This is a genomic window from Variovorax sp. YR634, assembly GCF_900106655.1.
In the GTDB taxonomy this organism is placed as follows: domain Bacteria; phylum Pseudomonadota; class Gammaproteobacteria; order Burkholderiales; family Burkholderiaceae_C; genus Variovorax.
The window spans coordinates 1-54,870 of record NZ_FNOL01000012.1 but is presented as its reverse complement, the minus strand read 5'-3'; the positions used below and the strand labels follow the sequence as shown (position 1 = coordinate 54,870).

The 54,870-nt window shown below is 67.9% G+C and carries 54 protein-coding genes and 1 pseudogene (1 of these 55 only partly in view); 23 read left to right on the top strand and 32 right to left on the bottom strand.

All coding sequences use genetic code 11. The features are described 5' to 3' along the window. The 3 genes from BLV60_RS20060 to BLV60_RS20050 all read right to left on the bottom strand — a co-directional run. Positions 1–1,494, bottom strand: the 5' portion of a protein-coding gene (locus tag BLV60_RS20060; RefSeq protein ID WP_093057039.1) for an adenylate/guanylate cyclase domain-containing protein. It extends 444 nt beyond the left edge of the window; the window shows 1,494 of its 1,938 coding nt (coding positions 1–1,494); it begins with the start codon at positions 1,492–1,494; its stop codon lies off the left edge, out of view. A 218-nt stretch (positions 1,495–1,712) separates the two neighbouring features. Continuing rightward, positions 1,713–2,486, bottom strand: coding sequence for a 2OG-Fe(II) oxygenase (locus tag BLV60_RS20055; RefSeq protein ID WP_371127386.1), 774 nt, complete (start codon positions 2,484–2,486; stop codon positions 1,713–1,715). Positions 2,487–2,527: 41 nt separating this feature from the next. After that, on the bottom strand, positions 2,528–3,448 hold the full coding sequence (locus tag BLV60_RS20050) for a LysR substrate-binding domain-containing protein (RefSeq protein ID WP_093057037.1): 921 nt from the start codon (positions 3,446–3,448) through the stop codon (positions 2,528–2,530). A gap of 187 nt (positions 3,449–3,635) precedes the next feature. Here BLV60_RS20050 and BLV60_RS20045 point away from each other — a divergent pair, with 187 nt between their 5' ends. The 4 genes from BLV60_RS20045 (at position 3,636) to BLV60_RS20030 (ending at position 7,099) form a co-directional block, all read left to right on the top strand. Beyond that, entirely contained in the window at positions 3,636–4,835 is a 1,200-nt protein-coding gene (locus tag BLV60_RS20045) for an acyl-CoA dehydrogenase (protein WP_093057036.1), read from the top strand. A 5-nt stretch (positions 4,836–4,840) separates the two neighbouring features. Further along, complete coding sequence (locus tag BLV60_RS20040; RefSeq protein WP_093057035.1) at positions 4,841–6,076, top strand: CaiB/BaiF CoA transferase family protein; 1,236 nt, start codon at positions 4,841–4,843, stop codon at positions 6,074–6,076. A 13-nt stretch (positions 6,077–6,089) separates the two neighbouring features. Then, on the top strand, positions 6,090–6,521 hold the full coding sequence (locus BLV60_RS20035) for a VOC family protein (protein ID WP_093057034.1): 432 nt from the start codon (positions 6,090–6,092) through the stop codon (positions 6,519–6,521). Positions 6,522–6,679: 158 nt separating this feature from the next. Then, positions 6,680–7,099, top strand: coding sequence for an organic hydroperoxide resistance protein (locus BLV60_RS20030; RefSeq protein WP_093057033.1), 420 nt, complete (start codon positions 6,680–6,682; stop codon positions 7,097–7,099). Between the two features lie 11 nt (positions 7,100–7,110). On the opposite strand, the gene BLV60_RS20025 is transcribed toward BLV60_RS20030, so the two are convergent. Together BLV60_RS20025 and BLV60_RS20020 are read right to left on the bottom strand one after the other, a co-directional pair. Beyond that, positions 7,111–7,569 carry a CopD family protein gene (locus tag BLV60_RS20025; protein WP_093057032.1) on the bottom strand — a complete coding sequence of 153 codons (459 nt, stop codon included), beginning with the start codon at positions 7,567–7,569 and terminating at the stop codon, positions 7,111–7,113. 47 nt (positions 7,570–7,616) lie between these two features. After that, the gene (locus BLV60_RS20020) at positions 7,617–8,603 is read right to left on the bottom strand and encodes a LysR family transcriptional regulator (RefSeq protein ID WP_093057031.1); all 987 of its coding nucleotides are present in this window, start codon (positions 8,601–8,603) and stop codon (positions 7,617–7,619) included. A gap of 141 nt (positions 8,604–8,744) precedes the next feature. Between BLV60_RS20020 and BLV60_RS20015 the strand changes: the two genes are divergently transcribed. From BLV60_RS20015 to BLV60_RS20005, 3 genes are read left to right on the top strand one after another with little or no spacing between them, the layout of a single operon-like run. Then, the gene (locus BLV60_RS20015; RefSeq protein WP_093057030.1) at positions 8,745–10,085 is read left to right on the top strand and encodes a DUF3100 domain-containing protein; all 1,341 of its coding nucleotides are present in this window, start codon (positions 8,745–8,747) and stop codon (positions 10,083–10,085) included. A 20-nt stretch (positions 10,086–10,105) separates the two neighbouring features. Next, the gene (locus BLV60_RS20010) at positions 10,106–11,275 is read left to right on the top strand and encodes a M20 aminoacylase family protein (RefSeq protein WP_093057029.1); all 1,170 of its coding nucleotides are present in this window, start codon (positions 10,106–10,108) and stop codon (positions 11,273–11,275) included. 4 nt (positions 11,276–11,279) lie between these two features. Then, entirely contained in the window at positions 11,280–12,665 is a 1,386-nt protein-coding gene (locus tag BLV60_RS20005; RefSeq protein ID WP_176928848.1) for an L-serine ammonia-lyase, read from the top strand. A 12-nt stretch (positions 12,666–12,677) separates the two neighbouring features. Here the strand turns inward: BLV60_RS20005 and BLV60_RS20000 are convergent, their stop codons facing one another. Both BLV60_RS20000 and BLV60_RS19995 read right to left on the bottom strand, forming a co-directional pair. Further along, the gene (locus tag BLV60_RS20000) at positions 12,678–13,286 is read right to left on the bottom strand and encodes a VOC family protein (RefSeq protein ID WP_093057027.1); all 609 of its coding nucleotides are present in this window, start codon (positions 13,284–13,286) and stop codon (positions 12,678–12,680) included. A 34-nt stretch (positions 13,287–13,320) separates the two neighbouring features. Then, the gene (locus BLV60_RS19995) at positions 13,321–14,187 is read right to left on the bottom strand and encodes a fumarylacetoacetate hydrolase family protein (RefSeq protein ID WP_093057026.1); all 867 of its coding nucleotides are present in this window, start codon (positions 14,185–14,187) and stop codon (positions 13,321–13,323) included. Positions 14,188–14,314: 127 nt separating this feature from the next. Between BLV60_RS19995 and BLV60_RS19990 the strand changes: the two genes are divergently transcribed. From BLV60_RS19990 to BLV60_RS19980, 3 genes and pseudogenes are all read left to right on the top strand, one after another. Further along, positions 14,315–15,232 carry a LysR substrate-binding domain-containing protein gene (locus tag BLV60_RS19990; RefSeq protein WP_093057025.1) on the top strand — a complete coding sequence of 306 codons (918 nt, stop codon included), beginning with the start codon at positions 14,315–14,317 and terminating at the stop codon, positions 15,230–15,232. A 49-nt stretch (positions 15,233–15,281) separates the two neighbouring features. Next, complete coding sequence (locus BLV60_RS19985) at positions 15,282–16,112, top strand: isocitrate lyase/PEP mutase family protein (RefSeq protein ID WP_093057024.1); 831 nt, start codon at positions 15,282–15,284, stop codon at positions 16,110–16,112. Positions 16,113–16,118: 6 nt separating this feature from the next. Continuing rightward, positions 16,119–16,685: pseudogene (locus BLV60_RS19980) on the top strand (uracil-DNA glycosylase family protein); the annotation flags it as partial. Between the two features lie 28 nt (positions 16,686–16,713). Here BLV60_RS19980 and BLV60_RS19975 read toward each other — a convergent pair. Next, entirely contained in the window at positions 16,714–18,369 is a 1,656-nt protein-coding gene (locus BLV60_RS19975) for a hypothetical protein (RefSeq protein ID WP_093057165.1), read from the bottom strand. Between the two features lie 36 nt (positions 18,370–18,405). Continuing rightward, positions 18,406–18,600, bottom strand: coding sequence for a YjiS-like domain-containing protein (locus BLV60_RS19970; RefSeq protein ID WP_093057023.1), 195 nt, complete (start codon positions 18,598–18,600; stop codon positions 18,406–18,408). 106 nt (positions 18,601–18,706) lie between these two features. On the opposite strand from BLV60_RS19970, the gene BLV60_RS19965 reads away from it, so the two are divergent. Next, on the top strand, positions 18,707–19,597 hold the full coding sequence (locus BLV60_RS19965) for a LysR family transcriptional regulator (protein WP_093057022.1): 891 nt from the start codon (positions 18,707–18,709) through the stop codon (positions 19,595–19,597). On the opposite strand, the gene BLV60_RS19960 is transcribed toward BLV60_RS19965, so the two are convergent. The 5 genes from BLV60_RS19960 to BLV60_RS19940 form a co-directional block, all read right to left on the bottom strand. Further along, positions 19,584–21,188 (bottom strand): nitric oxide reductase activation protein NorD, encoded by a 1,605-nt coding sequence (locus BLV60_RS19960; protein ID WP_093057021.1) that lies wholly within the window; start codon positions 21,186–21,188, stop codon positions 19,584–19,586. The genes BLV60_RS19965 and BLV60_RS19960 overlap by 14 nt on opposite strands. Then, the gene (locus BLV60_RS19955; protein ID WP_093057020.1) at positions 21,185–22,003 is read right to left on the bottom strand and encodes a CbbQ/NirQ/NorQ/GpvN family protein; all 819 of its coding nucleotides are present in this window, start codon (positions 22,001–22,003) and stop codon (positions 21,185–21,187) included. Before BLV60_RS19955 ends, BLV60_RS19960 begins: the two co-directional genes overlap by 4 nt. Further along, positions 22,000–23,037 carry an aliphatic amidase gene (locus BLV60_RS19950; protein WP_093057019.1) on the bottom strand — a complete coding sequence of 346 codons (1,038 nt, stop codon included), beginning with the start codon at positions 23,035–23,037 and terminating at the stop codon, positions 22,000–22,002. The genes BLV60_RS19955 and BLV60_RS19950 overlap by 4 nt, the downstream gene beginning before the upstream one ends. Before the next feature lie 179 nt (positions 23,038–23,216). Beyond that, the gene (locus tag BLV60_RS19945; protein WP_093057018.1) at positions 23,217–23,708 is read right to left on the bottom strand and encodes a hypothetical protein; all 492 of its coding nucleotides are present in this window, start codon (positions 23,706–23,708) and stop codon (positions 23,217–23,219) included. Next, positions 23,705–24,643, bottom strand: a complete 939-nt coding sequence (locus BLV60_RS19940; RefSeq protein WP_093057017.1) for a LysR family transcriptional regulator — start codon at positions 24,641–24,643, stop codon at positions 23,705–23,707. Before BLV60_RS19940 ends, BLV60_RS19945 begins: the two co-directional genes overlap by 4 nt. Positions 24,644–24,738: 95 nt before the next feature. On the opposite strand from BLV60_RS19940, the gene BLV60_RS19935 reads away from it, so the two are divergent. Next, the gene (locus tag BLV60_RS19935; protein WP_093057016.1) at positions 24,739–25,725 is read left to right on the top strand and encodes an NAD-dependent epimerase/dehydratase family protein; all 987 of its coding nucleotides are present in this window, start codon (positions 24,739–24,741) and stop codon (positions 25,723–25,725) included. 4 nt (positions 25,726–25,729) lie between these two features. On the opposite strand, the gene BLV60_RS19930 is transcribed toward BLV60_RS19935, so the two are convergent. The 3 genes from BLV60_RS19930 to BLV60_RS19920 all read right to left on the bottom strand — a co-directional run bounded on the left by BLV60_RS19930 (position 25,730) and on the right by BLV60_RS19920 (position 28,599). After that, on the bottom strand, positions 25,730–26,674 hold the full coding sequence (locus tag BLV60_RS19930; protein WP_093057015.1) for a glutaminase: 945 nt from the start codon (positions 26,672–26,674) through the stop codon (positions 25,730–25,732). Further along, a complete protein-coding gene (locus tag BLV60_RS19925) occupies positions 26,671–27,579 on the bottom strand; it encodes a DMT family transporter (RefSeq protein ID WP_093057014.1) in 909 nt (302 codons plus the stop codon). Before BLV60_RS19925 ends, BLV60_RS19930 begins: the two co-directional genes overlap by 4 nt. A 66-nt stretch (positions 27,580–27,645) precedes the next feature. Continuing rightward, positions 27,646–28,599 carry a LysR family transcriptional regulator gene (locus BLV60_RS19920; protein WP_093057013.1) on the bottom strand — a complete coding sequence of 318 codons (954 nt, stop codon included), beginning with the start codon at positions 28,597–28,599 and terminating at the stop codon, positions 27,646–27,648. 114 nt (positions 28,600–28,713) lie between these two features. Here BLV60_RS19920 and BLV60_RS19915 point away from each other — a divergent pair, with 114 nt between their 5' ends. From BLV60_RS19915 to BLV60_RS19900, 4 genes are read left to right on the top strand one after another with little or no spacing between them, the layout of a single operon-like run. Continuing rightward, the gene (locus BLV60_RS19915; RefSeq protein WP_256329357.1) at positions 28,714–29,841 is read left to right on the top strand and encodes an aryl-sulfate sulfotransferase; all 1,128 of its coding nucleotides are present in this window, start codon (positions 28,714–28,716) and stop codon (positions 29,839–29,841) included. Next, a complete protein-coding gene (locus tag BLV60_RS19910) occupies positions 29,838–30,803 on the top strand; it encodes an ABC transporter substrate-binding protein (RefSeq protein ID WP_093057011.1) in 966 nt (321 codons plus the stop codon). The genes BLV60_RS19915 and BLV60_RS19910 overlap by 4 nt, the downstream gene beginning before the upstream one ends. Beyond that, entirely contained in the window at positions 30,800–31,555 is a 756-nt protein-coding gene (locus BLV60_RS19905) for an ABC transporter ATP-binding protein (protein WP_093057010.1), read from the top strand. The genes BLV60_RS19910 and BLV60_RS19905 overlap by 4 nt, the downstream gene beginning before the upstream one ends. An 11-nt stretch (positions 31,556–31,566) precedes the next feature. After that, positions 31,567–32,376 carry an ABC transporter permease gene (locus BLV60_RS19900; RefSeq protein ID WP_093057164.1) on the top strand — a complete coding sequence of 270 codons (810 nt, stop codon included), beginning with the start codon at positions 31,567–31,569 and terminating at the stop codon, positions 32,374–32,376. 14 nt (positions 32,377–32,390) lie between these two features. On the opposite strand, the gene BLV60_RS19895 is transcribed toward BLV60_RS19900, so the two are convergent. Genes BLV60_RS19895 through BLV60_RS19885 form a run of 3 tightly spaced genes read right to left on the bottom strand, consistent with a single transcriptional unit; the run spans position 32,391 to position 34,368 of the window. Next, positions 32,391–32,894: a BON domain-containing protein gene (locus BLV60_RS19895; RefSeq protein WP_093057009.1), complete on the bottom strand. Its 504-nt coding sequence runs from the start codon at positions 32,892–32,894 to the stop codon at positions 32,391–32,393. Next, complete coding sequence (locus tag BLV60_RS19890; RefSeq protein WP_093057008.1) at positions 32,894–33,403, bottom strand: flavin reductase family protein; 510 nt, start codon at positions 33,401–33,403, stop codon at positions 32,894–32,896. The genes BLV60_RS19895 and BLV60_RS19890 overlap by 1 nt, the downstream gene beginning before the upstream one ends. Before the next feature lie 41 nt (positions 33,404–33,444). Beyond that, positions 33,445–34,368 carry a LysR family transcriptional regulator gene (locus tag BLV60_RS19885; protein WP_256329355.1) on the bottom strand — a complete coding sequence of 308 codons (924 nt, stop codon included), beginning with the start codon at positions 34,366–34,368 and terminating at the stop codon, positions 33,445–33,447. A gap of 61 nt (positions 34,369–34,429) precedes the next feature. Between BLV60_RS19885 and BLV60_RS19880 the strand changes: the two genes are divergently transcribed. Next, positions 34,430–36,406: an alkyl/aryl-sulfatase gene (locus BLV60_RS19880; RefSeq protein WP_093057006.1), complete on the top strand. Its 1,977-nt coding sequence runs from the start codon at positions 34,430–34,432 to the stop codon at positions 36,404–36,406. 270 nt (positions 36,407–36,676) lie between these two features. Here the strand turns inward: BLV60_RS19880 and BLV60_RS19875 are convergent, their stop codons facing one another. Beyond that, the gene (locus BLV60_RS19875; RefSeq protein WP_093057005.1) at positions 36,677–37,906 is read right to left on the bottom strand and encodes a nucleoside recognition domain-containing protein; all 1,230 of its coding nucleotides are present in this window, start codon (positions 37,904–37,906) and stop codon (positions 36,677–36,679) included. A gap of 72 nt (positions 37,907–37,978) precedes the next feature. Here BLV60_RS19875 and BLV60_RS19870 point away from each other — a divergent pair, with 72 nt between their 5' ends. Continuing rightward, complete coding sequence (locus BLV60_RS19870) at positions 37,979–39,559, top strand: phospholipase D family protein (RefSeq protein WP_093057004.1); 1,581 nt, start codon at positions 37,979–37,981, stop codon at positions 39,557–39,559. Between the two features lie 105 nt (positions 39,560–39,664). Beyond that, positions 39,665–40,825, top strand: a complete 1,161-nt coding sequence (locus tag BLV60_RS19865; RefSeq protein WP_093057003.1) for an ABC transporter substrate-binding protein — start codon at positions 39,665–39,667, stop codon at positions 40,823–40,825. A 6-nt stretch (positions 40,826–40,831) separates the two neighbouring features. Here the strand turns inward: BLV60_RS19865 and BLV60_RS19860 are convergent, their stop codons facing one another. From BLV60_RS19860 to BLV60_RS19825, 8 genes are all read right to left on the bottom strand, one after another. Continuing rightward, entirely contained in the window at positions 40,832–41,548 is a 717-nt protein-coding gene (locus BLV60_RS19860; protein ID WP_093057002.1) for an ABC transporter ATP-binding protein, read from the bottom strand. After that, a complete protein-coding gene (locus tag BLV60_RS19855) occupies positions 41,541–42,317 on the bottom strand; it encodes an ABC transporter ATP-binding protein (RefSeq protein WP_093057001.1) in 777 nt (258 codons plus the stop codon). Before BLV60_RS19855 ends, BLV60_RS19860 begins: the two co-directional genes overlap by 8 nt. Then, on the bottom strand, positions 42,314–43,276 hold the full coding sequence (locus tag BLV60_RS19850; RefSeq protein ID WP_093057000.1) for a branched-chain amino acid ABC transporter permease: 963 nt from the start codon (positions 43,274–43,276) through the stop codon (positions 42,314–42,316). The genes BLV60_RS19855 and BLV60_RS19850 overlap by 4 nt, the downstream gene beginning before the upstream one ends. After that, a complete protein-coding gene (locus tag BLV60_RS19845) occupies positions 43,273–44,133 on the bottom strand; it encodes a branched-chain amino acid ABC transporter permease (RefSeq protein WP_093056999.1) in 861 nt (286 codons plus the stop codon). Before BLV60_RS19845 ends, BLV60_RS19850 begins: the two co-directional genes overlap by 4 nt. A 31-nt stretch (positions 44,134–44,164) precedes the next feature. Further along, positions 44,165–45,355, bottom strand: coding sequence for an ABC transporter substrate-binding protein (locus BLV60_RS19840; RefSeq protein WP_093056998.1), 1,191 nt, complete (start codon positions 45,353–45,355; stop codon positions 44,165–44,167). Between the two features lie 112 nt (positions 45,356–45,467). Beyond that, positions 45,468–45,791, bottom strand: coding sequence for a 2Fe-2S iron-sulfur cluster-binding protein (locus BLV60_RS19835; RefSeq protein WP_093056997.1), 324 nt, complete (start codon positions 45,789–45,791; stop codon positions 45,468–45,470). A 5-nt stretch (positions 45,792–45,796) separates the two neighbouring features. Next, positions 45,797–47,245 carry a glutamine synthetase family protein gene (locus tag BLV60_RS19830; RefSeq protein WP_093056996.1) on the bottom strand — a complete coding sequence of 483 codons (1,449 nt, stop codon included), beginning with the start codon at positions 47,243–47,245 and terminating at the stop codon, positions 45,797–45,799. Between the two features lie 11 nt (positions 47,246–47,256). Continuing rightward, complete coding sequence (locus BLV60_RS19825) at positions 47,257–48,591, bottom strand: aromatic ring-hydroxylating dioxygenase subunit alpha (protein WP_093056995.1); 1,335 nt, start codon at positions 48,589–48,591, stop codon at positions 47,257–47,259. A gap of 262 nt (positions 48,592–48,853) precedes the next feature. Between BLV60_RS19825 and BLV60_RS19820 the strand changes: the two genes are divergently transcribed. Further along, positions 48,854–49,588, top strand: a complete 735-nt coding sequence (locus BLV60_RS19820; RefSeq protein WP_093056994.1) for a GntR family transcriptional regulator — start codon at positions 48,854–48,856, stop codon at positions 49,586–49,588. A 92-nt stretch (positions 49,589–49,680) separates the two neighbouring features. Next, positions 49,681–50,298, top strand: coding sequence for a TetR/AcrR family transcriptional regulator (locus BLV60_RS19815; RefSeq protein WP_093056993.1), 618 nt, complete (start codon positions 49,681–49,683; stop codon positions 50,296–50,298). On the opposite strand, the gene BLV60_RS19810 is transcribed toward BLV60_RS19815, so the two are convergent. Next, on the bottom strand, positions 50,295–51,794 hold the full coding sequence (locus BLV60_RS19810) for an amidase (protein WP_093057163.1): 1,500 nt from the start codon (positions 51,792–51,794) through the stop codon (positions 50,295–50,297). The two genes, BLV60_RS19815 and BLV60_RS19810, sit on opposite strands and share 4 nt — an antisense overlap. A 99-nt stretch (positions 51,795–51,893) precedes the next feature. Next, positions 51,894–52,700: a metallophosphoesterase gene (locus BLV60_RS19805; protein WP_093056992.1), complete on the bottom strand. Its 807-nt coding sequence runs from the start codon at positions 52,698–52,700 to the stop codon at positions 51,894–51,896. An 80-nt stretch (positions 52,701–52,780) separates the two neighbouring features. On the opposite strand from BLV60_RS19805, the gene BLV60_RS19800 reads away from it, so the two are divergent. Then, positions 52,781–52,999, top strand: coding sequence for a hypothetical protein (locus BLV60_RS19800; protein WP_093056991.1), 219 nt, complete (start codon positions 52,781–52,783; stop codon positions 52,997–52,999). Between the two features lie 10 nt (positions 53,000–53,009). Here the strand turns inward: BLV60_RS19800 and BLV60_RS19795 are convergent, their stop codons facing one another. Next, a complete protein-coding gene (locus BLV60_RS19795; RefSeq protein ID WP_093056990.1) occupies positions 53,010–53,990 on the bottom strand; it encodes a LysR family transcriptional regulator in 981 nt (326 codons plus the stop codon). Positions 53,991–54,111: 121 nt separating this feature from the next. Between BLV60_RS19795 and BLV60_RS19790 the strand changes: the two genes are divergently transcribed. After that, positions 54,112–54,654 carry a hypothetical protein gene (locus BLV60_RS19790; protein WP_093056989.1) on the top strand — a complete coding sequence of 181 codons (543 nt, stop codon included), beginning with the start codon at positions 54,112–54,114 and terminating at the stop codon, positions 54,652–54,654. Positions 54,655–54,870 lie beyond the last annotated feature (216 nt).

Genomic DNA, 54,870 nt, shown 5'->3' with positions numbered 1-54,870 from the left:
CACGCCCGTCGCCAGGTTGAAGTACTCGGTCAGCATGACCACCAGCACGTCGGTGTCGAGCGACTCCGAGATCGAGGTGAAGCCCTCCACGTCGGTGAACATCACCGTCACGCGCCGCGGTGAGCCGCTGGGTGCGAGCGTGTGGCCCGCGTCGATCAGCTGGTTGATCACGTCCACCGGCACGAACTTGCTGAAGGCCTTCAGGCTGCGCGCCGAGTCGTCCAGGGCCTGGTCCAGGTGCTGGATCTCGAGCACGCGGCTCGGTTCGCGCGGCAGGTTGTCCAGCTCCAGCAGGCCGATGCGGCGCGCGATGTGCGAGAGGTTCTCCACCGGCGCAGTCACCAGCTTCGACAGCTTCAGCGACATGAACAACGCCATCGCCAGGAAGACCAGTGCCAGCGCCAGGCCCCACAGCACCGCGCGATGCAGGTCGCCCAGCAGCATGTCTTCGGGCACCCAGCTCACCAGTTGCCAGCCGGTGCTGGGAATGCGCGAGGCCTGCACCAGATAGCGGCGGCCTTCGTGGGTGAAGGAGAACTCGGTGTCGGTGCCGCCGCCCGCCGTGCCGTCGGCCACCATGTGCGCATGCAATGCACCGAGCACGCCGCTGGGCGGCTGCAGCTCGTGCAGCACGCCCGGCATGTCGCTGCGCGCGAGCACGCGGAAGTCGGCGCTCAGCAGCGCGCTGTCGCCGTAGCCGTCGCTGCTGAACTGGCGCACGAATTCCGACAGCCGCCCGAGCGACACGTCGCCCGCCGACACCAGCGCCTGCGCGCTGCTGTCGGCGTAGCGGCGCTTGCTGGGCAGTGCGTAGGTCACGCCAAGCTCCTGCGCGGCTGCGAACACGTACGGCTGCGTCCAGATGGGCCCCTGTGCCTTGCATGCCTGCACGTACCAGCTGCGCTGCGTCGGGTTGTAGTTGCTGCGGAACGACTCGAGGCGCTGCGTGGCATAGCGCTGCTGCACGTCGGCCTCGGCATCCAGCGGCAGCTTGTACTGCCAGGTCTCGGTGGTGGAGCCTGCGCCACGCTCGATGTGGCGCATGGCCGGCACCGGGTAGCGCAGCGCCATCAGCATCTGGCCCTTCTCGTTGCTGACGTAGATGCTGTCGAGCTCGGGCGACTGCTGCAGCAGCGTCCAGAGCAGCTCCGCCGTTCTTTCGGAGTGCTCGCCCGCGGGCTGCAGGCTGGGGGCGGTGCCCACCGCGTTGATGACCGACTCGGCTTTCTGTAGAAAGGCCAGCACCTTGTCTTCGGTGCGGTCATGGTTGGCCTTGTGCGCGGACACGCCGATGCGCGACACCAGCCGCTGCGAGCCCCAGTAGCCGAGCGACACCAGCAGCAGCGACTGGGCCAGCGCCACCACGCTGACGATGGTGCCCACGTCCACCCGGAAGCGGCGCGAGCGCCCGGCCGGTGCCGGTTGTGTGACAGATTTTTCGACCGACGGCTTTCCAGCCACTTCCGGATTCCCGGAAGAGTTCTTGTTGTTCATACAGCTCCCTGACGACCACTCGAATGCACCCGCTGCAGCGAAGCCGCGGGCCGACCTTCGGTGATCCACGGCCTCGATCGTTGGTGTCGGGGATCCTGGTGGCGCCGGAGGCGGGCGCGATTTTCGCTCGACTTCGGCTGTCTGTGCGGTACTGAACAGCGCCGCGGTGGCTCAGGCCTGTCTAGACCGGAGTCGTGGAAGCGCGTGGGAGCGGCCCTTCAGCGCGCGTCGTGAAAGATGATGCCCAGCGTATGCCGCCGCCCCGAACGCACGCGGCTCACGCCGTGGCGCATCGTCACGCGGTAGCTGCCGCGCGTGCCGGCCACAGGCCGCTGGTTGACCGCGAAGATCACCGCCTCGCCCTGCGCGAGCGGCGCCACCTCGGCGCGCGACTGCATGCGCGGGCGCTGCTCGGTCAGCACGAACTCGCCGCCGGTGAAGTCTTCGCCCGGTTCGCTCAGCAGCACCGTGAGCTGCAGCGGAAACTGCAGGTCGCCGTACAGATCCTGGTGCAGGCAGTTGTAGTCGCCCTCGTCGTAGCGCAGCAGCAGCGGGGTAGGGCGCAACTGGCCCGCCGCGTGGCAGCGCGCGAGATACGCGGCGTGGTCCGGCGGATAGTCGGCCGGCTGGCCCATCGCCGCGGCCCACGCATTGGCCAGCGGCGCGAGGCGTTCGTACAGCGCGCTGCGGCATGCGGCGAGCCTGGGCGGCAGCGGGTTTGCAAAGTATTGGTACTCGCCTTGCCCGAAGCCGTGGCGTTGCATCACCACGCGGCTGCGAAAGCGGTGGCCTTCGTCGTACATGGCGGTGAGCGCGGCGCATTCCTCGGGAGTGAACAGCTGGCCGATGACGGCGCAGCCGCGGGCGGCGAGGTCTGCTTCGATGCGGGGCCAGTCGAGCGAATCGATGCGGGAAGGCTTTCTTGTCATGCGCCCAGTGTCCCGCTTGCAGACCCGCGAGGCTCGCCGTTTCCGGACGCGGGTTTCGGGCATGGGCTTTGGCGCCCCACGTGGCGAGAAAGTCACCGGCCCTTTCAAGCTACCCCGCGTTCGGGCTCCTGCCGGGCCTGCTCCAGCAGCCAGTCGCTGAAGAACTTCAGCAGCGGCCGCTGATCGGCCCGCTCCGGCGTCACGAGGTAGTAATTGCGCTCGCCCGACAAGGGCCGAGCGCACGCCACCACCAGCTCGCCGCGTGCCAGTTCGTCGGCCACCAGCATCGTCGGCATCAGCGCCACGCCGAGCCCGTGCGACGCGGCCGCGGCCAATATCGAGAACAGCTCGTAGCGCGGACCACCGCGCGCGTTGGGCGCGTCGATCTGCTGCGCGTCGAACCACTGGCGCCAGCCGTCGGGCCGCGTGCTTTGCTGCAGCAGCGGCATCTTCGCGATGGCGGCCGGCGTCACGGCCTTGCCGCGTGGGAGCAGCGACGGGCTGCACACCGGCACCACGTCTTCGTGCATCAGCAGCAGCGCGCGCGTACCGGCCCAGTTCTCTACCTGCGCGGGCGTGCCGGCGTACAGCGCGGCGTCGAACTCGGCGTCGGCAAACAGAAAGGGGCGTGTGCGCGTCTCGATGTGCACCACCACGTCGGGCTGCAGCGCCGCGAAGCCCTTCAGGCGCGGCATCAGCCAGCGGGTGGCGAAGGTGGGCACGGCCGCCAATGAGAGCGAGCCGCCTTCGCCCTGGTGGGCCATTGCGTCGAGCGTGTCGCGCTCCATCGCTTCCAGCCGCTTGGTGATCTGCCGCGCGTAGGCCGCGCCGCTGGCCGTGAGCGCTACCCCGTGCCGCGTGCGGCGGAACAGCGCCACGCCGAGGAAGGCTTCGAGCGTGCCGATCTGGCGCGACACGGCGCTTTGGGTGAGCGCCAGTTCCTGCGCAGCGCGGGTGTAGCTCTCGTGGCGCGCGGCGGCGTCGAAGCACACGAGGGTTTGCAGGGGTGGAATCTTGCGGCGCATGTATGCCTCGGGTGTATGTATGAAACCCTGGCCTCACCAATGAAGAGGCCGATCGAACATCTTGCAAGACATTCTACAAACGCATATCTGGGTGCGGAATCATCGTTTGCGTCATGCCCCCCGCATGGCTAGCATCGGCCCCATTCCCCCTCTTTTCACCTTTCCCCTAATTTCCGGAGACAGCCACATGGCCGCCAAAGCGCAATTCCACTGGGACGACCCCCTTCTTCTCGACCAGCAACTGACCGACGAAGAACGCATGATCCGCGACGCGGCCAATGCCTACTGCCAGGAGCGCCTTGCGCCCCGCGTCATCGAAGGCTTCCGCACCGGCGAAACCGACCCCGCCATCTTTCGCGAAATGGGCGCGCTCGGCCTGCTGGGCCCGACGATCCCCGAGCAGTACGGTGGCCCCGGCCTCAACTACGTGGCTTACGGCCTGATCGCCCGTGAAGTCGAGCGCGTCGACTCGGGCTACCGCTCGATGGCCAGCGTGCAGAGTTCGCTGGTGATGGTGCCGATCTTCGAATTCGGCACCGAAGCGCAGAAGCAGAAGTTCCTGCCCAAGCTCGCCACCGGCGAATGGATTGGCTGCTTCGGCCTGACCGAGCCCGACCATGGCTCCGACCCCGGCAGCATGGCCACGCGTGCCAAGAAGGTGCCGGGCGGCTACTCGCTCAGCGGCTCGAAGATGTGGATCAGCAACTCGCCCATCGCCGACGTGTTCGTGGTGTGGGCCAAGGAAGTCAGCGAAAGCGGCACGGTCGGCCCCATCCGCGGCTTCGTGCTTGAGAAGGGCATGAAGGGCCTGTCGGCTCCGGCGATCCACGGCAAGGTCGGCCTGCGCGCCAGCATCACCGGCGAGATCGTGATGGACGGAGTGTTCTGCCCCGAAGAAAACGCCTTCCCCGAAGTGCAGGGCCTCAAGGGCCCGTTCACCTGCCTCAACAGCGCCCGCTACGGTATCTCGTGGGGCGCGATCGGCGCCGCCGAAGACTGCTGGCATCGCGCCCGCCAGTACACGCTGGACCGCAAGCAGTTCGGCCGCCCGCTCGCCGCCAACCAGCTCATCCAGAAGAAGCTGGCCGACATGCAGACCGAAATCACGCTGGGCCTGCAAGGCAGCCTGCGCCTGGGCCGCATGAAGGACGAAGGCATCGCCGCGGTGGAAATCACCTCGATCATGAAGCGCAACAACTGCGGCAAGTCGCTCGACATCGCCCGCATGGCGCGCGACATGATGGGCGGCAACGGCATCAGCGACGAATTCGGCGTGGCCCGCCACCTGGTGAACCTGGAAGTGGTCAACACCTACGAAGGCACGCACGACATCCACGCGCTCATCCTGGGCCGCGCCATCACCGGCATCGCAGCTTTCGCCAACTGAGCCGCATGACCAAGCCCGCAGCACTCGACGGCATCAGGGTCCTCGATCTGTCCCGCGTGCTCGCGGGCCCGTGGTGCACGCAGATCCTGGCGGACCTGGGCGCCGACGTCGTCAAGATCGAGCGCCCCGGCGTCGGCGACGACACGCGCACCTGGGGTCCGCCCTTCATCAAGGACGCGAACGGCAACGACACCGACCAGGCCAGCTACTTCACGTCCTGCAACCGCAACAAGCGTTCGGTCACGGTCGACATGGCCACGCCCGACGGGCAGGCGCTGCTCAGGCAAATGGCGGCGCAGGCCGACATCGTGGTGGAGAACTTCAAGACCGGTGGCCTCAAGCAATACGGCCTCGACCACGAGAGCCTGCGCGCGGCCAACCCGCGCCTCATCTACTGCAGCGTGACCGGCTTCGGCCACGACGGCCCTTATGCCGAGCGCGCGGGCTACGACCTGATGATCCAGGCCATGACCGGCATGATGAGCATCACCGGTCGTCCTGATGACGTACCCGGTGGTGGCCCGTTGCGCGTGGGCGTGGCGCTCACGGACCTGTTCACCGGCGTCTACGCCAGCACCGCCATCCTCGCGGCGCTGCAGGTGCGCGACCGCACCGGCGAAGGCCAGCACATCGACATGGCGCTGCTCGACGTGGGCATGGCCATCCTCGCCAACCAGGCGAGCGCGTTCCTCAACACCGGCAAGGCGCCCGAACGCCAGGGCAACACGCACCCGAGCCTCGCGCCGTATCAGGACTTTCCGACGCAAGACGGCTCGATGCTGCTGGCCATCGGCAACAACGGGCAGTTCGCGCGCTTCTGCGAAGCAGCCGGCCATCCGGAATGGGCGACCGATGCGCGCTTTGCCACCAACACACTGCGCGTGAAGCACCGCCTGGTGCTGATCCCGATGATGGAAGAACTCACGCGCACCCGCACCACGGCCGCGTGGGTCACGCTGCTCGAAGACAAGGCCGTGCCCTGCGGCCCGATCAACGACATTGCCCAGGCCTTCGATGACGCGCAAGTCAAGGCGCGCGGCCTTGCGGTCACGCTGCCGCGCGATGCGGGCGACGGCATCGCCAGCATCACGGGCGTGGCGAGCCCGCTGCGGCTGACGGCCACGCCGCCCGTGCTGCGCCATGCACCACCGGCGCTGGGCCAGCACACGCAGGAAGTGCTGGCGGAAATGGGCATCGACTCCGCCCGCTTCGACGCCCTGCGATCGGCCGGCGTGGTTTGACCACCAGGCAGCCATGACGAGCCCGATGCGCACGCCACCGTTCTCGGTGCTGCGCATCGACCACATCGTGCTGCGCGTGAAGGACATCGAACGCGCCATCACGTTCTACCGCGACGTGTTGGGCTGCGCCATCGAGAAGCGCCGCGACGACCTGGGGCTCGTGCACCTGCGCGCCGGCGCGAGCCTGATCGATCTGGTCACGCCCGATGGCCCACTGGGCAGGCAGGGCGGGGCGCTTGCCGGCGTGGAAGGCCGCAACGTCGACCACATCTGCCTGCGCATCGAGCCTTTCGACGAAGCCGCCATTCGCGCGCTGATGGCTGCCCACGGCGTAGCGGTGAACGGCGAGGTGCAGAACAACTTCGGCGCCGAGGGCAATGGCCCCTCGATCTACATCGCCGACCCCGACGGCAACACCGTCGAGCTCAAGGGCGCTCCTCGCTGACCTGCGGCTCGACCGAGCGGCCGCTTTGTACGCCAGTGTGTCTGGCCGCCCGCCGCACACACGGGCATGCAAAAGTGCGCCCCGCTCGACACATCGCGGATACAGCCCGCCGATTCAATCCATGCATCGCCATTCCGGCGAGCCTGAAAGGAATTCCCATGAGCTCCACCACCGCAAAGATCCTCTACACCGGCAAGACCCACACCACCGGCGGGCGCGACGGCGCATCGCGCAGCGACGACGGGCGCCTCGATATCCGGCTTTCGTCGCCCGGCACCTCTGGCGCGGGCACGAACCCCGAGCAGCTGTTCGCCGCGGGCTGGTCGGCCTGCTTCATCGGCGCGATGGGCAAGGCGGCCGGCGCGATGAAGATCAAGCTGCCCGCCGACCTGGCCGTCGATGCCGAGGTCGACCTGGCCAACGAAGACGGCCAGTACTTCCTGCGGGCGCGCCTGAACGTGAGCCTGCCGGGTCTCGAGCGCGAAACCGCCCGCGCTGTGGTCGACGCCGCGCACCAGACCTGCCCGTACTCCAAGCTCACGCGCGGCAACATCGACGTCGAGCTCAACCTGGTCTGAGCGCCGCAGCCTCAGCCAGCCCGCCCGATGGTCGCCACTCCGAACACGATCACGCCCAACACCAGGTTCACCATCACCAGCTTGCGCACGGTGTTGAGCCGCGCGGCCGCCACCGGCCAGGCGCTTTCATCCACCGCGCGCCGCATCGCCTTGAACACCGAGGCGCGGATGTAGACGTAGATGGCGGCCATCACGATCGCGATGCTCATCATCGCCTCGATGCGCCAGTGCAGGCCGCGGAAGCCGCCCGTCGAGAGGATCATCGCCACGCCGGTCACGAACAGCAGCGTGACCGACGCGTCCACCCCCACGAAGAAGCGCCGCAGCGTCGCGGCCATCATGCGCAGGCGCAGCGGCGGCTCCAGCGTGGCGACGGCAGAAGGGCGCACCGCGAAGTGCATGGTCGCCATGCCGCCGACCCAGAAGGCGGCGCAGAGCAGGTGAATGAAAAGCGGAATGGCGTACGACATGGGGCCCGATCAGAACACCGAAAGGGCGAGGCGCGCAATGTCGTGCCTCATGCCGCGGTGCTTCGTGCACGCGAGGCCGCGCGCTTCTCCGCTTTCTCCGGCTTGTCCTTGCTGGCGGCCAGATCGGCATATCGCCGCATGTCGGCCACCACGCACCGCAGCAATTCGGAAGCGGCCGGCGACAGCATGCGCCCGTGCCGCGACACGATGTGCGAGCGGCCCTGCGACAGCAGCGGGTTCTTCATCGGCAGCTCGACCAGTTCGGGGTTGGTGGCGTTCGGCGTGAGCGAGATGCGCGTGCCCAGCGCATAGCCCAGCCCGGCCGACACGAAGTGGCCGAGCGCGCTGAACGAGGTGGTGGTCAGCAGCGATGGCAGCCGCACGCCTTCGCTGACCTCGGCCGCCTCGATGTGCTGGCGCACGCCGAAGTTGCGATGCAGCGTGGCGCCCGGGTAGGGCAGCAGGTCGGCCAGCTTCAGCGGACGGCCCAGCTGCGCGAGCGGGTGCGTGGCCAGCACCAGCGCCTGGATCGGCTGCGAGTGCGACTGGTGGGAGGTGAGCCTGTCGTCCTTCGGCGGCTGGAACAGCATGCCGATGTGGGCGCGTTCCTCGACCACGCGCTGCACGATCTCGTCGGTGCTCGCCACGTCGAGGTCGATGGTGATCTTCGGGTGCGTGGTCATGAAGTCTCGCAGGCTGTGGCGCATGAGCCAGTCGACGTACCCCTCGCCGGCCACGACGTCGATGTGGCCGCGCTCGATCTTGCGGATGCTGTCCATCTGCGCCATCAGGTGCTGCTTCTGGCTGTTCTGGCGCCGCACGTAGCCAGCCAGCATCTCGCCCGCATCGGTGGGCACCACGCCACGGCCGTGGCGCTCCAGCAGCGGCACGCCGCACTCCTGTTCGAGGATGCCGATGGCGCGGCTCACGGCCGATGGGTCCATGTCAAGCACGTCGGCGGCGCCGCGCACCGAGCCGCTGTCGAGCACCTGCATGAAGTAGCGCACGCGGCGCGTGTCGAGCTTGTCGTCCATGGCCCGGTCTCCTGAAGTTCGTGGCGAGTGTTGCATTCAATGCATCGAATATCCCGATTTACGGTCATTGATGCAATAGACCTGCAAGCCGAAACTCGCCGGCACCCCGCAGGTACTGCGCCACGAAAAGACGCCCCACCCATGACCTCTGCCGCCTCCGTCCTTGCCGCCGCCGCGCCTTCCAGCGCCTCCGGAAAACTCAAGCTCGCGCTCGTCACCCTCGCCATCGTGGCCGTGGCCGAGCTCATCGGCCCGGTGCAGTTCAGCGTCGGCCCGGGCAAGGTGGCGCTGCTGCCGATGCTGTGGGCGCTGCTGATCGCGGCCGCATGGGGCATCGCGCACAGCCGTGTGCCGGGCGTGGCGCGCGTGGCGACTGCCGAGCAGTCGTTTGCCGGCGGCCTGCTGAATGCGGGCCTGCTGCTGTTCGTGGTGAAGCTGGGCCTCACGGTCGGTGCCGCGTTGCCGCAGGTCAAGCAGGCTGGCTGGGCGCTGCTGTTCCAGGAGTTCGGCCATGCGCTGGGTACTCTGGCGCTGGGCCTGCCGCTGGCGCTGCTGCTGGGCATCAAGCGCGAAGCCGTGGGCGCCACCTTTTCGGTGGGCCGCGAGGGCAACCTCGTGATCATCGGAGAGAAGTACGGCATGGCCTCGCCCGAGGGCCGCGGCGTGCTGGCCGAGTACATCACCGGCACGGTGCTGGGCGCGCTCTTCATCGCGGTGCTGGCGGGCTTCATCGCCAGCCTGCACATATTCGATCCGCGCTCGCTGGCCATGGGCGCCGGCGTGGGCTCGGGCAGCCTGATGGCCGCGGCGCTGGGCGCCATCGCCGCGCAGCAGCCGGCCGAGATGCTGCCGCAGCTCACAGCGATTGCCGCCGCATCGAACCTGCTGACCACCGTGGCAGGCTTTTACTTCACGCTGTTCCTGTCGCTGCCGCTGTGCTCGTGGCTCTACGGCAAGCTGGAGCCGGTGCTGGGTCGCTTCTCGAAGCGCGGCGCGCAGGACTCGGCAGGCACGGGCGCCGTGTCGCAGGTCAGCGTGGCGCATGGCGGTGCCTTGCCGCTGCGCGACACGCTCATCGCCTGGGCGGTGGTGGGTGGCGGCGTGCTCATCGGCAATTCGCTGACCTACAAGGTGCCGATGCTGGTCTCGCTCGAAGGCATGGCTGTGGTGGTGGTGATCGCGCTGGTGGTCGAGGGCGTCAAGCGCCTCATGCCGCGCCTGCCGATGGTGCTGGTGCTGTCGGTGGTGGCTACCGTGGTCGGCATTCCGGGCCTGTTCCCGTTCTCCGACGCGCTGATCGCACTCACCGCCAAGCTCAACTTCCTGGCCTTCACGACGCCGGTGCTGGCGCTGGCCGGCTTCTCCGTCGCGAAAGATCTGCCGGTGTTCCGCCAGCTGGGCTGGCGCATCGTGGTGGTGTCGCTCACCGCCACGGCCGGTACCTTTCTCGGCGCCACGCTGATTGCCGAATTCTTCCACTGACAACCCACGAGAGAACTGCCATGTACCGCGACCCCGACATCGACGAAGACACCCGCGCCCGCATGCTGAGCTGGCGCCGCGACATTCACGCCAACCCCGAGACCGCCTTCGAGGAACACCGCACCGCCAACGTCGTCGCCAATGCGCTGATGCTGATGGGCCTGACGGTGCATCGCGGCCTGGCCGGCACTGGCGTGGTCGGTACGCTGAAGAACGGCGAGGGCCCGGGCATCGCGCTGCGCGCCGACCTCGATGCGCTCAACATGCAGGAGCTGGGCACGCAGGCGCATGCCTCCAAGTGCGTCGGCAAGATGCACGCCTGCGGCCACGACGGCCACACCGCCATGCTGCTCGGCGCGGCCGAGCACCTGTCGCGCCACAAGCCCTTCAAGGGCACGGTGCACTTCGTGTTCCAGCCCGCCGAAGAGAACGAGGGCGGCGGGCGCGTGATGGTGGAAGAGGGCCTGTTCGAGCAGTTCCCGGCCGATGCTGTGTACGGCATGCACAACTTCCCGGCCCTGCCGCGCGGCCAGTTCGCGATCCGCAAGGGCACGATGACGGCCTTTCTCGACACCTTCGAGATCGTCATCACCGGCAAGGGCAGCCACGGCGCCATGCCCGAGACCGGCATCGATTCGGTGGTCGTCTCGGCCCAGCTGGTGAACGCGCTGCAAACCATCGTGAGCCGCCGCACCGGCGCGACCGATTCGGCGGTGGTGAGCGTCACGCAGATCCACGGCGGCGACACCTGGAACGTGATCCCCGAGACTGTGGTGCTGCGCGGCACCGTGCGCACGCTCGACCCCGTCATTCAAGACCAGACCCAGGCCGCGATGCAGCAGATCTGCGACGGCGTTGCAGTCACGCACGGCGCCCGGGTGGCGCTCGACTACCGTCGCGGCTACCCCGGCGTGGTCAACACGCCCGCCGAGACCGACGCCGCCATCGCCGCCGCCGCCAGCCTGGTCGAGCGCGAGCAGGTGCACACCGACATCCCGCCGGCCATGGGCTCGGAAGACTTCGCCTTCATGCTGCAGAAGCGCCCGGGTGCCTACATCGGCATTGGCGCGGGCGAGGGCCCGAACGATCCGAACGTGCACAACCCGTACTACGACTTCAACGACGCCATCCTGCCGCTGGGCGCCGCCTACTGGGTGGCGCTGGTCAAACAGCAGCTTCCCGTCGCATGATGCGCTGATGCTCTCTGCCTTCGACATCTTCAAGATCGGCATCGGCCCGTCCAGTTCGCACACCGTCGGGCCGATGCGCGCGGCGCTGCTGTTCGCGCAATCGCTCGAGCGGCGCGGCGTGCTCGCGCAAGTGGCGCGGCTGCATGTTGACCTGTTCGGTTCGCTCGGCGCCACCGGGCACGGCCACGCGACTGACCAGGGCGTGATCCTCGGGCTCTTCGGCGATGCGCCTGACACGGTGCGGCCCGAGACCGTGCAGCCGCGGCTGGAAGCGCTTCGCCGCACCGGCCAGCTGAGTCTGCTGGGCACCACGCCCATTGCCTTCGACCGCGTGCGCGACATCGCCTTTCGCGGTGAAGAGTCGCTGCCCGAACACCCCAACGCCATGCGCTTCACGGCCTTCGCGGCTGACGGCGGCACGCTGGCCGAGGCCACGTACTTCTCGGTCGGCGGCGGCTTCGTCGTCGAAGGCGGGCAGGCCGTGGCCGCAACGGTGGCGGCTGCTTCCGCCGTGCCGCATCCCTTCACCACCGGCGACGAACTCATGGCGCAATGCCATGGCAACGGCCTGTCGGTGGCCGCGCTGGTCATGCGCAACGAATGCGTGTGGCGGCCCGAAGCCGAGGTGCGCAGCGGCCTGCTGCGCATCTGGGGCGTGATGCAGCAGTGCGTGCAGCGCGGCTTCGGCATCGACAACCCGTTGGCCGCGCTTGCGTTGCCCGGCCCGCTGCGCATGCGCCGCCGCGCCCCCGAGCTGAACCGCGAGTTGTTGGCGCAAGCCGGTGCGGCCGACCCGCTCGCGGTGATGGACTGGGTCAATGCCTTCGCGATGGCGGTGAACGAGGAGAACGCAGCCGGCGGCCGCGTGGTCACCGCACCCACCAACGGCGCTGCGGGCGTGGTGCCCGCGGTGATGCACTATTACCAGCGCTTCGTGCCGCAGGCGAGCGACGAAGGCATCGTCGACTTCCTGCTCACCGCGGCGGCCATCGGCATGCTCTACAAGACCAACGCTTCCATTTCGGGTGCGGAGGTCGGTTGCCAGGGCGAGGTGGGCGTGGCCTGCTCGATGGCGGCCGGCGCGCTGGCCGCGGTGCTCGGCGCCACGCCGGCGCAGGTCGAGAACGCGGCCGAGATCGGCATGGAACACAACCTCGGCCTGACCTGTGACCCGGTCGGCGGCATGGTGCAGATCCCCTGCGTCGAGCGCAACGCCATGGGCGCGGTGAAGGCCATCAACGCGGCGCGCATGGCTCTGCGCGGCAACGGCAGCCACTACGTGTCGCTCGACGCGGTGATCCGCACCATGAAGCAGACCGGCGAGGACATGAAGTCGACGTACAAGGAAACCTCGCTCGGCGGCCTCGCGGTGAACGTGGTGGAGTGCTGACCGCGCCGAAGCTCAGGGCACGAACATGTCCCACGGCGCCTTGCCCTCCGGCAGCCGGGGCCGTTCGGTGAGCGAAGCCAGTGGCTCGCCGGCCTCGAAGCGCGCAGCCAGCGCTTCGGGGTCGAACACCACGCCCATGAAGTTCTCGGCATAAGCGCCACTGGCGAAGAAGGCGCTGACTTCCTCGGCTGTTTCGAACACGTCGTGCTGCAACTCGAGCCGGTGGCCGTCGGGGTCGCGGTAGTACATCGAGATGGTCGGCCCGTGGTTGATGCACCAGTAGGGCCGGATGCCGCGCGCGGCCAGGCGGCGATGGTTGGCCAGCAATTCGCCGAGCGAGCCGTAGGTGAAGGCGATGTGCTCCAGGCCCGTGCTCGCGTCGGCTTCGTGTTTCAGCTCCGGTCCTGCGATCAGGCCGATGCGGTGGTGCTCGTCGTCGTAGGTCAGGAAGCACAGCATCTCGTTCTCGAACGCGGCATGGGCCTGCAGCACGTCGAGGTACCAAGCACGCGAACGCGCCAGGTCGCTCACGCGCAGCACTACGTGCGCCAGCTTGACGGGGCTGAGCGCGGTGCGCGTGAAGTCGGGTAGCGGGCGTACCGGGGTCGCAATGTCGTTCATGGGTGTCTCCTTCTTTCTTTGGGGGGCGCAACGCTCAGCCGGCGGGTTCGGCAATCACGCGGTTCTCGATGTGGCCGATGCCTTCGATCTCCACGCGCACCACGTCGCCCGGCACCAGGTAGCGCGGCGGGTCCATCAGCCCGCCGACTCCAGCGGGGCTGCCGGTGCTCAGCACGTCGCCCGGCTCCAGCGTGAAGGCGGTGCTCAGTTCGACCAGCATGGCCTCGATGCGGTGGATCATCTGCGCGGTGTTGCCGTCCTGCCGCAGCTCGCCGTTGACCCAGGTGCGCAGCCGCAGCGCGTGCGGGTCGGCAATCTCGTCGCGCGTCACCAGCCAGGGCCCGAAGGGGCCGTGCGTGTCGAAGGACTTGCCCAGCGTGTGCGTGGGCGCGCGCATCTGCCAGTCGCGCACGCTCATGTCGTTGACCACCACGTAGCCCGCGACCATGGCCATCGCGTCTTCCGCGCGCACGTGGCGGCAGCGCCTGCCGATGACCACGCCGAGTTCGCCCTCGTAGTCGAACTGGTCGGACACGCGGGGCTTGTGCACCGCATCGAAGGGGCCGGCCACGCACGACACCTGCTTGTTGAACCACACCTGGCCCGGTGGCCGAACGAGCCCCAGCTTCGCGGCCTCCTCCAGGTGCGAGGCGTAGTTGCCGCCGAGCCCCAGGAACTTCTGCGGCGCGGGAATGGGCGCCGCCAGCCGCACGCCGGCCAGTGCCACGCGGGGTGCTTCCGCGAGCGCAGCGTGCAGCCACGCCACGCCTTCGTCGCCGCACGCAAGGAGTTCGCGCAGCCCGGGCGGCGCGCCGGGCTGGTCCGTCAGGTCGGCGATTTCCTCGTTTCGGACCACGCCGAAGCGAAGGGCGTCGCGGTGGTGGAAGCTGGCGAGTTTCATGGCGTGTGCTGGAACGGGTGGTTGACCGACAGGGAGCGATCGATGATGCTGGTGGAACGAACGCAGAACAATTCGCCCGGCATGAACGGATCGTTCTGCCGGTGGAACGAAAAACAGAACGAGAGACATGGAAGACCTCAACGACCTGGCGCTCTTCGCCCACGTGGTGACGCAGCAGGGCTTCAGCGCAGCGAGCCGGCACCTGGGCATTCCCAAGTCGCGCCTGAGCCGCCGCATCTCGCGGCTCGAGGAGCGCCTGGGCGTGCGACTGCTGCAGCGCAGTTCGCGCCGCCTGCTGCTCACCGGCGTGGGCCGGGAGTTCTACGAGCGCTGCCAGGCCACGGTGGCGGCGGGCGACGAAGCCTTCGACGTGCTGCGCCAGGCCACCTCGCAGCCGCAGGGCCTGCTGCGCGTGAGCTGCCCGTTCACCCTCGCGCAGTTCTGGCTCACGCCGCTGATTCCGGCCTTCATGCGTGCCTGCCCCGGCGTGCGGCTGCAGCTGGAAGTGAGCAACCGGCGCGTCGATCCGATGCAGGAGAACATCGACGTGGTGCTGCGCGTGCGGCGCCCGCCCTTCGAGGACTCCAGCCTCATCGCCCGGCCGCTGGGCTCCACCGTCGACGTGCTGCTGGCCAGCCCCGCGCTGCTGGCGCAGCTTGGCGCGCCGCTGGCGCTCGCCGATCTGGCCGCATGGCCCGTGCTGTCGTTGCCCGCAGAGAACGACCGCTACCGCTGGGCGCTGGAACGCGGCGCGCAGGTGCAGGAATTCGGCTTCACGCCGCACTTCGTCACCGACGACATGTTCGCGCTCAGGCATCTCGCGGAGCAGGGCATGGGCCTCACGCTGTTGCCCGAGATCATGTGCCGCGATGCGCTCGCCGAAGGCCGCCTGGTGCGCGTGTGCGGCGAATGGGCCTGCGCGACCAGCGAGATCCAGGCCGCGTTCGCTTCCCGGCGCGGCATGCTGCCGGCGGTGCGCGCCTTCATCGACTACCTGCTGCAAAACCCGCCGGGCGAGGCTGTCGCGCGGACAGGCTTATCCTGACCGACCCTTCTTTCGTTCCAACTCCCGCAAAGCAAACCGAGGCACTGCAATGACCCGTACCGTCGCCGAGAAACGCGCCGACTTCCGCGCCCTTCACGAACAAGGCTGCTTCGTCATTCCGAACCCCTGGGACACGGGCAGCGCGCGCTTCCTCGAAGGCCTGGGCTTCAAGGCGCTGGCCACCACCAGCTCGGGCTTTGCGTGGTCGCAGGGTCAGGCCGATGGGGCGATGTCGCGCGAACTCATCCTGGCGCACTTGCGTGAGCTGGTGGAAGCCACCGACCTGCCCGTAAATGCCGACTTCGAGAACGGCTTTGCCGCCGATGCGCAGGGCGTGGCCGAGAGCGTGCGCCTCGCGATCGAGACCGGTGTGGCGGGTCTGTCCATCGAAGACTCGACGGGCAACGCCGCCGACCCGCTCTTTTCCATCGACGTGGCGGTCGAGCGCATGCGCGCCGCGCGCAAGGCCATCGATGCATCGGGCGCCGACGTGCTGCTGGTCGGCCGCGCCGAGAACTTCTTTGCCGGGCGACCCGACCTGGCCGACGCCATCGCGCGGCTCAAGGCCTATTCGAACGCGGGTGCCGATTGCCTCTACGCGCCCGGCATCAAGACCCGCGAGCAGATCGCGGCCGTGGTTGCTGCCGCAGGAGGCAAGCCGGTCAACCTGCTGGTGGGTGCGGCCAGCGAGCTCACGATGCAGGACATTGCCGGGCTTGGCGTGCGCCGCGTGAGCGTGGGCGGCGGCATGGCGCGCGCGGCCTGGGGCGGCTTCATCCGCGCTGCGCGCACGCTGGCCGACCAGGGGCGCTTCGACGGCTTTGCAGATGCCGCACCGGGCGCCGAGCTCAACGCCTTCTTCCGCCCGTTCGCCGGCTGAGGCACCGTGGATGCGCTGCTCGCCGAGATCCGCGCCTGCCGCGTGTGCGAGGCGCATCTGCCGCTGGGCCCGCGGCCGGTGGTGCAGGCCAGCGCGAGTGCCCGGCTGCTGATCGTCGGCCAGGCGCCCAGCATGACCGTGCACCGCACGGGCGTGCCGTGGGACGACAAGAGCGGCGAGCAGCTGCGCCGATGGCTCGGCATCGACCGCGACGTGTTCTACGACGCGACGCGCATTGCGATCATGCCGATGGGCTATTGCTACCCGGGGCGCGGTGCCAGCGGTGACCTGCCGCCGCGCAAGGAATGCGCCGAGCTGTGGCACGAGCGGCTGCTCGCGCAGATGTCGCGCATCGAACTGACGCTGCTCATCGGGCAGTACGCGCAGCGCCACTTCCTCGGCAAGACGGCGCGCGGCAGCGTCACCGAAACCGCCCGGGCCTTTGCCGACTACGCGCCGCGTTTTGTTCCGCTGCCGCATCCATCGCCGCGCAACACGGGCTGGTTCAAGCACCACCCGTGGTTCGAGAGCGATGTGCTGCCGGTGCTGCGCGAGCGGGTGCGGGAAGCGCTGTTTTCGCCCACGCCATCGCCGCCTGCAACTAGGGCGTTGACTTCGCGCGCCGCGCCGCAGGCCGGCGCGGCGGCTTTGCCTCCAGCACCAGCTCGGCCGGCAGCGCGTCGTTCCATGATTCGGTGAAGTAGGCGCGGTCGCTCGGCACCAGCTGGGGCAGCGCTTCGCGCAGCAGGTCCAGCGATTGTTCCGCCGCCTTCAGGTCGCCCGCGTGCGCCGCATACCAGGCGTGCTCGAACAGCAGGCTGCAATGCTGCAGCCCCGGGTAGCGGCGGCGCCCCGCCTGGTGGTCGCCAAGCCGCGCTTGCGCCACGTCGACCCAGCGCGCGGGCCAGTGCGTCGCATCGAAGGCATCGGCGAGCGGACCGGCCAGCTTCGAGATGGCGGCCGGGTCCAGTGGCTTCTGCGCACGGAACTGCGCGAGCGTGGGCTGCTTCTCTGGCCGGCAGTGCCCGCGCGCGATGCGCATCAGGTAGATCGCATTCCACGCCGAGCGGCCCTGGCCGTCGGTGTGGCCGCAGAGCCATTCGCTGAAGGCGATCCATTGCACCGCGCGCCGCGTGGTGTCGGCCTTGCCGTCGTGTGCAAGCGCGGGCAGGTCGGACAACCCTACGCGATCGAACAGCCATGCGGCCATGCCCATGTTGGCGGCCACGTGCTGCGCCGCGTCGAAGGAGTGCGATTCGAAGGCGGCTGCCAGCGCCTCGCCGAAGCGGCGCAGTGATTCTTCGGCCAGCGCGGCCGCCGCCGGCTTGTCTTCGGCCGACAGCGCCAGCGCGCGCGAGCGGCACACCAGCGCCCACAGGTTGCACCACTCGAAGCGCACGTCGGGGTGGTGCCGCAGCACCAGCCCGCGCGCCGCATCTTCGGCCATGCCGCCCAGCAGCGACTGCGCCAGCGGCAGGTCGCGCGCGGTGTAGGCGCACCATGCGGAGACGATGCATTCCATCGCGCCGAGGTAGTCGTTGCCCGCCACGTGGTGCGCGAGCCGCTGCTTCTTCAACGCCTGCAGCCGCCGACGCGCCTGCTCGTTGTCGCCGAGCCGGCGCCACAGCATGGCCTCGTTGAGCGTGACCAGCGCGCGCTGGAAGTCGGTGGCTGCCAGCGTGCCGGCGAGGCGGATCGACTCGAGCGCGCTCCCGTTGCCACTGCCGTTCCCGCCCGCCACCGGCGCCATCAGCCGGCCCTGCCGCGCCGCCTGCTGCGAGGCGACAAGCTGCTTCCAGAAAGCCGCGTCCTGCAGATGCACCGCGTCGGGCGGCGGCGAGCCGGTGGCTTGGGCTTTGCGCGAACGCAGGCCGAGGAACGACGCCACTTCGGCAGCCGTGGCCGCGCGGCCTTGCACCAGCACGCGCACGCGCTTGGCCTCGGTGGCGGGCAGCCAGAACGGGCCCTGGCTGCGCCGCTCGGCATTCAGGAAGCGGGGCTCGCGCTGCGTGTCTTCGCCCCAGCCGACCTCGATGTTCCAGGCCTTGAAGTCGCGGAACGCGCGGCTTACGACCATGCGCAAGGTGCTGGCATCGGACACTTCGCCGCGCAGGTCGGCCAGCCGCACGATGCCGGCGCCGGCATCGTGCGCATGCTGCATGCGCACCAGCAGCCAGAGCGATTGAAAGGCCGCGCGCCGGCCGTTGACCGACTGCGGCGAGGTGAGTTCGATGGAAAGGAGAGCAGGCTTGGGCACGCCCGAATTGAACCTCAAAACGGGCGCAGAACCTGATCAGTGCCGATGGCGGTCCAGCAACTCGGGCACTTCGCTGCGCCCGATACCCAGGTCGCGCAGATCATGGTCGCTCATGCCGGCCAGTTGCCGCGAGTCGGCGTGCGCGCGGCGGCTGTTCACCACCCGGCGGCGCCAGCCGCGCAGGGCATGGATCAGGCGTTGATGAAAAGACGATGGCTTGGGCGCGGTCACGATGGGCTCCTTGGTTGGGAGCGCTCATCTTCCGGCGGTGCATGCTATTGTGGAAGTTGAGATTCCTGACACTTCCCATCACCTTTACTGATACTGAGGCGACCCGATGCGACAGCTCAACCTCGATCAACTGCGCACCCTCATCGCCATCGTCGATCTCGGCACCTTCTCGGCGGCGGCCAGGGCGCTGCACCTGGCGCAGCCCACGGTGAGCCTGCACATCAGCGAACTCGAATCGCGCCTCGACGCGCCGCTGGTGGTGCGCGGCAACCGGCGCATCACGCCCACGGCCGCCGGAGCGGCGCTGGTCGAGCGCGGACGCAAGCTGCTGCGCGACACCGACGACGCCGTCGAAGCAGTCAAGCGCCAGGCCGAAGGGCGCGTGGGCCGCGTGCGCCTGGGCACTTCGACCGGCGTGCTGGTCGACCTGCTGCCGCAGGTGCTCGAAGCGCTGGGGGAGGAGCATTCGGGCATCGACGTCGAAGTGAGCATCCGCGGCTCCTACGAGGCCATGGAACGGCTGGCGGCGGGCACGCTCGACATTGGCCTGGTCGCCATTCCGCAGCCGCCGCTGCGCGGCATCGTCGTCACGCCGTGGTGCGAGCAGCCCATGATGGCCTTCGTGCCGCAGCGCTGGAAGGCGCCCAGGCGCGTCACGCCGGCCTGGCTGGCGACGCAGCCGCTGATCTTCAACGAGGCGACCACGCACATGTACCGGCTCACGATGGAGTGGTTCGCAGATGCCGGCTTCGCGCCGCGCGCACGCATCGAGCTCAACTACGACGCGGCCATGCGCAGCCTGGTGGCGGCGGGCTATGGCGCCGCGCTGCTGCCGCTGCAGCAGTCCACCGACACGGTGCGCAACGACCGCATGCAGATCCTGCCGGTGAGCCCGAAGCTCACGCGCCGCGTGGGCATTGCGCATCGCCAGCACGCGATGCTCGACGGCGCGACGCTGAGCGTGCTGGAGGTGCTGACGGCGTTCAGCCAGGCCTGAGCATCCCGAGCCGGGCGCTCATGCGCGCCAGGCGCTGGGGCAGCGTGCGCACATCGTCGGCAATGCCGTGGTTGCGCCAGCCGAAGATGCGGCGCACATAGGCATCGGCCGCGCCGTCCACCGCAATGCAGGCGGTGTGCACGCCGGCTTCGCGCGCCTCGGCCACGGCCTGGCGGGCGTCTTCGACCAGGTAGTTGGGGTCGTGCACGTCGATGTCGGAAGGCGCGCCGTCGGTCACGAGCAGGATCGCGCGCTGGCCCGCGGGCTCGCCGCGCAGGTGCGAGGTCGCATGGCGAAGCGCGGCGCCCATGCGCGTGGAGTAGCGCCCCTGCACCGCGCCGATGGTGGCGCGCGACGCGGCATCGAGCGGCTGGCCGAAGTCGAGCAGGCGGTAGTAATAGACCTCGGCGCGCGTGTTCGACGAAAAGCCGTGAATCGCGAGGCGGTCGATGCCTTGCGTGTTCGATGCGGCAAGCAGCAGGGCGGCCCGCTTTTCGATGTCGAGCAGCGAGACGGTGTGCGGGCCCGCATCGTTCGCCGATGCCGACAGGTCGAGCAGCACGAGCAGGCTCGAAGGGCGCGGGCCCTTGCCGGGGCGCATGAACAGGCGGGGGGCGGGCTGCAGGCGCAGGCGGCGGTCGATCAGCACTTCGATGGCAGCGTTCAGGTCGATGTCGTCGCCTTCCCATTGGCGGCGCAGCCGGTGCGTGCGGTCGAGATGGCGGGAGCGGGGCAGGGCGAGCGGAGGGATGCGTTTGCTGTCGGCCGTGGCTTGCTCGCGCAGTGTGGTGAGGCCTTGCCATGCGGGCAGCTTCTCGATCACCGTGCACCAGCCGGGGCGCAGGCGCTCCAGCTTGCGGTCCCATTCGGGGTAGGTGTAGCGGCCCAACTCCATCTCATCCATGCCGCCGGCTGACGGGTGGCTGCTGCCTTCACCAAGCGCACCCGATTGCTGGAGCGCGATGGCCTCGTCCGGCGGTGTATCGGCGTCGCCGAAATCCCAGAGGTAGCTGTTGTCGTCGCGATAGGGCGCGGGCACCGCGTAGTCCCGAGGCTCGAAGCGCACGCGCATCTGGCCGAGGTCGTTGGCAAGGATGGAGGCGACGGCGCGGAAGGCGTCGCAGTCTTCAAGGCCAGTGCGTGCGACGGTTTCGTCGAAAAGGCGGCGGGCCTTGTTGACCCAGTGGTTGTCGTCCTGCCATGCGGGCAGCATCAGCATGCGGTCCATGCGCGCGACGAGCGCCGCGAAGCCCAGGTCCAGCGGGTCGGGCACGGACGCCAGCGATTCAGCGAACCAACCGTGCAGGCCGGGGAAGTCGCGGCACAGCAGGCGTTCGACGCGGGCGTCCTCGATGGCCGAGATCACCGCGATGCCCATGGGCTTGAGCGCACGCGCCGGGCGGGCGGGCGTGGAGTGGCGCAGGTGCGCGACCGCATGCGCGACCATGGCGCGATGCAAGCGTTCTTCGCCCGCGCCCTCGGGCAGCAACAGGCGCTTGCCGACCAGCACGACGCGCGTTCCGGCCAGCGCCTGCACTTCGACATCGATGCCGGCAAGGCCACGGGCCAGCAGCGACAACGCAGCGTTCATCCGAACTGCGCTTCGACAAAGCCCTGTAGCGCGCTCGCCATGTCGGGGTCGTCGGTCAGCGCGCGCGTCATCGTCATCTCGCAGCTCTCGCGCGGCGTCACGCCGTCGCGGATCAGCACGCCCGCATAGATCAGCATGCGCGTCGACACGCCTTCGTCGAGCCCCCGGTGCTTCAGCTCGCGCGAGCAGCGCGCGATGGCCACCAGCTTCGTCGCGAGGTCGAGTTCGATGGCGGCTTCGTGCGACACGATCTCCGCTTCGAGCGCGCTGTCGGGGTAGTCGAATTCCAGCGCCGCGAAGCGCTGGCGCGTCGAAGGCTTCATGTCCTTCGCGCTGCTCTGATAGCCGGGGTTGTATGACACCACGAGTTGAAAGTCGGGATGCGCGCGCACCAGCTCGCCCTTCTTGTCGAGCGGCAGGATGCGCCGCGCGTCCGTCAGCGGGTGGATCACCACGGTCGTGTCCTGCCGCGCTTCCACTACCTCGTCGAGATAGCAGATGCCGCCGTGCCGCACGGCGAGTGTCAGCGGCCCGTCGTGCCAGGCCGTGCCGTTGGCGTCGAGCAGGTAGCGCCCTACGAGGTCGGAGGCCGTCATGTCCTCGTTGCAGGCCAGCGTGACCAGCGGCCGGCCCAGCGACCACGCCATGTGCTCCACGAAGCGGGTCTTGCCGCAGCCGGTCGGGCCCTTGAGGATCAGCGGCATGCGGTGGCGGTACGCCTGCCGGTACAGCGCCACCTCGTTGCCCGCGGGCCGGTAGAAGGGCTCGGTCTCGATGCGGTAGGCAGCCAGCGGATCGGGAACCGCCGCGTTCATCGGTGCTGGGCCGGCTCGTTCGGAATGCCCTCGATGGGGCATTCCGGCGTGCCCACCGTGCTGCGCGTGAACGACTCCACCATTTCGCGCGTGCCCTCTGGGTCGTTGATCCACTTCGTGTAGAAGTTGTACGGGCAGGCTGCCACGCCCTTGTCGCCGTCGCCGGAGTTGATGGTGCCGGTGTAGCCGCGGTGCACGAGCTTGAACAGGTGGTTCTGCGACTGGCCGTTCTTGCGCGCATCGCGGATCAGGCCCATCGAGAGCTCGGCGTAGTTGATGCCCATCTCTTCCTCGCCGCATTCGCCCAGCGTGCGGCCGTCGAAGCCGATCAGCGCCGAGTGGCCGAAGTACGAGTACACGCCGTCGAAGCCCGCCGCGTTGGCCACCGCCACGTAGGTGTTGTTCATGAAGGCCATGGCCTTCGACACCATGATCTGCTGCTCCTTGGCCGGGTACATGTAGCCCTGGCAGCGCACGATGAGCTCGGCGCCGCGCATCGCGCAGTCGCGCCAGATCTCGGGGTAGTTGCCGTCGTCGCAGATGATCAGGCTGATCTTCATGCCCTTGGGGCCATCGCTCACATAGGTGCAGTCGCCCGGATACCAGCCCTCGATGGGCACCCACGGCATGATCTTGCGGTACTTCTGGACGATCTCGCCCTTGTTGTTCATCAGGATCAGCGTGTTGTAGGGCGCCTTGTTCGGGTGCTCCTCGTGGCGCTCGCCGGTCAGCGAGAACACGCCCCACACGTTGGCGCGGCGGCAGGCGTCGGCAAAGATCGCGGTCTCCTCGCCCGGCACGGTGGCCGCGGTGTCGTACATCTCCTTGGCGTCGTACATGATCCCGTGCGTCGAATACTCCGGGAAGATCACCAGGTCCATGCCCGGCAGGCCCTTCTTCATGCCGACCAGCATTTCGCCGATCTTGCGGGCGTTGTCCAGCACCTCTGCCTTGGTGTGCAGGCGGGGCATCTTGTAGTTGACGACCGCGACGCCCACGCAATCGTTGCTGCTCGAAATATCACCATGTCTCATGACGCTGCTCCTGAAGGATGGTTGAGAAAGAAAACAAACAAAAAAGGCCCGAACCGGGGTTCAACCGGTTCGGGCCTGTCTGTCTGCGGTGCAACGGGTTCGTGTCGTCGAAGCCGATTGTTCTCAACTCAGCGCGGGCTGCACATACGTCATTTCGCTGATTGCGGTGGGTGCTGTGTTCAGCGGGGGCGTGCGTAGCCGGATTCGATCCAGGCGGTGGCGCTGGAGGCGGTGAGCCTGAAGGCGGGCGACACGTTGACGCTGGCGAGCTCGGAGTCGTCGGCGTCGTCATAGGCGGTGAGCGTGGCCGAGGGGTTGTCCTCGTCGGGCACGATGCCCAGGGCCACGCGAATGCGCTGGTCGTTGCGCGCGGTGACGGTCACGCTCTTGTTGAGCGTGGCGTGCAGCTGCTGCTCGTGGCGGCGGATGACTTCGGCGGCGGTCTTCACCAGCGTGGAAAAGGCGGGGCCGTCGAGCGGCTTCGGGTTCTTCTTGTCGCGGCCCATGGTCCAGGGGCCGACCAGTGCCGGCTCGGGGTCGCCGTGGCGGGTCATCTCGACGGCCCAGCCGTCGTCTTCCTCGTTCTTGATGATGCGGGCGGTCCAGCGGTCGTCGCGCCAGAGGCGGTCTTCCTGCAGGGGGAGGGTGTCGGAGTCTGTCGGGTCGGTCATTCGGGTGTCGTTGGTCTGGCGCGGGGTATTTTCGCCTCTGCCGCAGGGCCGCCGATGTAGAGCGAGAGGCCTTCGACCAGTGCGTCGAAGGCGGCGCGGCAGCGCGGGCTGTTGCGCAGGTCTTCGTGCATCGTGACCCAGGTGTCGAGCTTCAGCGAGAAGGTGCGCGGCATCAGCCGCACCAGCGCGTCGTTGCGCCTGGCCAGCGCCACCTGGCAGATGCCGACGCCCGCGCCCGCACGGATCAGCGCCAGCTGCGCGAGGTCGCTGTCGGTGCGCAGCGAAAAGCCATCGCGCGAAAAGACCTTGAGCGACTTGCCCGCGTTGCGCACGAAGGCCGAGGGCTGGTCGTAGCCGATCACCGAATGCGCGGCCAGCTCCTCCAGCTTGCGCGGCGTGCCGTGGCGGGCGAGGTAGTCGCGGTGCGCATGGAAGCCCAGCTCGATGTTGCCGATGCGGCGCGCCAGCAGCTGCTCTTGCCTGGGCCGCACCATGCGCACGGCGATGTCGGCTTCGCGCTGAAGCAGGTCCTGCACGCGATTGGTCGACACCAGCTCGACCTTCAGCGCCGGGTGCGCCTCGCGCAGCCGCGCCACGATGGGCGGCAGCACTTCGACGCTGACCACCTCGCTGGCCGACACCCGCACCACGCCGCGCACGCCTTCGCCCTGGCTGCTGGCGGCCCGCTCCAGCGAGGCGGCGGTGCTTTCCATGGCCTCGGCGTGCGCGCGCAGCGACAGCGCCACCTCGGTGGGAAGCAGCCCTGTCTGCGAGCGCGTGAAGAGCACCACGCCCAGCGCCTCTTCGAGCGCTGCCACGTGGCGCCCGGCCGTGGGCTGCGTGATGCCGAGCGCGCGCGCCGCGCCCGAGAGAGAGCCCTCGCGCAGCACGCCGAGGAAGGAGCGGTACAGCTCCCAGCCGATATTCGAAGTCATACATAAATGTATGGCCGATGGCTCATGTTCGGCAATTCCAATCGAACCCTGCCGAACCCAGAATTCCTCCATTGACAACTGTTCTGGAGCATTTCATGGCACGCAACGACACGGTTCTGATTCTTGGCGCAACGGGCGGCATCGGCGGCGAGGTAGCCAGCCAGCTGCGCGATGCGGGCTGGGAGGTGCGCGCGCTCAAGCGCGGCGCGACCGAAGGACGCAGGGACGGCATCACCTGGCTGGCTGGCGACGCAATGGATGCGCAGGCCGTGCGCCGGGCCGCGAAGGGCTGCTCGGTCATCGTGCATGCGGTCAACCCGCCGGGCTACCGCCGCTGGTCGGAGCTGGTGCTGCCGATGCTCGACAACACCATCGCCGCCGCGAAGGCCGAAGGCGCGACGATCGTGCTGCCCGGCACGGTCTACAACTTCGGCCCCGATGCCTTCCCGCTGCTGGCCGAAGACTCGCCGCAGCATCCGGCCACGCGCAAGGGCGCGATCCGCGTCGAGATGGAACGGCGCCTCGAAGACGCCAGCCGCCAGGGTGCCCGCGTGCTGATCGTGCGCGCCGGCGATTTCTTCGGACCGAAGGCCGGCAACAACTGGTTCTCGCAGGGGCTGGTGAAGGCGGGCCAGCCCGTCAAGGGCGTGAGCTATCCCGGCCGCGCCGGCATTGGCCACCAGTGGTCGTACCTGCCGGACGTGGCCCGCACCATGGTCGAGCTGCTGGCGCGGCGTGACCGGCTCGAAGCCTTCGCCCGCTTTCACATGGCCGACCATTGGGACGCCGACGGCACGCGCATGAGCGATGCCATCCGCAAGGTAGTTGCTCGCCGCACAGGTGCCAAGGTGAGTGTGTCGGCCTTTCCGTGGTGGCTGCTGGCGCTGGCCTCGCCCTTCGTCACCACCTTCCGCGAAATGCGCGAGATGCGCTACCTGTGGCAAACGCCCGTGGGCATGGACAACGCGAAGCTGGTTGCCTTCCTGGGTCGTGAGCCGCACACGCCGCTCGACGAGGCAGTGGAGGCCGCGCTGGAAGGCATGGGCAGCCTGGCCACGGCGCCGGTGGCCATGGCGGCCTGATCGATCAGAAGACCGACAGCCCCGTGCGCGCGACGAAGAGCTCCAGTGCCTTCATGCCCAGCAGCGAATTGCCGGTGGCATCGAGCGCGGGCGACCACACGCACAGCGTGAGCCGGTCGGGCACCACCGCCACGATGCCGCCGCCCACGCCGCTCTTGCAGGGCAGGCCGATGGAAAAGGCCACGTCGCCCGCCGCGTCGTAGGTGCCGCAGGTGAGCATCAGCGCGTTGATGCGGCGCGTCTGCCGCTCGCCCGTGATCTCGGGCTCGCCGTCGATCGGGTGCGCCCCGTCGCGGCACAGGAAGGCGGCGGCGCGCGCCAGCTGGCGGCAGCTCATGCGCAGCGAGCACTGGTGGAAGTAGGTGTCGAGCACGGTCGCGACGTCGTTGTCGATCTTGCCGAAGCTCTTCATGAAGTTGGCCAGCGCGACGTTGCGAAAACCCGTGTCGGCCTCCGACTGCGCCACTTCGTCGTCGAAGCCGATGGACTCGCCACACAGGCTGCCCATGAGCGCGAGGATGTCTGCCTTCGCGCTGCCGCCGGTGGCCTTCGCCTGGCTCACCAGCCGGTCGGCCACCGCGATGGCGCCGGCATTGATGAACGGGTTGCGGGGCTTGCCCTGCTCGTTTTCGAGCTGCACCAGCGAGTTGAACGGATTGCCCGAGGGCTCGCGCCCGATGCGCTCCCACAGCGCGTCGCCCATGCGCTGCATGGCGAGCGTGAGCGTGAACAGTTTCGACACGCTCTGGATGGAGAAGGGCGTCTCGAAGTCGCCCGCGCCGGCTTCTTCGCCCTGGCAGGTACGCAGCGAAATGCCGAACTGCCGCGCGTCCACGCGGGCGAGCGCCGGGATGTAGCTCGCGACGGTGCCACCCTGGCCGAGCTGCGGGCGCAGCGTGGCGACGATTTCGTCGAGAACGGGCTGGAAGTTCGTTGTGGTCTTGCTCATGCCGAGCGTTGTACCGCAGGCCGCCGGTTCACCAGCACGATGCCCAGCGCCACGCCGGCCAGCGCCACGATCAGCTGCGCCGTGAGCGGCTCTTTCAGCAGCACCACGCCGAACACCAGCGCGAACAGCGGCGTGAGAAAGGTGAAGGACGACATCTGCGTGGCCGGGTAGTGCCGCAGCAGCCACATCCACGCGAGGTAGCTGGCGAAGGCGCCGACCACCGTCTGCAGGCCGATGGAAGTCCAGGCCCACGCGGAATACGAAAAGCCCCGGTGCTCGCCGAGCGCCAGCGACAGCACCGGGCACACCGCCGCCGTGACCGCCACTTGATAGAACAGCGTCTTCTCCGCACTGGCCGTGGCCAGGCGCGTGGTGCGCAGCGTGAGCGTGGTCAGGCCCCAGAGCATGCCGGCCGCCAGCGCCATGCCGTCGCCGATGAGCTGCGACGAACTCATGTGGCCGAAGCCCTCGCTGAAGGCCAGCACCACGCCCGAGAACGCAATGAACAGCCCCAGCCACTGGAAGCCCCGTAGCCGCTCGGCCGGCACCCAGCGCGGCAGCAGCAGCGACACCCAGAAAGGCGCGGTGTAGAGAAACACCGTGAGCCGCGAGGCGCTGGTGTGCTGCAGCCCCAGGTAGATGCCGGCGAACTCGCCAGAGAACAACAGGCCGGCCAGCAAGCCGGGCCACAGCGTGCCGTCGCGCTCGAACAGTGGCACGCCTCGCGATACACACCACAGCCACAGCAGTACCGTGGCGCCGATCATGCGGATCGAGGCCTGCCACATCGGCGGCACCTCGGCCACGGTGGTCTTGATGAGGATCTGCTGCAGGCCCCAGAAGGCGCAGCAGGCAATGAGCAGGCCGATGGCGAGGGAGTCGAGGTGGGTCTTGCGCTGGATCATTCGGGGCCGGTCAGTCGCGGCGGGTTGCCGCGTAATTCATCCGATGATCGTATCGTGCCAGCGTGTTTACTGTGCGAACCCGGTCAGCGAAGGCAGCGGCGCGCGCTGCTCGAAGCGCTTTTCGATGGCCAGCAGCGCAGCCTCCAGGAACTGCAGGAACATGCCCATGGCCACCGCCGTGGTCTGGCCCGCGCGCTGATAGAGGCAGCTGAACGAGCGCGCCCCCGCGTCGGCCAGGCCGGTCCACACCAGCGTGCCGCGTTCCACGTCTTCGGCCACGTTCTCGGGAATGAGAAAGCCGATGCCCGTGCCGCCGGCCACCAGCCGCCGCACCATCGCGACCGAGCTGGTCTCCACCAGCGGGCGCACCTTGCGGTGCTCGCGGTGGTCGATCTGGTCGACCATGGCGCGCAGCTCGGTGTCGGGCGTCATGAGGATCAGCGGGTGGTCCAGGCAGTCGCGCAGCCGCGGCAGCTTGCCCAGCGCCGCCAGCGGATGGCCGGGCGGCGTGACCAGGCCCAGGTGCTGCGGAAACGCGCGTATCTCTTCCACGCCGGGCGGCGGCTTGCGGCGCAGGCAGAAGCCGATGTCCGATTCGCCGTTGGCCACCCACTTCAGGATGTTCTCGCCGCTGCCCGAGCGCACGCTGTAGGTCACGCCCGGGTAGTTCTTCATGGCCGCCTCGATGACCTCGGGCACCAGCTGTTCGGCCGACGAATGCGACACCGCCAGGTTGATGTGCCCGCGCCTGAGCGACCGCAGGTCTTCCACCTGGGCCATGGCGTTGTCGAAGTCGCGCTGCCCGCGCCGCACGGCGGCCACCATGATCTCGCCGGCCGTGGTCAGCTGCATGCCGCGCGGCAACCGGTCGAACAGCGGCGTGCCCACCTGTTCCTCGAGGTTGAGCACCTGCTGGTGCACGGCGGCCGCCGTGAGATGCAGCGCCTCGGCGGCCTTGCGCACCGAGCCGCGGCGGGCCACTTCGTCGAAACAGCGGAAGGTCTGGGAGATGGCGCGCATGGTGCCGGGAAGTGTATGGATTTTCTATACGCACCGTACGAAACAAACAGATTTTCCTGACGGGCGATGCGGCCTAGATTCGCACCACTCTTCAAACTCCCGAGGTTCGCTTCCGTGACCACAACCACCGTCGACCAGATCACCCAGCGCCGCCGCGGCACCGGCCTGATCGCCCACGACCCGGCGCTCAGCGCCGGCGGCTACACCCTGATCGCGCCGCAGACCGATGACGGCAACGTCTACCTGATCGACATCGAGGGCCGCGTCGCGCACCAGTGGAAGATGCCCGTGCGCCCGGGCCGCGCGGCGGTGATCCTGAAGAACGGCAACCTCGGCTACAACGGCAACCACGCGAACTCGCCCGAGATCTACGGCGCCTGGTCGCTGTGGCACGGCGGCGATTTCTACGAGGCCACGCCAGAGGGCGAGATCGTCTGGCGCTTCGAAGACCCGACGCACCACCACGACGCCCGCTGGCTCGAAAACGGCCACCTGCTGTACGCCGGCTGCGCGCCGGTGCCGGCCGGCTTTGCCGAGCGCGTGCCGGGTGGCACCGCCCACGGCCCCGGCGAGGCGATGTACGGCGACGTGATCCGCGAGGTCGACCGCGACGGCAAGCTGGTGTGGGAATGGAAGGCCTGGGAGCACCTGGCGCCGGAAGACTTCCCCATCCACCCCGGTTTCGGCCGCACCCACTGGCCGCTGGTGAACGGCCTGGACGTAACGCGCGAGGGGCTGGTGCTGATGAGCCTGCGCACCACCTCCGGCATCGTCGGCGTCGACAAGGCCACGGGAGGTGTGAAGCTGCACATTCCGCCCTCGGTGCTGTCGCACCAGCACGCGCCCGTCGCGCTGGCCAACGGCCACATTCTTGCTTTCGACAACGGCAACTTCCGCACCGGCAAGCATGTGGCGTTCTCACGCGTTCTCGAAATCGACCCGGCCTCCAACGAGGTCGTGTGGCAGTACGCGGACGAACTGGTCAACGCGTTCTACACCGCCTACATGGGCAGCGCGCAGCGCCTGCCCAACGGCAACACGCACGTCACCGAGTCGGCCACGGGGCGCCTGTTCGAGGTCACGCCGGCCGGCGAGGTGGTGTGGGAGTACGTGATTCCCTGGTTCGCCGAATACCCGGACGAGGCCGCGCGCAAGTACGTGCCCGGCCGGCAGAACAGCGTGTTCCAGACCTTCCGCTACAGCGCGGCGCAACTTCCATGGCTCAAGGTTTCCGCATCATGATTTCTTCCGCCCTTCGCATTGCGTTCCCGTTGGCGCTGGCGGCGGTGCTGCCTCTTCTCGCGCAGGCTGCCGACGCTCCCAAGCCCGTGCGCATCCTCAGCAACTGGTTCGCCCAGCCCGACCAGGCCGGCTACTGGCAGGCCCAGCAGGACAAGCTCGGCAAGGAAGCCGGCATCGAGATCAGCGTGCTGCAGGGCGGCCCGAAGATCCAGACCATTCCGCAGGTGGCCTCGGGCCAGGCCGAGTTCGGCATCGGCAATGCCGACGACGTGCTGCTGGCCCGCCTGCGCGGCGCGCCGGTGCGTGCGGTGTTCGCGCACCTCGACTACGTGCCCTACACGCTGGTCTACCACGCCGACCCGGCCGTGAAGTCCATCGCCGACCTGCAGGGCCGCACCTTCGCGGTGAACATCGGCAACGCCTACTGGGAGTGGACGAAGAAGCAATACAAGCTCGCCGGCACGCGCGAGATCCCGGTGAGCGGCGACCTGAGCCTGTTCCGCAACGACCCGAAGATGGTGCAGCAGGGCTACTCGCTCTTCCTGCCCGCGCGCATGGCCGCGGCCGGCGTGCAGGTGCAGCAGGTCACGCTGGCGTCGCTGGGCTACCGGCCCTACGACGTGCTGTTCACCACCGACGACATGATCCGAAAGAACCCCGCGCTGGTGAAGGCCACCATCGCGGCGGTGCAGAAGGGCTGGGCCAACTACGTGCGCAACCCCTCGGGGCTGAAGCCGCTGATCACCGGCATGAACAAGCAGATGACGCCCGAGATCTACGACGCGGCCAACAAGGAAATGATCGAGACGCTGATCTCGCACGACCTCGGCCGCATCGGCTGCATGACCGACGCGCGCTGGAGCGAGCTTGCGGGGCAGCTGCGCAGCGTCAACTTCCTGCCGGCGAACTTCGACGCGAAGCAGGGCTACGACCGCACGCTGGTGCCGGGCTGCAACCCATGAGCGGCGCGGCCGTCGGGCTGGAGGGCGTGTCCAAGCGCTTCGACTCCGGGTTGCAGGCGCTGGGCACGGTCGACCTCGCGCTGCGCCCCGGCGAATTCGTCTCCATCGTCGGACCTTCTGGCTGCGGTAAGTCGACGCTGCTGCGCATCATGGCGGGGCTGATCGCGCCGAGCACGGGCCGTTGCACGCGGCCCGACGGCATCGAGACCGCCTTCGTGTTCCAGGAAGCCGCGCTGCTGCCCTGGCGCACCGTGGAGCGCAACGCGCAGCTGCTGATGGAGCTCGAAGGCCATGCGCCCGCGAGCTACCGGGCGCGTGCGGCCGAGGCGCTGAAGCTGGTGGGGCTTGCGGGCTTCGAGAAGTCGTACCCGCACCAGCTTTCGGGCGGCATGCGCATGCGGCTGTCGCTGGCGCGCGCGCTGGCGTTGCGGCCGGGGCTGCTGCTGCTCGACGAGCCACTGGCGGCGGTCGACGAACTCACGCGCGACGTGCTGCAGGAAGAGCTCTCGTCGTTGTGGCGCCAGGCCGGCTTTACCGCCGCGCTGGTCACGCACAACGTGCATGAGGCGGTGTACCTGTCGAACCGGGTGGTGGTGATGTCGCCGCGGCCGGGGCGCATCCTCGACGTGATCGACGTGCCTTTCGAATTCCCGCGCGCGCCCGAGTTGCGCGCCAGCGCCGGCTTTGCGGCGCTTACGGGACAGGTGACGGCGGTGCTGCGTGCGCAGCACCATGCGCAAGCCGTGGCTTGAGGGAGATGGCGATGACCCGATCCGATTCTTCTTCTTCGGCCATGGCTTTCGTGCGCAACGCCGCCCCCGTGCTGGTCGTCGCGCTGCTCGCCATCGGCCTGTGGTGGCTGCTGAGTGCCACCGTCTACCAGGGCAAGGGCTATCTGCTGCCGTCGCCGCAGGAAGTGGCGGCAGCCACGGCCGAGAACGCTGGCGTGCTCGCAGGCGCGACGCTGTCCACGCTGAAGGAGGCGCTGCTGGGCTATGCGCTGGCCATCTTCCTCGGCATCGCAGGCGCGGCGGTGCTGGCGCAGTCGCGGCTGCTGGAGCGCAGCCTGTACCCGTACGCGGTGCTGCTGCAGACCGTACCGGTGGTGGCGATCGCACCGCTCATCGTGCTCTGGTTCGGCTACAACGAGCTGTCGGTGGTGATCGTCAGCTTCATCATGTCGCTGTTCCCCATCATCAACAACACGATGCTGGGCCTGCGCTCGACCTCGCGCAATCTTGCGGAGCTGTTCGCGCTGCACCGCGCGAGCGGGCTGGTGTCGTTCTGGAAGCTGCGGTTGCCGGGTGCGCTGCCGCACATCTTCGCGGGGCTGCGCATCTCGGCAGGGTTGTCGGTGATCGGCGCCATCGTGGGCGAATTCATCATCGGCTCGGGGAATGCCGAAGGCGGGCTGGGCGTGCAGATCGTGTTCGCGCAGGGGCGCATGTACACCGCACTGCTGTTCGCCGAGGTGATCGCGGCGACGCTGCTGGGCTTTCTGTTTTTCCTGGTGGTGAGCGCGATCGGCCGGCTGCTGCTGCGGCACTGGCACGAATCGGCATTGGGTAACTGAACGCTGCGCTCGCCCTATTTCGCTGTGGCCACCGGGTACGGCGGCTTGCCGCGCGGACCCACCATCAGGTCAGGCACCACGGTCTCCACATCGGGCAATGCACGCGCCGCGCGTTCCAGCTTCTTCGCCAGCGCCGCGTTCGGCACGCAGCCCTGCAGGTACACCCAGCGGCGCTGGATCATGACCCACACGCTGCCCTTGTTCACTCCGGGCACCGCCAGCAGCGCGGCGCGCACCTTGGGCGCGAGGGGCTTGTCGTAGCGGTAGGCGTTGCTGTCGGTGCATTTGCCGGCCAGCCAGCAGCTGGTGCCGCGCTCCAGCCGCGAATGGGTCTGCATGCGGCGCTCTTCGGCGGTGTAGAACGGCCCCTCGGGCATGGCGCAGGCCGGCAGGCCCGCGGACACCTGGAAGAACGGGTCGTCGAACCAGTTCTGCTTGAGCGGCCCGTTCGCTTCCTGCGCCATGCCGGTCTGTGCGGCAAGCAACAAGACAGACGACAGGAGCGCAGGGCGGTTCATTACAAGGGATGCTCGGTGTAGAAGCGCCCGCCGTGGAACAGCAGCGGCGAGGCGCCCGCGTCGTGCGTGCAGCGCTCCACCTCGCCCACGAAGATCACGTGGTCGCCTTCGTCATAGCGGCTGCGGTTGAAGCACTCGAAGCTGGCCGCCGCGCCTACCAGCACCGGCGCACCGCCGAGGCCCTCGGTGAAGGCCACGTCGGCCCAGCGGTCGATGTTCTTGGTGGCGAAGCGCTCGGCCAGCGCCTTCTGGTTGGCCGCCAGGATGTTCACCGTGTAGTGCGAGCCGGTGCTCAGTGCGGGCATCGAGCCGGCCGCGCGTGCAAGGCTCCACAGCACCAGCGGCGGTGCCAGCGACACCGAGTTGAACGAGTTGGCGGTGAGGCCGACCAGCGTGCCGTCGGCCGCGCGCGCAGTGACCACGGTGACGCCGGTGGCGAACATGCCGAGCGATTCACGAAACTCGTCGGTCGAAAAGGAGGGCGGCTGGGCCCGGCGGGGAGTGGTCACGAAAGAGGCTGGGCGGTGGTCGGCAGGAGGGCCATTTTGGCTCAGCGCCCGGCGGGCTGCCTGACCGAGCCCATCAACTCTGTCACCAGGCGGGTATAGACGGTGGCGGCGGCCGAGGGCGTTCGGCCCGCGAGCGTCACCAGGCTGTAGTGCGTCTGCATGCGGGCAAAGCCGGCCACCGGCAGGGGCACGAGGGCGTTGGTGTCGGTGTTCAGGGCCGGCGCGTGGGGCGCGAGGATGACCGCGTTGGCGGTCAGGGCCAGGTGGCGCAGGGTGCCGGCGTCGTCGCAGGTGACGTTGAACACGCCGCGGTCGTCGCGCTGGATCTGGCTGTCGAAATACGCAGCCACCTCGGCGGGGAGGTTGGGGCCGGCCACGGGATAGCGCATGGCTTTTTCCAGCGTTACCTGCTTCAGCCGGCGCAGCGGGTGCTTCGGCTGCACGAAGAACGAGACGGGCAGGTCGGGCAGCCGGGCAAGCTTGAGGCCGGGCTGCTTCTTCAGGTCGCGGGTGTCGGCGATAAACAGGTCGAGCTGGCGCCGGTGCAGGCGCTCGCTGAGCGTGGCGGTGTCGGCCACTTCCATGCGCATCAGGAGTTGCGGATGGCGCTGCGTCATCAGCGACAAGGCCATGCGCCCGAGCGTGCTCGCGGCGAAGGGACCGAGCCCCACGGCGAGGCTGCCGATGGCCAGGCCTTCGAGCTGCAGCACGTCGCGCTGGATCTGCTGCGCATCGGCCAGCAGTTCGCGGGCACGCGCCAGCACGAGCTCGCCGGCTTGCGTGAAGCGCACGGTGCCATAGGCCCGGTCGATCAGGCGCGCCTGCAGGTTGTCTTCCAGGGTGTCGATGCTGCGCGAGAGCGCGGGCTGTGACAGGTGCACGGCCTGCGCTGCGCGGCCGAAGCTGCCCTGCTCGGCAAGGGCAACAAGATGCTGGAGCTGGCGCAACTGCATTTTGCGTTTCACTTAAAAAGGAAGCGCGTATTTTGCATTTGCCAATGCTTCTGCCGCTTCGGAGAATTGCCGGATGACCCCTTCTTCCTTCTCCACAGCTGCATTCGTCGCACTGGCTTGCGCGCTCGGCGCCCCGTCGATCTCCGCGCAGATCGCGCCCAAGGCGCCCGAGCCTTCCACGCTGCAAGCCAACGCCGACATGGCGAAGACGCTGCCTTTCGCCAACCGGCAGGACTTCGAGGACGCGATGCGCGGCTTCGTCGGCACCGTGCCCGATGCGCTGGTGCCCGGCAGCGGCACGCGGCCGGTGTGGAGCATGAAGCCCTACGACTTCCTGAAGGCAAACGAAGCGGCCGACACCGTCAACCCGAGCCTGTGGCGCCAGGCGCAGCTCAATGCGATCCACGGCCTGTTCAAGGTGACCGACCGCGTCTACCAGGTGCGCGGCTTCGACATTGCCAACATGACCATCGTGGAAGGCGACAGCTCGCTGATCGTCATCGACCCGCTGCTGGCCGCCGAAACCGCGCGCGCCGCGCTTGCCCTGTACTACCAGCACCGCCCGCACAAGCCGGTGGGCACGGTGATCTACACGCACGGCCATGCCGATCACTTCGGCGGCGTGAAGGGCGTGATCGACGAGGCCGACGTGACGGCCGGCAAGGTGCAGGTGCTCGCGCCCTCGGGCTTCATGGAAACGGCCGTGGCCGAGAACATCCTCGCGGGCAATGCGATGAGCCGGCGCTCGCAGTACCAGTTCGGCACGCTGCTGCCGCCGGGCGCGCGCGGGCAGGTCGACACGGGCCTGGGCAAGGCGCTGGCGCGCGGCACCATTTCGCTGATTGCGCCCACGGCCACAATCGACAAGCCGACCGAAGAACGCACCATCGACGGCGTGCAGTTCGTCTTCAAGCTCGTGCCGGGCTCGGAGGCGCCGTCGGAAATGATCATGTACCTGCCGCAGTTCCGCGTGCTGAACATGGCGGAGGACGTGACGCACAACATGCACAACCTCTACACCATCCGCGGCGCGGAGGTGCGCGACGGCAACCTGTGGTCGAAGTACATCGACGAGGCGCGCGTGGCCTTCGGCGACAAGACAGACGTGCTCATCGCCCAGCACCACTGGCCCACCTTCGGGGGCGAGCGCATCGTCGATCTGCTGAAGAAGCAGCGCGACATGTACAAGTTCATCAACGACCAGTCGCTGCGCTTGCTCAACCAGGGCTACACGTCGGCCGACATCGCAGAAACGCTGCGCATGCCCGCGAGCCTGGAGCAGGAGTGGTCCGCGCGCGGCTACTACGGCACGTTGCGGCACAACGCCAAGGCCGTGTACCAGAAGTACCTGGGCTGGTACGACGCCAATCCCGCCAACCTGAACCCGCTGCCGCCGGTGGCCTATGCGAAGAAGACGGTCGAGTACATGGGCGGCGCAGACGCAGTGCTGGCGCGTGCGCGCGAAGACTTCAAGAAGGGCGAGTTCCGCTGGGTGGCCAGCGCGATGAGCCAGCTGGTGTACGCCGACCCGGCCAACCGCGCAGCCCGCGAGCTGGGCGCCGATGCGCTCGAGCAGATGGGCTACCAGTCGGAGGCCGGCACCTGGCGCAGCGCGTATCTGGTGGGTGCGATGGAGCTGCGCAATGGCGTGCCGAAGATTCCGGGCGGCAACAGCTCCAACGCCGACACGCTGAAGGCGGTGAGCAACGACCTGTTCTTCGACTTCCTCGGCGTGCGGCTCGATGCGGCCAAAGCCGAGGGCAAGAAGATGGTCATCAACTGGAACTTCACCGATTCGAACCAGCAGTTCGTGCTGACGCTGGAGAACTCCGCGCTCACGCACATCGCGGGGCGGCAGCCGGGAGCCGATGCCACGGTCACGCTGAGCCGCGCCACGCTCGATGCGGTCACGCTGAAGGAGACGAGCTTTCCTGCTGCGGTGCTGGCGGGCAAGGTGAAGATCGATGGTGACCGGGCGAAGCTGGGTGAACTGCTGTCGATGCTCGATACCTTCGAGCCGATGTTTCCTGTTGTCGAGCCGCGGAAGTGAGGGTTCGGGGGGCGTGCGAATGACACCGGGTACTCCCCTCCGCGAATGTCCCCCGGCCTGCGGCCTCCTCCTTTATTTCGCTGCGGGGAGCACCCGATGCCATTCGCACATGGACGCAGCGCTCATGCCGACCTATCAACAAGTGCTCTGAACGATCACGTCGATGGGGTGCCTTGCGCAGCGAAATAAAGGAGGAGGCCGCAGGCCGGAGGACATTCGCGGAGCAAGGTACCCCGTCGGCGTGATCGCGCCCCGAAACAACGCCGAGTCCTAGCCAAAGAACCAATAGCAGACCGCGACAGCCGCCACAACACCGGCCAACTCCGCCAGCAACGCGCAGGCCACCGCATGCCGCGCTCTCTGGATGCCAACGGCGCCGAAATACACGGCCAGCACGTAGAAGGTGGTTTCGGTGCTGCCCTGGATGGTGGCGGCCACCAGCGCGGGAAAGCTGTCGACGCCCTGGCTCTTCATGGTCTCGATCAGCATCGCGCGCGCCGCGCTGCCCGAGAAGGGCTTGACCAGCGCGGTGGGCATGGCGTCGACGAAACGAGCGTCGAAGCCGCCGGCGTTCACCAGCCAGCGCAGGCCGTTCAACGCGAAGTCGAGCGCGCCCGAAGCGCGCAGTACGCCGACCGCGCACAGCATCGCGACGAGGTACGGCAGCAGGTTCTTCGCGATGTCGAAGCCTTCCTTCGCGCCTTCGATGAAACACTCGTACACCTTGATGCGGCGTATCGCCCCGGCCAGCAGGAACACGACGATCACGCCGAATAGCGTGAGGTTGCCCAGCAGCGAAGACAGCGATGCAATGGCCGCCGCCGACAGCGTGCCCAGCAGCGCCATGAAGCCGCCCAGCAGCAGCGCGCCCGGCAGCAGGTAGGCCAGCACCACCGGGTCCCACAGCCGCAGCCGCTGCGCCACCGCCACCGAGAGCAGCCCGACCAGCGTGGAGGCGCTGGTGGCCAGCAGGATCGGCAGGAACACCAGCGTCGGGTCGCCCGCGCCCTGTTGTGCGCGGTACATGAAGATGGTGACCGGTAGCAAGGTCAGCGACGAGGCATTAAGTACCAGGAAGAGGATCTGCGCGTTGGTGGCCGTCACCGGGTCGGGGTTCAGCCGCTGCAGTTCGCGCATCGCCTTCAGGCCGATGGGCGTGGCGGCGTTGTCCAGCCCCAGCGCGTTGGCCGCAAAGTTCATCGTGATGAGCCCGAGCGCCGGGTGCCCCGCCGGCACGCCCGGCATGAGGCGCCGGAACAGCGGCCCCAGCAGCCGTGCGAGCCAGCCGACCAGCCCCGCCGCCTCGGCGATGCGCAAAAAGCCCAGCCACAGCGTGAGCGTGCCGAACAGCAGCACCATCACCTCGACCGCCAGCCGCGCCATCGCGAACAGGCTCTCGACCAGCGCCGCGAACACGGTCGGGTCGCCGCCGATGAGCCACCGCCCCAGCGCCGCCAGTGCCGCCACCCCGAAGAAACCAAGCCACAAGCCGTTGAGCACGCTTCTTTTCCTTTTGTTTCGCTTCGATGATAGGGCCGCCATCCGGGCCCGCCGCGAGCTACAGTTCGGGCCATGCGCGCCCTCATCGTCCGTCGTTTTGCCGCCTGCCTGAGCGTCCTGGCGGCCATTTGGCTCACCGGCTGCGTCAGCCTGCCGCCGCCCGAGCCGAAGGCGAACGTCACGGCGTTCACCGACGTGGCGCAGACAGAACTGGGGCAACTGGCGGCCAAGGGCGCGCCGGGCGATTCCACCGCGCTGTCGGGTTTCCGGCTGCTGCCCGAGGCGGCGTTTGCCTTCGACGCCCGCATCTCGCTCGCTCGGCATGCCGAGAAGTCGCTCGACGTGCAGTACTACCTGGTGCAGCGCGACGACATCGGCCTGCTGTTCCTACGCGAACTGCGCGAGGCCGCGGCGCGTGGCGTGCGGGTGCGCCTGCTGGTGGACGACCTCTACACCGGCGGCGAGGACGAGCTGTTCGGCACGCTCGCGGCCTTTCCCAATGTGGAGGTGCGGCTGTTCAACCCGCTGCCTTCGCGCGCCAGTTCGCTCGGCACGCGGCTGCTCATGTCGCTGACCGACTTCGGCCGCATCAACCACCGCATGCACAACAAGCTGCTGGTGGCCGACAACAGCTTTGCCGTGTCGGGCGGCCGCAACATCGGCAACGAGTACTTCATGCGCAGCACGGCCGCGAACTTCATCGACATGGACGTGATTTCCAGCGGCCCGGTCGTGCGGCAGATGTCCGAAGGCTTCGACCGCTACTGGAACAGCTCGCACGCATGGCCCATCGAGCGCATCGCGCCGCTGCGCGGCATGACGCGCGAGGCGGCGCAGCGGCGCTTCGACGAAATTGCGCGCACGGCCGTGCCCGACGTGCCCATTCGCCCGCGCGACGTGCTCAACAAGTCGCCCGTGGGCGAGCAGCTCATCACCGGCAAGCTCGACCGTTATTGGGCGCCGGCCACGCTGTTCATCGACGACCCCGACAAGATCACGCGCAAGGCCGACGAGGCCTACATCGGCAGCGTGACAGAAGGCGCGCTCAGCGTGATCAACGCCACGCGGCGCGAGGTCGTCATTGCCTCGCCGTACTTCATTCCGGGCCCCAAGGGCCTGGAGGAGATGCGGGCGTGCATCGCCAAGGGCGGGCGCATCACGGTCGTGACCAACTCGCTGGGCGCGACCGACGAGCCGCTGGCCTACGCGGGCTACGAGCGCTACCGCGCCGACATGCTGAAGATCGGCGTCACCATCTTCGAGATCGCGCCCACGCTCAGCGGCAGCTCGGGCCGCTTCGGCGACTTCGGCAAGTCGATCAGCCGGCTGCACGCCAAGCTCGCGATCGTCGACAACGAGCGCTTCTTCGTCGGCTCGATGAACCTCGACCACCGCTCGGCCGCCGTCAACACCGAGATCGGCCTGGTCATCGACAGTCCCGAGCTGGTGCAGGACTACAACAAGCTCATGTCGGGCGAGCGCGTGAACCTCGGCTACCGGCTGCGGCTCGGGCCCAACGGCCGGCGCGTGCAATGGCTGGAGTACGACGACGCCGGCGGCGACATCGTTCACGAGGACGAGCCTGGCGAATTCCTCTGGCTGCGCTTCAAGAACTGGCTGCTGCTGCCCATCGTGGGCGAAGAGCTGCTTTAGCGAAGTAGCTGCCGCTGTCATCTCAGGTGGAGAGTGGGTGCGTTACATTCCTTGAAAGAATGTGAATTTTTGTCACTAACGCATTACCTCCTGGAGACTTCGACCATGACCGTTCCCGTGCCGCGCGAGTCGATTGCGCCGCTTTCCACCAGCCGTCGGCGTGCGCTGACCGGGCTGGCCGCAGCAACCGCCGCCGCGGGCCTGGGTTTTCCGGCGCTTGCGCAGAACCGGCCGGTGCGCATCGGCACCACCTTCGACAACAGCAGCGTCGAGAAGGCCAACGGGCAGGGGCTGTTCCAGGGTTCGAGCGCGTTCTTCAATGCGCTGAACAAGGCGGGTGGCATCAACGGCACCAAGGTCGAGCTCGTGATGGCCGACGACACCTTCAAGCCCGACGTGGCCAAGGCCAACGCGCTGGCCTTCGAGAAAGACAGCTCCGTGCTCGCGCTGCTGCACCCGCTGGGCACGCGCCAGACAGCCGAGGTGATGGACGCTGTGCCCGGCATGGCCGTGGTCGGCCCGATCACCGGCACGATCGCGCTGCGCAAGAAGGCTTCGCCCAACACCTTCTGGGTGCGCGCCAACTACGACCAGGAAGTCGACAAGCTCGTGAGCACCGCCGCCGTGCTGGGCCAGAGCCGCATCGGCCTCGTGCATTCGAACGACCCGCTGGGGCAGTCGGTGCTGGCGGCCTTCAAGAATGCGCTGGCCAAGGCCAAGCTGGAGCCGGCGGTGATCGCGACCACGCCCAACACCACCAGCATGGAAGTGGGCCCCGCCGCCGAGGCGATCGCCAAGGCCAAGCCGCAGGTGGTGGTGGTCGGGCTGGCCGGCACTGCGCCGGTGTTCCTGAAGGCACTGCGCGAGGCGGGCAACAGCAGCTCGGCCTATGGCCTGTCGATCACGGCCAGCGCGCTGTCGGCGATGGGCGACCTGGCCAAGGGCCTGGGCTTCGTGATCGTGGTGCCGTCGCCGTACTCGACCAAATTCGAGATCGTGCGCCGCTATCAGGCCGACATGGTGGCCAACGGCGTCAAGGACTTCTCGCTCACGAGCCTGGAGGGCTATCTGAACGCCGCAGTGCTGGCTGAAGGCATGCGCCGTGCCGGTGGTTCGCTCACGCGTGCGTCGGTGATGTCGGGGCTGGCGAGCATCGAGAACTTCGACCTGGGTGGGGTGAAGATCAACTACGGTCGGACCAACCGCGAAGGCGGGCAGTTCGTGGACGTGGCCGTCATCGGCAGCCGCGGGCAGATGCTGAGCTGAACGCCGTCAGGCTTGCTCGGCGATTCCCACGCCGAGCAAGCCTTCGAGCAGATTCCTGTCTGCCGCGAGTTCCGCGCTCGGCCCCGCATGCACCACGGTGCCGCGCTCCAGCACGATCGCCTTGTGCGTCATCTCCAACGCGAGCACCGGATGCTGCTCGACCACGATCGACGCCAGTCCTTCCGACTCGCACAGCCGGCGGATCGCTGCAGCCAGTTCTTCCACGATGATCGGCGCGAGGCCTTCCATCGGCTCGTCGAGCAGCAGCAGCTTGGGGTTGGTCATCAGCGCGCGGCCGATGGCGAGCATCTGCTGTTCGCCGCCGGAGAGCTGGTTGCCGTAGTTGCCGCGCCGCTCGCGCAGGCGCGGGAAGAAGTCGTAGACGCGCTTCAGGTTCCAGCCGCCGAGCCGCGATATCACCGTGAGGTTTTCTTCGACGGTGAGCGATGGGAACACCTCGCGCTCCTGCGGCACCCAGCCCAGCCCCGCGCGCACACGCTGGTGCGACGGCCAGCGTGTGATGTCGGCGCCTTGCCAGCGGATTGAGCCCTGCATCACGCGGGTGTTGCCCATCAGCGTTTCGAGCAGCGTGGTCTTGCCCACGCCGTTGCGCCCGAGGATGGCGAGGCTCTCGCCTTGCGGCAGCGAAAAGTCGAGCCGGTCGAGCACGACCGCGTTGCCGTAGCCGGCGGTGACCTGGTCGAAGGCGAGTGCTTCAGGCATGGTGGTGATGGCGGGGTGAGCTTCCGAGATAGACCTCGCGCACGCGCGGGTCGGCGCCGATTTCCGAAGGCGTGCCCTCGGTCAGGATGCGTCCGCCCACCAGCACCGAGATGCGGCGCGAAAAGCGGAAGACGAGCTTCATGTCGTGCTCGATGAACAGCACGCTGATGTCGGGCGGCAGCGCCGCGATGGCCTCGAACAGCTCGCCGCTCTCGTCTTCAGGCACGCCGGCAGCGGGTTCGTCGAGCAGCAGGATGCGGGGCTTGGCCGCGAGTGCGAGCGCGATCTCCAGCAGCCGCTGCTTGCCATAGGCCAGCTCGGCTACGGGCACGTCGGCGAGGCTGTCGAGCCGGAGCGTGCCGAGCAGCGCATGCGCCTCGTCGAACACCGCCGTGCAGCCCTTGAGCGGCCGCCACCAAGTGGCACCCAGCCCTTCGCGCTCGCTGATTGCCAGCACCACCGACAACAGCGGCGTGAGGCTGGGGAACAGCGTGTTGATCTGGAAGGTGCGCGCCAGGCCCATGCGCGCGCGCTTGTCGCCAGGCAGGCGCGTGATGTCGCGATCGCCCATATGGATCGATCCGCTGGTGGGCTTGAACACGCCGGTAAGCAGGTTGATGAGCGTGGTCTTGCCAGCGCCGTTGGGACCGATCAGCGCCTGCCGCGCGCCGGGTTCGAGCGAGAGGTTCACATCGCTCACGGCCTGGAAGGCGCCGAAGCGGATGCCCAGGCCGTGTGTGCGCAGCGTGTGCGTGGTGGTGGAACTCATCGCGCCTTCCCTATGCGAACGAAACGCGAGAGCGCACCCATGATGCCGCCGCGGCCCAGCATGACGGCCGCAATAAGGAAGATGCCGAGCCAGAACATCCAGTACTGCGGGTTCATGTCCGCGAACCAGTCGTGCACCAGCATGTAGACGATGGCGCCGATCATTCCGCCGTACAGCCGCCCTGTACCACCCAGCACCAGGATGATGAGTACCTCTGCCGAGCGGTTGAAGCCGATCGACTCGATGCCGACGAACTGCGTGGTCTGCGCCAGCAGCGCGCCCGCCACGCCTGCCACCGCGGCCGAGGAGGCGTATGCCATGCGCAGCCGCGCCTCCACCGGCGAGCCGATGGCCGTCATGCGCTTGCGGCTGTCGTGAATGCCGCGCAGCGCCAGGCCGAAAGGTGAGCGCAGTACCAGCCGCACGAGCAGGAACATCGCGAGCACCACGCCGAAGGCATAGCCGAATGCGGTCTTGCCGTGGAGGTCGAAATCGAAGAGGCCGAGCACCGGCGCGATGACCACGCCCTGCAGCCCGTCGGTGCCGCCGGTGATGCCCGAGAGCCGGTTGGCCAACTCGTACAGCAGCACGCACACGCCGATGGTGATCATCAGCCGCGTGAGGTCGGCGCCGCGCACCACGAGGTAGCTCAGTGCGTAGCCCAGCAGGCCGCTGACGATCAGCGCGAACAGCAGGCCGCTGAAGGGCTCGCTCCAGCCGTACTTGGCCAGCAATCCGGCCGCGTAGGCGCCCGCGCCGAAGAAGGCCGCGTGGCCCACGGTGAGGATGCCCGCGTAGCCCAGCGCCATGTCGAGCGACACGGCGAACAGGCCGAAGATCATGATCTGGCTCATCAGCGTGAGCTTGTCGGGCAGCAGGAAGAAGCTCGATGCGAGTGCCAGCCAGAAAGCGATTTCGGCGATGCGCAGGTGCGCGGGAGAAAGATGCAGGGCTTTCATGCGAGCCCCTTCTTCGCAACGATGCCGTTCGGCCGCACCAGCAGCATGACGATCATGAAAACGTAGATGAGAAAAGCGCCCGCTTCCGGCAGGTAGTACTTGCCCGCCACGTCGACGATGCCCACCAGCAGAGCCGCAATGAAGGGCCCGGTGACGGTGCCCGCACCGCCCACGCACACCACCATCAGGAAGTAGACGAGGTACTTGAGCGGGAACGACGGCTCCAGCCCCAGCATGCCCAGGCTCAGCGCACCGCCGAGGCCCGCGAGGCCGCAGCCGAGAGAGAAGGTCAGGAAGAACAGCCGCTGCACGTTGATGCCGGTGCCGCCCGCCACGCGCTGGTTGTCGACCGCCGCGCGCACCATCGCGCCGTAGCGCGTCTTGCCCAGGCCCAGCAGCAGCGCGGCCAGCACCGCCACGCCGCAGACGATCAGGAACAGGCGGTAGCGGCCCACTTCGAGGCCCAGCAGCGACATCTGCCCGTCGAGCGCCGGCGGCAGCGTGAAGGGCTGCATCGTCGGGCCGAAGAAATACGTGAAGGCGGCGATCGACACGAACACCACGCCGATCGACAGCAGCACTTGGTCGAGCGGATGCGCGCGGTACAGCCGACGGTAGAACACGAACTCCAGCACCGCACCCGCAACGGCAGCCGCCGCGAAGGCCGCCGCCAGCGAGAGGCCGAAGCCCAGGCCGAAGTGGTTCATCAGCACGCTCGCGGCGTAGCCGCCCACCATCGCGAAACTGCCGTGCGCGAGGTTGACGAAATTCATGAGCCCCATCGTGATGGACAAGCCCACGCCGATGAGAAAAAGGAGCATGCCGTAGGCCACTCCATCGAAGATCACGATGCCCATGAATTTCCTGCTGGCTGACGAACTGGCTGGCTTACTTGGCTGTGGCTTCCTTGGCCGGGTCCTTCACGCGGTCGAACTTGTCGAACTCGACGTTCACCAGCTGGCCGTTCACGCGCTCGGTCTTGCGGATGTAGACGGTCTGCACGATGTCGCGCGTGGCGGGGTCGATCTCGATGGGGCCGCGCGGGCTCTCGAAGCTCAGGCCCTTGAGGGCGTCCATGAACTTGTCGCCGCTGGCGTCGCCCTTGGTCTTGGCCAGTGCGAGGTCGATGGCGGCCATGGCGTCGTAGGCGGTCACGGCGAAGTAGCTCGGGCGCAGCTTGGCGCCGTTGTCGGCGGCGAAGTCTTTCACGAACTTCTGATTCTTGGGCGAGGGGTGCGCGAACGAGTAGTGGTGGCTGGTGACCAGGCCCAGCGCCACGTCGCCGGTGGCGTCGAGGTAGCTGTCGTCGGTGGCTTCACCCGTGGCGTAGAGCTTGATGCCGGCCTGCTCCATGCCGCGTTCCTTCCACACCTTCAGGAAGGCCGGCGGCATCACGCCCGAGGGGAAGAAGAAGAACACGGCCTGGGGCTTGGCGTCCTTGATGCGCTGCACGTAGGCCGAGAAATCGGGGTTGTTCATCGGCGTGCGCACTTCGCCCGAGACCTTGCCGCCGCCGGCGGTGAAGGTTTTCTTGAACGCGGTCTCGGCATCGACGCCCGAGGCGTAGTCGGCGACCACGGTGTAGGCGTCCTTGATGCCTTCCTTGAGCATGTAGCGAGCCATCGGGTCCGTTACCTGCTGCACGGTGAACGACAGGCGCGCCACGTAGGGCGAGCTGGTGGTGATGGCCGACGATGCCGCGTTCATCACGATCGTCGGAATCTTCGCCTGCGTGGCGATGGCGCCCACGGCGTACGCGTTGGGGCTGAAGTCCAGGCCGGTGAGCACGTTCACCTTGTCGCGCACGATGAGTTCCTGCGCGATGCGCTTGGCAGCGTCGGGCGCGGGGCCTGCAGTGTCCTTCTTGACGATCTCGACCGTGCGGCCGCCCACCTTGCCGCCGTGCTCCTTCAGGTAGAGCGCGATGCCGGCGTCGAACTGGCGGCCGTAGTCGGCGTACGGGCCCGAGTAGGTGGCGATGAGGCCGATGCGCAGCGGCTCGTCGGCGGCGTGCGCCGTGGCGCCCAGCAGGCCGAGGCCGGCGAGCAGCAGGGTCGAGAGGATGGTTCTCTTGGTCATCGTTGGGTTCACGGGAAAACGCCTTTCAGGTGGAGTGGATGCGCCACATCGGGCGCCGCTGTCATGTAACCGAATATGCAAACAAAGCGGGCGATGATGCCCGAGCCGTCCTTCAAATCTGGGTATCGGGCACGCGGACCCTGAGGCCATCGAAGGCTGCGGTCACGCTGAGCTGGCAGCTCAGGCGCGAGCCGGACCTGCGCTCGGACGCGACGGCGTCGAGCAGCGCGCTCTCCATGTCGTCGGGCGGCGGCAGCAGGTCGATGAAGGCGTCGTCCACGTAGACGTGGCAGGTAGCGCAGGAACAGCAGCCGCCGCACTCGGCGTCGATGCCGCGCACGTTGCCGCGAATGGCGGTCTCCATCACGCTGGCGCCGACCTTGGCGTCGACTTCGCGGGTGGTGCCGTCCTTGAGGATGTAGTGGATCGTGGGCATGGTTTTCAGAACATGTCGAAGTACTCGCGGTGTTCCCACTCCGAGACTTCGAGATTGAAGCGGGCGATTTCCGCTTCCTTGATGTGGCAGAGGTAGTCGATGAAGACGTTGCTCATCTGCGTGTTGAGCATCTCGTCCTTGCGCAGGCAGGCGAGGGCGTCGCTCAGGGAGCGAGGCAACTGCTCCGCCGGCGTTTCGTACGGCGCATCGGCCGAAGGACCGGGGTCGGTCTTGTTGCGGATGCCGTCGAGCCCCGAGAACAGTTGCGACGCGAGGTACAGGTACGGGTTGGCCGTCGGCTCGCCCACGCGGTTCTCGATGCGCGAGGCGCTCTGGCCCACGCCGCCGAGCACGCGCAGCATCGCGCCGCGGTTGTCCTTGGCCCAGATCGCGCGGTCGGGCGCGAGAGAGAAGGGGCGGTAGCGGCGGTAGCCATTGATGGTGGGGCTTGCCAGTGCCGCGGCGCCGCAGGCATGCGCCTTGAGTCCGCCGAGGTAATGCATGCCGATCTCGCTGAGGGTCTGGCCCTCGGCTTCGGGCATGAACGCGTTGACGCCGTCGCTCTTGCGGCGCAGCGACTGGTGCAGGTGCCAGCCGCTGGACATCACGTTCGGAATCTTCGGGCGGCACATGAAAGTGGCGTGCAGCCCGGCGCGCTGGCAGATCTGCTTGATGGCGCTGCGCAGCAGCACCATGGTGTCGGCCGGCATCACGCCGGCGGTGGGGCCGAAGGTCAGCTCGAACTGGCTCGGGCCGAATTCGATTTCGAGCGACCGCAGCGGCAGGCCGAGCGCGACGAGGTTCGAGCGCAGCAGTTCCATCAGCCCGTCGACGCGGTCGTAGCGCAGCTCGGTGAGGTACTGGTGGCCGTGCGACAGCAGCGACACGCGCGGCGGTTCGCCGGGCTGGCCCGAATCGGCCAGGCCCATGCGCGAGTCGTCGAGCTTGAAGACGTGGAACTCCACCTCGAGGCCGGCGATGAAGTCCAGCCCCAGCTCGTCGAGCTGGCGCACCGCGCGCTGCAGGATCTGGCGCGTGGCAAAGGGGCAGGGCTTGCCGTCGGCCATGTAGGCATCGCACATCACCCAGCCGGTGCGCGGCGACCACGGCAGCACCTTGAAGGTGGCGGGGTCGGCCACGATGGTGAAGTCGGCTCCGCCCTGCAGGCCTTCGATGGCGAAGCCGCCGCCTTGCGTGAACACCGGGAACACGGTCTTGTGCGAGGTGTCCTTGGCGAGCAGCGTGGAGGTGAGGTTCACGCCTTCCCACAGGGCAGAGCGCGCCTCGGTGGCGACGAGCGTCTTGCCGCGCAGGATGCCGTGCTGGTCGGGCCAGGCGAAGCGCACGAGGTCGACCTCGCCGCTGTCGATGCGGCGCACCAGCTCCCTGGCCTGCGCATGCTGGTCGTCGGACCAGAGGCCGAAGCGGTCGACGAATGTGTGGCTGCTGCTCATGGCGTGCGTGCTCAGGCGGCGAGCCGTGCGGAGGCCCAGTCGGACTTCAGGCGGCGCGCGCGGTCGGCGTCCTGCCAGTAGGCCTCGGTGGCTGCCTCGTCGCTGACGTTGCGGCCGATGCCGTCGATGGAGGGCGGGCCGGTCATTGCGCTGGCCTGTGCGGCGTCGATGAGCATCGGCGCGCTCTCGCCGGCCAGCGTGGCTTCGATGGCCTTCACCAGCACGCGGCGGTAGGCAATGATGCCCTTGTCGGTGCTGCCCAGGTGCTCGCGCGTGCGGTCCTGGATGGCGCCTTGCGACTCCACCGCCCACTGGTCGTGCACGTTGATGTCGTCGCCCATGCCGGTGTAGGTTTCGGTCAACTGCTCCTCGATGTTGTAGCCGTAGTTGTTGCGCTTGTTCTTGCGCGAGGTGTAGTCGGGCAGCTCGTAGAGCTTCAGGCGCTGGTCGCGCATCTGCTGCTTGTCGACCGGGCCGGTGAAGCTGGTGAAGATGGCGTACCAGTAGCAGTGCGTGTCGTCCACCGGCACGTGCCATTGCGAGATGGTCATCTCCGCGCTCATCGGGATCACGAAGGCCTGCGGGAACACCACGTTGGTCACGCGCACGTGGGTGGTGTCTTCGGACAGCTTGCGCAGAGCCTTCAGGCGGAAGCCGTAGTCGGTGGGCTCCACGCTGATGTCGGGACGGTCGTACTCGCGCAGCACCTTGGTGATGGGCATGTCGGAGTCGGCCGACGCGCCGCGGAACTGTTTGCCGTAGCTCCCGGAGGTGTCTTCGTCCTCGAAGAAGCGGTGCAGGTACGAGGCGTGTGCCGGGTCGATGCCCACTTCGAGCGCCTGCAGCCAGTTGCATTCGAACAGGCCCTTGAACGCGAAGGTGTGGCTGTCGGGCGCGACGAAGCAGTCGAACTCGGGGAAGGCGGGGGGCTCGCCCTCGCCGATGTACGCGAAGACGACGCCGCTTTTCTCGACCACCGGATAGGCCGACTGCTTGATGCGGCTGCACAGCTTGCTGGTGGCGGGCTCGGCGGGGGTTTCGAGGCAATTGCCCTTGGCGTCGAACAGCCAGCCGTGGAAGGCGCAGCGCAGGCCGCCGTTTTCGAGCCGGCCGAAGGCGAGGTCGGCGCCTCGGTGCGGGCAGTCGCGGTCGAGCATGCCGAGCTGGCCGTTCTCGTCACGGAACAGGACGAAGTCCTGCCCCATGAGCTTCACGGGCTTGACCGGGCGCGGGCCCGCCAGTTCGTCGGCCAGGGCCACCGGCTGCCAGTAGCGGCGCAGCAGCTTGCCGGCGGGCGCGCCGGGTCCGACGCGGGTGATGAAATCGTTCTGCTCTGCGCTGATCATCGTGCGGGCTCCATCGTGGGGACTGTGGAAAGAGGCTTGCAGCCATTGCATGCAACTGTATGCATTGTCTTGGTGATCCTCGATCCGGGTCAAACTCTCATCTGCGATTTCGCCCCGATTCGGGGCCTGAAGAGGCAAAAATCAGGGTAAACGCTGAGCTGCTCGTTAGTTTTTGACACCTGTTGTGGCGTAATGCATGCAACAACCGAGCCAAGCTAAATATGCTGCGTGCAGTGTCGGGCTCGTCTCCTAGAATCCGCCGATGGACTCCCAACAATCCCGCGTGCTCGTGCAACTGCGCGACATGATCCTCAAGGGCGAATTCGTGCCCGGAGAGCGGCTGGCCGAGATCCCGCTCGCCGAGAAGCTCGAAGCCTCGCGCACCCCGGTGCGGCTCGCGCTGGCCAGTCTGGAGCACGAAGGGCTGATCGAGCAATCGCCCAGCGGCGGCTACCAGATGCGCCGCTTCACCTCGCAGGAAGTGGCCGACGCCATCCGCGTGCGCGGCGTGATCGAAGGCTTCGCCGCGCGCCTGTTGGCCGAAGACGGTGCATCGCGCCAGCTGCTGCGCGACCTGAAAGAGTGCCTGGAAGACGGCGACCGCGCCGTGAACAAGCCCAGCATGGAGATCGACGACTACGCGGCCTACGTCGAAATGAACGACCGCTTCCACAAGCTGATCGTCGAAGGCTGCGGCAATCTCGCGCTCAAACGGGTGATGGACATGCTGGGCGGCCAGCCCTTTGCTGCCCCGAGCGCGATGCTGCCGATGCAGTCGTCGATGGAAGAGGGCCAGCAATGGATGCGGCAGGCGCACCGCACGCATCACGCGATCGTGCAGGCCATTGAGCGCGGGCAAGGCTCGCGGGCGCAGGCGCTGGGCGAGGAGCATGTCGAGATCGCGCGCATGAACCTTGACTACGCGCTGGAGCGCCCGGAACTGGCGGCCGAGCTGATGCCGGGCATCCGCCTGGTGTCCAAGGGCCGGGGCGCCTGAGATCGGGCAAACCGGCGCGTCTGTAAAAGACTGGCTGGTATTTCGGCATCCACGCCGTCTGCCCAGCGACGGGCGAGACTAAAATTTCCGGCATGAGTGCCACCGCCCCCGCCAAGACCTCGTTCAAGGAACAGATGCTGCAGGCCCGTGAAGAGGCCATCGTGCAGACCGCGAACCGCCTGCTCGCCGAGAAGGGCTTCGAATCGATGACGGTCGACGAGGTGGCCGCAACGGTCGGCATCGCCAAGGCCAGCCTCTACAAGCACTTTCCCAGCAAGGAGGATCTGGCCGCCGCAGCGATGGTGCGCATCATGCAGCGCACGCTGGATTTCCTTGCCGCGGTGCCGGCCGAGGACAAGCCCGTCGACAAGCTGCGCGCCGTGGTGCGCTGGGCCATGCAGATGCAGCTGGCCGGCGAGATGCCTTCGCTGCCGCACCAGAACTCGAGCCTGCGCGCCGCGCTGATGAACAACCGGGGCTACCTCGACCGCCTGGTCACCATCAGCGACCAGCTCGGCGGCTGGATCCAGGCGGCGCAGGCCGACGGCTCGCTCAACCCGAAGCTGCCGGCGATTGCCGTGCTCTACACGTTGTTCGCACGCGCCTGCGATCCGGTGCTCGGTTTCCTGAAGGCCGGCGGGCTGCAGACAGACGAGCAGATCGTCGAGCTTGTGCTCGCAACCTGCTTCGACGGCCTGGCCGCGCGCTAGCTGCTGAGCGCGCGCCGCGGCGTCACCACGGCTTCGACCGCTGCGCCCACCGCGAGTAGCCGGTGGTCGGTGTTGCCGATGCTGGCCACCATCAGCCCGACCGGCGCCGTGCCCGCGTCGTGGCAGGGCACCGAGAGCGCGCAGCCGTCGAACAGGTTCACCACCGAGGGGTTGCGCAGCATGCGGCCATTGATGCGGTAGTAGGTGTCGTCGTCCTTCAGAACCTCGGCGATCGGCGGAGCGATATCGGGCGTGGTGGGCATCAGCATCGCGTCGTAGCCCACGGCGGCCGTGTTGATCGAACGGATGAACTGGCGGCGCAGCGCCTGCAGCTGCAGATAGTCAGGCGCGGTGATGGTTTCGCCGGTCTTGATGCGGGCCAGCACGCGCGGGTCGTACTTGGCGGCACCTGTCTTGATGAAGTCGCGGTGCCAGGTGAAGGCTTCGGCGGCGGTGATCATGCCGCGCGGGTTGATGGTCGGCGCCTTCGCGAACTCGGTCATCGGCAGTTCGGTGACCGTGGCGCCGGCGGCGGAGAGCTTGGCCAGCGCCGACGCGAATGCCGCAGCCACGGGCGGCGACAGATCGTCCTGGAAGAAGGTCTTGGGCACCGCGAAGCGCAGGCCGCGCAGCGGAAGCACACGCAGCGGGCGCTGCAGTTCGGCGGCCAGCATGGCGTCGAGCAGGGCGCAGTCTTCCACCGTCCATGCCATCGGCCCGGCCGAATCGAAGGAGGTCGACAGCGGCATCACGCCGTCGAGCGGAATGCGCCGCTGCGTCGGCTTGAAGCCCACCAGCCCGTTGAGCGCCGCCGGGATGCGCAGCGATCCGCCGGTGTCCGTGCCGATGGCGCCGGCCGCCATGCCGTCGGTCACCGAGATCGCGCCGCCCGAGGTCGAGCCGCCCGGGATGCGGCCTGTTGCGCGGTCGTAGATATTTTTCGGCGTGCCGTAGTGCGGGTTGACGCCCAGGCCGGTGTAGGCGAACTCGACCGTGTTGGTGCGCCCGATGATGATCGCGCCGGCGCGTCGCAGCCGCTCGACCACGAGGGCATCGCGCGCCGCCGGCGGCTGGCCGGCCAGCACCATCGAGCCGCCGAGCGTGGTGATGCCGGCTTCGTCGAACAGGTCTTTCAGGGAGATCGGGATGCCGGCGATCGGCGAGGCGGCCGGGCGGCCGCTCTTGCGCTCGGCGTCGAGCCGTGCCGCGGTGGCGCGGGCCGTATCGGCGTGCACGCGGATGAAGGTGCGCGCGCCTTCGCCCGCGGGGTTCTGGATGGCGGCCAGTGCTTCTTCTACTAGTTGGCTGCTGCTGAGGGTGCCGGCGGCGAGGCGGCGCGACATTTCGGCTATCGACAGCTGGCCCATGGCCCTGCCGGCGGTTTCGTTCGGTCCCTGGGCGAAGGCCCGGGGCCACAAGGAGAGCAATCCAGTGGCCGCGGCGGCGCCGGCGGTCTGCTGCAGGAAGTTGCGTCGTTGTTGTTGCTGTTGCGTCATGGCGCTCTCCTCCATCGGTGAGATGGGCTCGGCCAGTCTACACAGCCGTGGTGGCGAACGCGTTGCTGGCCGTTACCGTCTGCGCGACGGTGCGGCCGGTCAGCGCACGTCGATAAGCAACTGGGGCTTGTAGCCTTCCTGTTCGCCGTTGCGTGCGTAGCCCAGCGGGTTGGCCACCACGCGGCAGCCGTTCTTCACATAGTCCGACGGGCAGTGCAGGTGGCCGTGCAGCCACAGCTTCGCATGGGGCAGCAACTCGTCGAGCGCATTGCAGAAGCCGGCCGTGCCGGGTGTCAGGCCGTAACGCGGGTCAGCACTTTCGAGGCTCGGCGCAAAGTGGGTGATGGCCACCGTGGTGCCGTCGAAAGGTTCGGCCAGCGCCTGGGTGAGCCAGGTCTGGCAGGCCAGCGCCTGGTCGCGCAGCTGCGCGGCGAGAAAGAGTTCGCCGTTACGCATGGTGGCTGCTTTTTCAAGATAGAAATCGGCCGCGCGCATGGCCTTGCCACGTTTCTTGAGCGCCTCGGCCAGGCTGTCGGTGGGTTCGGCCAGTGCGTCGAAGTCGGCCCACAGCGTGGTGCCCACGAAGCGGATGCCGTCGATTACCCGGGTTTCGCGCTCCAGCCAGAGGATGTCGAGTTCTTCGCAGAGCGTGCGCAGGCGGTCGTGGGTCTCGTCGAAGTCGACGTTGTCGTACTCGTGGTTGCCCGGCACGTAGACAACCGGCACCGGCCAGCCGTTGCGGGGCGAAAAGCGGCCCAGGCCGAAATCGGTGTCGGTCAGGCGGGAGCCTTGCTGGTAGGAGCCGATGTCGCCCGCCAGGATCAGCATGTCGGCGCCCGGCACGGGCTCGGCATGGAAGCGGGGATGGGACTCCAGATGCAGGTCGGAGAGCAGTTGCAGCTTCATCGTCGGGCCAGTCTAGGTGAATTGCCCCATGCGTGAAGTGCATAAGGTTTGGCTTGATTAACTAGGGATAACCCTTATTCTTGAAGCATCAACCACTCCAGCGCAGCCACGAGCCGCGCACCGTCATGTTCAGCCTCATTGCCCAAGTGGCCCGTTTCTTCCGTTCTTCCAGCGCCAATGCTCCGGCCAGCCACGCCGCAGCGCTGATGGAAAGCGCCGACATGCGCGCCGGCCGCGGAGCTCACCACGCGCAGGAACTGCGCGCCGCAGCCAGCGCCTGGCTCAGCGTCGTCCGCTAAGCGAACCCGGTCAGCCGGGCACTTTCTGCCCGAGGACCGATCCGGCGAAAGCCGCGGCTGCCGAGCGCAACAGCGCATTGCGCAGCCACTCGTGCGAATGCCCATGCTGGGCGCGCCGATGCCAGATGGCATCCACGTGCACCGGCGGCTGGTCGAAAGGCAGGTCGCGCAGCACCAATTGATCGTCGATGCCGGTCACCGTCACGAAGTGACGGGGCAGCACGGTCAGCAGGTCTGAATTGGCGACCACCCGGCCGGCCGTGAAGAACTGGTTCACCGTCACCACGATGCGCCGCTCGCGCCCCAAGGCGCCCAGCGTCTGGTCGATGAAGCCGTAGGGCCTTCCCGAAAAACTCACCAACAGGTGTCGCGCTGCGCAGTAGTCATCGAGCGTGAGGGGTGCGCTCGCCAGCGGATGGCCGCGCCGCATCACGCATACGTATTGGCCCAGGTAGAGCCGCTGGGTCTCGAACGGCACCCCTACCCCAGATTGCCCGCGCGCCGCGAGGCTGGCGATCACCGCCGGGAAATAGCCGACGGCCATGTCGACTTCTTCCAATTCCAGCATGCGGCGCGGATCGCGTGTGGTCAGCGGCAGCACGCGCAACGAAATGGCGGGCGCTTCCTTTTCGGCGATCTGCACCAGGCCAGGGATGAGTTCGGCTGCGGTGGCGTCGGCCATCGCTAATAGGAAGGTGGTGTCGGCGGTGCCTGCATCGAACTCGCCGGGAGCCAGTGTGTGCTGCAGCTGGCGCAGGGCATCGCGCACGGTCGGCCAGAGGGCCAGCGCCCGTGGCGTGGGCTCCACGCCGGCGCCGGAGCGGCGCACCAGCTCGTCCCCCAGTACTTCACGTAAGCGCCGCAGCGCATTGCTTACCGCCGGTTGCGTGATCGAGAGGTTGCGGGCGGCGCGCGTGAGGTTGCGCTCCGCCATCACCTCGTCGAAGACGCGAAGCAGGTTGAGGTCGAGTGTGCGAAAGTTGACGTCCATCAGTCTTGTGAATGATAAACATCAGAAAGATAAAGTGGACGAACACTGGGGTAATCCCTAATATCACTGCATCGGCCTTGTTCGCCACCACTGATTACCACTGTCCCAGGAGGGATGCATCATGACTAGCTTCGTTCACGTTGACCAACCTACTGTCCACCCCGGCGTGCGTCGCGCCGAAGTCCTGTTCGGCCAGATCCAGGCCGCCCGCGCCGGTGCCAATGGCGCCCGTCCGCTCGTTGCTCTGCTGATCGTCGCCATCGCGGCGGCCGTGCTGGTGGTGACTGACTCGCTCGTTTCCAACTGGAACGAAGGCGGTCTACTCGCTGCCTGGACTGTGTTCTGCGTCGCAGCCATCGCCTTGTTTGCGCTGTTCGCAGGCTCGGTGCGCCAAAGCAGCATCGCCGGTGCCTGGCGCGCTGCAGCCGAACGCCGTGCCGCTGCCCGCGCCGACGCCCGCTTCCTGGAAACCGCGAAGAGCGACCCGCGCGTGATGCAAGAGCTGCAGGCTGCGATGTGGCGCCAGCAATCGGAAGGCACGGTGCCTGCCGCTGAGGCTGCCAAGATCGACGCGCTGGCCCGCATGAGCACCCGTTCGCAGGAAGTGCGCATGCCCACGCTCTATGAAGCGATGCGCCGCATGAACAGCTCGCGCTATTACTAAGTAGCAACTTGCTGTATGTAAGAAAGCCGCCCTCGGGCGGCTTTCTTTATGGGGGAGCGTAGTCTTCGAGGAGGTGCCTCGGAACTTGGGCGAAAAAAGTTCTTGGAGGTTGATGGCACCTCCAAATCTGTCATATACTCGTGGGCTTCGCTGATGAATGCCGCTGGTGTTCGAGGCAGTTGGTGCTTCTCTGGGGCGTTGATTGTTGACGGTGAA

Excerpts from the sequence above, each read along its gene's own strand:
- BLV60_RS20040 (WP_093057035.1), top strand. The coding sequence starts at position 4,841 with ATGACCAAGCCCGCAGCACTCGACGGCATCAGGGTCCTCGATCTGTCC.
- BLV60_RS19895 (WP_093057009.1), bottom strand. The coding sequence starts at position 32,894 with ATGAACCGCCCTGCGCTCCTGTCGTCTGTCTTGTTGCTTGCCGCACAG.
- BLV60_RS19960 (WP_093057021.1), bottom strand. The coding sequence starts at position 21,188 with ATGAACGCTGCGTTGTCGCTGCTGGCCCGTGGCCTTGCCGGCATCGAT.
- BLV60_RS20015 (WP_093057030.1), top strand. The coding sequence starts at position 8,745 with ATGACCTCTGCCGCCTCCGTCCTTGCCGCCGCCGCGCCTTCCAGCGCC.
- BLV60_RS19790 (WP_093056989.1), top strand. The coding sequence starts at position 54,112 with ATGACTAGCTTCGTTCACGTTGACCAACCTACTGTCCACCCCGGCGTG.
- BLV60_RS19820 (WP_093056994.1), top strand. The coding sequence starts at position 48,854 with ATGGACTCCCAACAATCCCGCGTGCTCGTGCAACTGCGCGACATGATC.
- BLV60_RS19865 (WP_093057003.1), top strand. The coding sequence starts at position 39,665 with ATGACCGTTCCCGTGCCGCGCGAGTCGATTGCGCCGCTTTCCACCAGC.
- BLV60_RS20025 (WP_093057032.1), bottom strand. The coding sequence starts at position 7,569 with ATGTCGTACGCCATTCCGCTTTTCATTCACCTGCTCTGCGCCGCCTTC.
- BLV60_RS19795 (WP_093056990.1), bottom strand. The coding sequence starts at position 53,990 with ATGGACGTCAACTTTCGCACACTCGACCTCAACCTGCTTCGCGTCTTC.
- BLV60_RS19805 (WP_093056992.1), bottom strand. The coding sequence starts at position 52,700 with ATGAAGCTGCAACTGCTCTCCGACCTGCATCTGGAGTCCCATCCCCGC.
- BLV60_RS19990 (WP_093057025.1), top strand. The coding sequence starts at position 14,315 with ATGGAAGACCTCAACGACCTGGCGCTCTTCGCCCACGTGGTGACGCAG.
- BLV60_RS19850 (WP_093057000.1), bottom strand. The coding sequence starts at position 43,276 with ATGAAAGCCCTGCATCTTTCTCCCGCGCACCTGCGCATCGCCGAAATC.
- BLV60_RS19950 (WP_093057019.1), bottom strand. The coding sequence starts at position 23,037 with ATGAGACATGGTGATATTTCGAGCAGCAACGATTGCGTGGGCGTCGCG.
- BLV60_RS19825 (WP_093056995.1), bottom strand. The coding sequence starts at position 48,591 with ATGATCAGCGCAGAGCAGAACGATTTCATCACCCGCGTCGGACCCGGC.
- BLV60_RS19900 (WP_093057164.1), top strand. The coding sequence starts at position 31,567 with ATGACCCGATCCGATTCTTCTTCTTCGGCCATGGCTTTCGTGCGCAAC.
- BLV60_RS19855 (WP_093057001.1), bottom strand. The coding sequence starts at position 42,317 with ATGAGTTCCACCACCACGCACACGCTGCGCACACACGGCCTGGGCATC.
- BLV60_RS20010 (WP_093057029.1), top strand. The coding sequence starts at position 10,106 with ATGTACCGCGACCCCGACATCGACGAAGACACCCGCGCCCGCATGCTG.
- BLV60_RS19815 (WP_093056993.1), top strand. The coding sequence starts at position 49,681 with ATGAGTGCCACCGCCCCCGCCAAGACCTCGTTCAAGGAACAGATGCTG.
- BLV60_RS20030 (WP_093057033.1), top strand. The coding sequence starts at position 6,680 with ATGAGCTCCACCACCGCAAAGATCCTCTACACCGGCAAGACCCACACC.
- BLV60_RS19985 (WP_093057024.1), top strand. The coding sequence starts at position 15,282 with ATGACCCGTACCGTCGCCGAGAAACGCGCCGACTTCCGCGCCCTTCAC.
- BLV60_RS19810 (WP_093057163.1), bottom strand. The coding sequence starts at position 51,794 with ATGACGCAACAGCAACAACAACGACGCAACTTCCTGCAGCAGACCGCC.
- BLV60_RS20045 (WP_093057036.1), top strand. The coding sequence starts at position 3,636 with ATGGCCGCCAAAGCGCAATTCCACTGGGACGACCCCCTTCTTCTCGAC.
- BLV60_RS20020 (WP_093057031.1), bottom strand. The coding sequence starts at position 8,603 with ATGGACGACAAGCTCGACACGCGCCGCGTGCGCTACTTCATGCAGGTG.
- BLV60_RS19995 (WP_093057026.1), bottom strand. The coding sequence starts at position 14,187 with ATGAAACTCGCCAGCTTCCACCACCGCGACGCCCTTCGCTTCGGCGTG.
- BLV60_RS20055 (WP_371127386.1), bottom strand. The coding sequence starts at position 2,486 with ATGCCCGAAACCCGCGTCCGGAAACGGCGAGCCTCGCGGGTCTGCAAG.
- BLV60_RS19925 (WP_093057014.1), bottom strand. The coding sequence starts at position 27,579 with ATGATCCAGCGCAAGACCCACCTCGACTCCCTCGCCATCGGCCTGCTC.
- BLV60_RS19840 (WP_093056998.1), bottom strand. The coding sequence starts at position 45,355 with ATGACCAAGAGAACCATCCTCTCGACCCTGCTGCTCGCCGGCCTCGGC.
- BLV60_RS20035 (WP_093057034.1), top strand. The coding sequence starts at position 6,090 with ATGACGAGCCCGATGCGCACGCCACCGTTCTCGGTGCTGCGCATCGAC.
- BLV60_RS20050 (WP_093057037.1), bottom strand. The coding sequence starts at position 3,448 with ATGCGCCGCAAGATTCCACCCCTGCAAACCCTCGTGTGCTTCGACGCC.
- BLV60_RS19955 (WP_093057020.1), bottom strand. The coding sequence starts at position 22,003 with ATGAACGCGGCGGTTCCCGATCCGCTGGCTGCCTACCGCATCGAGACC.
- BLV60_RS19835 (WP_093056997.1), bottom strand. The coding sequence starts at position 45,791 with ATGCCCACGATCCACTACATCCTCAAGGACGGCACCACCCGCGAAGTC.
- BLV60_RS19905 (WP_093057010.1), top strand. The coding sequence starts at position 30,800 with ATGAGCGGCGCGGCCGTCGGGCTGGAGGGCGTGTCCAAGCGCTTCGAC.
- BLV60_RS19880 (WP_093057006.1), top strand. The coding sequence starts at position 34,430 with ATGACCCCTTCTTCCTTCTCCACAGCTGCATTCGTCGCACTGGCTTGC.
- BLV60_RS19935 (WP_093057016.1), top strand. The coding sequence starts at position 24,739 with ATGGCACGCAACGACACGGTTCTGATTCTTGGCGCAACGGGCGGCATC.
- BLV60_RS19870 (WP_093057004.1), top strand. The coding sequence starts at position 37,979 with ATGCGCGCCCTCATCGTCCGTCGTTTTGCCGCCTGCCTGAGCGTCCTG.
- BLV60_RS19845 (WP_093056999.1), bottom strand. The coding sequence starts at position 44,133 with ATGGGCATCGTGATCTTCGATGGAGTGGCCTACGGCATGCTCCTTTTT.
- BLV60_RS19860 (WP_093057002.1), bottom strand. The coding sequence starts at position 41,548 with ATGCCTGAAGCACTCGCCTTCGACCAGGTCACCGCCGGCTACGGCAAC.
- BLV60_RS20000 (WP_093057027.1), bottom strand. The coding sequence starts at position 13,286 with ATGAACGACATTGCGACCCCGGTACGCCCGCTACCCGACTTCACGCGC.
- BLV60_RS19920 (WP_093057013.1), bottom strand. The coding sequence starts at position 28,599 with ATGCGCGCCATCTCCCAGACCTTCCGCTGTTTCGACGAAGTGGCCCGC.
- BLV60_RS19965 (WP_093057022.1), top strand. The coding sequence starts at position 18,707 with ATGCGACAGCTCAACCTCGATCAACTGCGCACCCTCATCGCCATCGTC.
- BLV60_RS19945 (WP_093057018.1), bottom strand. The coding sequence starts at position 23,708 with ATGACCGACCCGACAGACTCCGACACCCTCCCCCTGCAGGAAGACCGC.
- BLV60_RS19830 (WP_093056996.1), bottom strand. The coding sequence starts at position 47,245 with ATGAGCAGCAGCCACACATTCGTCGACCGCTTCGGCCTCTGGTCCGAC.
- BLV60_RS19930 (WP_093057015.1), bottom strand. The coding sequence starts at position 26,674 with ATGAGCAAGACCACAACGAACTTCCAGCCCGTTCTCGACGAAATCGTC.
- BLV60_RS19940 (WP_093057017.1), bottom strand. The coding sequence starts at position 24,643 with ATGACTTCGAATATCGGCTGGGAGCTGTACCGCTCCTTCCTCGGCGTG.
- BLV60_RS19910 (WP_093057011.1), top strand. The coding sequence starts at position 29,838 with ATGATTTCTTCCGCCCTTCGCATTGCGTTCCCGTTGGCGCTGGCGGCG.